This is a genomic window from Candidatus Omnitrophota bacterium, from assembly GCA_040755155.1.
Classification (GTDB): domain Bacteria; phylum Hinthialibacterota; class Hinthialibacteria; order Hinthialibacterales; family Hinthialibacteraceae; genus JBFMBP01.
In genome coordinates this window covers 57,672-103,564 of the sequence record JBFMBP010000130.1, presented here as the reverse complement: position 1 = coordinate 103,564, position 45,893 = coordinate 57,672, and the positions used below count along the sequence as shown (strand labels likewise).

The window sequence follows — 45,893 nt, the reverse complement described above, 5'->3', positions numbered from 1 at the left end:
CAGGCCCAGGAGGAAAAAATCACAAATCTACATTCCTATAACCGCGTTTCAAAGACGGATTGGTTGCTGAGTCAAACAGGGAAAAATAATTGTCGTCGAGGGGGAAGAATAATTGTCGCTTGACAGAAAGTAATCCTTCTTGGTGGCAAATTGTTTTTTTGAAGGATGTCAGCATCTATAAAATAGAAATTTTCCCCAGCGTCCAAAATCCCTCCGATATGTTTCCCTCTTTTGTCGTAGCCTCGTCCTTGACAGGTGAATTCAAGGGAGAGGAAAAAATTTTAGTTAAAGAGGAAAATTGGAAGAATATACCCGTAGCGACCTACGAGTTTTCTCCCATCACCACACGCTATTTGAGGTTAATTCCACTGAAACCTCAACCCTTTGCAAACCTTCAAGAATTCCGAGTCTATCCGGCAGTGGAACCTACTCCCACTCCAACTTTTACCCCTACCCCTACTAGCCCCTTTAACGGACATGAATTTGACGATCTCCATTGGTTTACAAATATTGGTATATTGGGTTATGCAACTGCAAAAAATTACTATCCAGGAAGAGAACCAAAACAGGCTATTGATGGTGATACCAGTACGATTGGAAACGGCTGGTCTCCACTCAACTTTTCGGAATACAATCCTTCTTGGTGGCAAATTGTTTTTTTGAAGGATGTCAGCATCTATAAAATAGAAATTTTCCCCAGCGTCCAAAATCCCTCCGATATGTTTCCCTCTTTTGTCGTAGCCTCGTCCTTGACGGGTGAATTCAAGGGAGAGGAAAAAATTTTAGTTAAAGAGGAAAATTGGAAGAATATACTCGTAGCGACCTACGAGTTTTCTCCCATCACTACACGCTATCTGAGATTAATTCCAATAGAATCAAGGCCATATGCCGTGATTCAAGAATTTCGCGTCTATCCGGCAGTGGAACCTACTCCAACACCAACTACTTATTTTTCAAATATTCATGGAGAACCAACAAATGAAGAACAATTAGTTCTTGAATACATTAATAGAGCAAGACTTAATCCTGTCATTGAAGCAAAAAGATTACTTAATTCATATAAGTATTATTCAATACTTGGAGACGGATATCATCCACAAGAATTTATAGATGAATTTGAAAAGTATTTTGCACAACCCCCGATGTCTATGAATGACAAATTGCTACACGGAGCAAGACTTCATGCAAAAGATATGGCCATTAATAGAGGTAAAGTATTTGGACATTTTGGTTCAGATGGTAGTTCACCCTATGATCGAGTGATAACAATAGCAGGTTATGAAGGTACAGGATGTGGTGAAAATGTTGCTGATAGTGTTTCTTCATCTGAAAATGCTCATTCAGGATTTATTGTAGACATTCGTAATCCAGAAAGAGGACATCGTCATGCAATTATCAATTCCAACCCTGCGGTTTCTCCCATTATTGAGGCCGGAATTGCGATGTATCCAATTCCTTCCATGTCAAATCTTAATGAAACACTATACTCGTGTGTGGAAGAGTTTGGTTCGCCGAATGATAGGACGCCAAGATTATGTGGTGTAGTTTATGATGATATAAATGGTAATTCGTTTTATGATTTAGGAGAAGGAATCGGTAATGTAATAGTAAAAAATAAAGAAGGGTGGTATCAAACGAAGACCAGTACATCGGGTGGTTATACCCTTCCGATCATTATTCCAGGCAAATATGAAATATGTTTTGAAGGACTAAACGGTCTCGTATCAGCCTCACATGAGGTTATAATCGATTGCACAAATGTTAAAAATGATTTAATGCTTCATCTGACTCCTATCCCGACAAGCACTCCTATACCAACGATCCCACCACTTGGGCCTAATGTGAATATTGCTCGTGGCCAGATAGTAAATGCGACAGTATATACCTTCGATGGTTATGGGTGCTGGAAAGCGGACGGTAATATCAACCTTGTAGTTGATGGGAATATTTCTGAATCAGATCTATGTTGGTTTTCGGGTAAAACTGACTTGGCATATCTTTTTTTAGATATTAAACTACCCAACCCCTATGAAATTGAAAAAATCAATATATATCCACCTGCAAGAAATCCAAATGATTTATTTACGTCATTTAAAATATTGGCATCACTTACGGGTGATTTTAATGGAGAAGAAATAGAAATTATTAGAGAAGAAGAATGGAGAAATAAATGGTTGCCGATTATAAACTCTGGAAGAGAGATAGGAAAATATCTTCCAATCTCATATATTTTTAATCCATTTGTGGCGCAATATATTCGGTTGATAAAACTCACGGGAACGTATTTTCAAGGATTACAAGAAATAGAAATCTATCCGCCCGCTACTCCTTTAAACATCACGCCCACGCCTATAACTGCAACCAATACCCCTTCGCCTACTTTTACTTTTACTCCTACCAAAACATCTACCCCCTCATTCACTTCAACTCCAACAAAATCCCTTCCGGGACATGAGTGCGAAAACTTGCATTGGGACACAAATATTGCGCCGTTAGGCTATGCTTCTGCGGAAGAAACAGAAGATGTGAGAGATCCTACAGAATCGATAGATTATGATATATCTTCCAGATATAATGGTTGGTTTACTCGGCAAGGTATGAGTTGGTGGCAATTAAAATTACCTTGTGAATTGCCAATATATAAAATAGATATATTCCCAACCTTTGTTAATTATAACGATATGTATACTGTATTTGATATTGCCTCATCTTTAACAGGAGAATTTAATGGCGAAGAAACTATAATTGTATCAGAGAAATCATGGCCAGCAAAATTCCCTGTATCTTACGATTTTACTCCAATACGAACACGATATCTTAGAGTGATTCCAAAAGAATCAAGGCCATATGCCGTGATTCAAGAATTCCGAGTCTATCCGGCAGTGGAACCTACTCCAACACCAACTTTTACTCCTACTCCAACATCACCATTTACGGGACATGAATTTGACAATATTACCAATGACACAAACATTGCATCATTGGGTTATGCAACTGCCGAAAGTTTTCGTAAAACCCGTGATCCAAAATTTGCTATTGATGGCGACAAAACAACACCAGAAAATGGATGGTCACCAGAGGGTGATATGGGTTGGTGGCAGGTCTGGTTGCCTGGAGAAATTTCAATTAATCGTATTGAAATATTTCCAAGTGTCGCGAATCCTTCTGATTTATTTTCAGCATTTAAAATAGAAACCTCGTTGACGGGTGAGTTTAATGGAGAGGGAAAAATATTGGTGATAGAGGATAATTGGCCCAGTTCAACTTCAAAAATCTATAAATTCTCATCGACTCCAACTCGTTATCTCAGATTTATACCACTAAAGTCACATCCGTGGGCAATTCTACAGGAATTTCGAGCATATCCTGATACAGATGCAAACCCAACACCAAATCAAACAATGATAAAAAATTGGTCAGCAATAGAATAAATAAAAGAAAGCGTGAAGAATAGGACAGCCATTGGCGACTATGGGATTCAAAGCATAGAGAAACGTCGCTTGTTTCGGCTTGACGGTAATAGCAATCCTGCGTACATCCGCAGAGGAAGGAAACGCCTGATCGGGAAGCACTGCGAATTGCTTAACTCCCGGCTCATACGATTCGAAACCGCCGGGAATCTCCTCCCAGCCATTGCCCGCCAACGTATCTTGGTTGAATTCATAGGCGTCAAGCCATTGAGGTTCTTGCGTCCAGGCGAATACGGAAGATGCGGGAACGAGCAAAATAGACATAAGAAAAAAAACGGAATTATGGCGATTCATCGTTTTCCCTCCAGTAATTCCTACTTGAACAGCATCCCAAACCATCGTACCATGTAACGGTCATGCTTTTAAGGCGATATGAAAATTCTCTATGAGCAAAAAAAATCCAAAATCATACAAAAAATATTTTCCACCAACACTGCCACAAACAGGCCGGGGGCATTGCCACAGAATCCCTTCCCATGCACAGGTACTATCTGATGGAACCGTCCGGGGGTCCCAAGCCGGGGGCTTTGGGGGGACCGGGGGGCATCTCCCACGTTCCGGCCTTATTGCTCCGCCGCCCCGGCGTTCGTCTTGGACGCGGCGGCTTTGGCTTCGCGTCCTTCGTGACGATCAACAGGTAGTGGAACACTCTGTCCCACTACCGGCTCTTTTTCCGCCATTGTTCCATCGTCATTTCGCGGCTGCGCCTTGGTGGCTTCGCTGCGCTTGCGGTTTGCCTCATCCTGGATGCGTTCACGCTCCACTTGCGGATCGTTGCGCGATTCCCTGGAACGAACACTATGGGAACTGTCCAGGAAGGGTGCAAAGCCGCGTCCATAATTTCAACAGGGCAAACGGCGAACGTTGAGCCTAGGCCAAGGAAGGCGGCTTCTAAGCGGTTTCTTTCTTCGCTTTGCGAATAGCCGCAATGTTTAAGATTTTCCCGCCATAATCTTCAAACGCCCCTTTAACTGGATTTTCACCAAGACGAGCATAAACCGCCGTTGTTGACTGGTTGGAATGATTCAAGGCTTTGCCTATGATGGGCAGAGATACTCCGCTGGACGCCATCCAAGAACCGCATGTTCTGCGTAAATCGTGGATTCTTACATCGTGAAGACCCGCACGAGCTTTTATGCGTCGCCATGCCTTATCAATGTTGACTAGATGAGCGCCTTCTTTAACTCCAACGAAAACGAATGGATTTCTCGAACATTTAGGGATGGATTTAAGAATATCCAATGCCGCTGCGCTTAAGGGAACATGATGAATTCGCCCGGCCTTTGTTTGTGGAATTCTCCATTCTTCTCGTGAGAGATCAATGTCTGCCCATCGCGCCGACAACAATTCATTCAGTCTCAAACCAGTCAAAAGAAGCAACCAAAACGCCGTCTTCGCGTATATGTTTTTTTCTTCGTTAATCGCTTCCGCCAAACGTGGGAGCTCGTCAGGCGTTATCCACCTATCGCGCTTCTCTTCTCTGAATTTTTTTATGCCGCGCGCCGGATTTTCGAAACCGCTTTTCGTGTAGCCCATCAACCTCGCCCATTCGAAGATTTTAGATAAGAGAGAGAGAACGCGGTTCGCTTGGTACGGCGCACGTTCTCCGTATTGCTTATGAAGGGTGCTAACGTGATGTCGCGTTACTGCGTCGATGCGCTTTTTCCCAAGCGTTGGAAGGATTATTTTTTCGATTTGCCGTTTGTCATCTTTCCAACTGCGTTTATGAATTTTCGAATGCTGTTCGAAGAATTCCGCGCATAAATCCGCCATCGTATCGCCCCGGCGCGCCGCCGCTTTCTCTTCCGCCGCGTCAATGCCCTTCGCCGCATTGAAAAGGATTTCTTGCGCCGCCTTGCGCGCCGTTTCAACAGTAAACACGCCATAGCGCCCGATGGATGTAAGCCGATAACGCCCACGCAGCCGGTAGCCCACAACAAAGGTTTTGACGCCAGACGGGAAAACGCGAAGCCCGAATCCTTTCAACTCGTCATCCCAAAAAATGCACTGTTTTTTTTCTTCGCTCATGGAGTGAGCAAACGAAGCCTTGTCAACTACGCTTTTCGTTAATTTCATTGGGATTTTTTCCTTTTCTGGAGTGAGCATAAAGTGAGCAAATTTTATAGTATTTCGTACTTGTCAATAGTTGTTTATAGATAAATTATCTCCAATTTCCTAATGTTTTCAAGGGTAGTAGTAAGTGATGGTAGGAGATTTATAGCGGAAAAACGGATTCCTAATCCGTCGGTCGCGCGTTCGAATCGCGCCAGGCGCAAGGAAATTCTTAGATTATGCCGTTTATGAGAATATTTAAAATCTTGTTATCTCCCGGCTTCATAGATATAAAAAAATTGATTAGAAATTATTATACTTACATCTAATGTAAAGATGGAACGTCGTTTTATAAAATAAAAAAGATTCAAGGAAATGATGAATGCCGCCATTCTTTCTTTTTGATTATTTAAGCTGGTCAGCGAGATGTTCCAAACTTTTGGCGGCTTGCGTTGGCGTCCCGCACTCGACGGAAAAGACGATGTCGCGCGGCGTTTTTTGACGAACGATGTCAATGATCTTCTTCCAATCCAAAACGCCCTCGCCGCACGCGCATCCAACCGGCGTTCCAGTAACAAGCCCCCGCTCCGCTTCCGAATGCTCCACCGAAATATCCTTGGCGTGCAGATGCACAAGGCGCTCCGCCACTCTTTCCAGCCAGGCATAGACGTCATGTCCGCACAAGTAGGCGTTGCCGGTGTCGAAATTGATGCCGATGGCGGGAGAATCGACCAGGTTGTAGATTCGATCCAGCCCGTCGGGATTGCGCGAATATTGAGCGTGCGGTTCGATGCCAATCTTGACGCCGCGACGCTCGGCGATGAAGGAAGCCTCTCGCAACGTATACTTAATCAAAACGAAATCTTCCTCTTCCGTCGTCCATTTAGCCTTGACGCCTTCGTCCGTGTTAACCACGGGAACGCCGATTTCGGCGGCGGCGCGAATCGCCAGTTTGATATATTCGCCGTGCACATCGGGGCGTCCTAAGGGGCCATGCGCTTGCAAGGCGGAAATGGTCAATCCCGCTTTATCGCAGGCATCCTTGATGCGGTAAGGGTCGTCGAACATGGAAACGGTGTGATAATATCCGGCTTCGCTCATCAGTTCGCGGCCAAAGTGCACCATCGGTTCGAAATATTTAAATCCCATCTCCGCCGCTTTTTCCACTGCCCATTCAAAAGGCTTGTCCGAACTGCGAGAAAATTCCGCGTTTAAACCAATCAATATGTTTCCCATTTCAATAGGCTCCTTTCCAAATATTTTTCCATTTTGAATAGTTTACTTGTCCCATAACCGATTTAGCAATCGAACGGTTTCGTTCACTAACATCTGCCCACCCTCCGGACCAACGATAAATTTATCCGCACTGTAGCCGCCGCCTTGAATGGCTTTCTCGGTGGGAAGATAGCCGCTGTGCTGGCAGGATAGTTGCACGAGAAAAGTCAATAACGCGGGACTTCTGGCTTTCATTCGAATGCCGTAATCCAAATAGAGTTCGAAGGGATTGCTGGCGATGGCGATATCGCCCAGACGAATCGCGTGCATTTCAACGGGATCGACGGAATCGGTTTCGTAAAAAGGAACTCGCTCGGCATCCTGGATGGGAAGCGAGATTTTTGACAATTCATGACGGAAGATAGGATTGCGCGCAATATCCTTCTTCGAGAGTGGCAAGACATCCTCCACAGCGTCGGCGATCCGGCGAGCGATTTCCTGACGGCTTGTCAATCCTCTTCTTTCCCGCATGATTTTTTCCGCCTGCGAGTTGTACAAATAGTGGGGCGAAAGGTCGCCCGCCGCGGAACATTGGGGAAGAATGAAAATATCCCCGCCGATGCGTTTGCGGATTTCGAGCCTTGCGTCATGCCAAAAATCGGCAGAAATATCGCTCAGGCCTTCCGTTTCCTGCGATGTGCAGGCGAGATTGACGATGATCCCTGACAATTCGTTGTCCGGCGTCCAGAAGAACAACAGGTTAACGTCGTGATCTTCATAACCCTCGATGTTGGAAAAATCTTCGCGATCCGTCTTGCCGTACATTGCCGTCGAGCCGTTGAAATAATGTGCGCGGCGGTTTCTGCCCACGACGGCATGGCCCAATCCCCAACTTACGCCGCCCGGCTTTCGATTTCGCCAGGCCTTTACGGCAGCTGCGCCGACGCGGTCGATGAAAAAATCGGCGTATTCGGATGCCTTCATGACGCCTTCGTCCTGGCTCACGTCGTACAACCCTTTAAACGCGCCGTCGATGAAACCGGGAGCCGTATGAGTATGCGTAGCGTTCATAAAGAACTTTTCCGTCTCGAAATCGGGAATCGCCGTTTTCAACCGATTCTGCAACCGTTCCTGAATTTCCTTGCAAGTATAAAGAACGTCGCACGAAACCAGAATCGCTTGTTCCCGTTCGCCGTTCTTTCCTTGCGTCTCCAGCGCTAAAACCGTCGCGGTTAGAGGATCGAGAACTGACTGGGAAATCCGCTTGCTTAACTGGCCGATCAACGCCACCGGTTTTTCAGGCGTGATATCTGTGAAAGCCCAACCCACAAATAATTCGGCGGAAGCATCCGAAATCGGATTTCCAAAGACGGAGGAACAACCTAACAGAGCGATGGCGAAAAAGTAAGTCTTATACCCATTCATGATGAATTTCCTTATTTCGTTTTTATTTGTTCCCCAAATCGTCAAGCATTCAATGTCCATGGCTCCCGCATCGGTCTTTTCAACATGCCGTTAGCTTCATCGTCATCGATAAATTGTTCGAGTTCGGGATTCCATCGCAACTTACGGCCAAGGCGCACGGCAATATTAGAAAGCTGACAGATCGTATCCGAATGAACCGCCGTTTCCACCGGGCATATCGTCGCGCCGCGGATTTTTACCGCATCCAGGAAGTTGCGATGATGATCGCCGCTTTCGGGAAGATGAATTTCATCTTTGCCGATTTTAGCGGATAGCAGCGGCTTTGGTTCGGCGTCGATGCCCTGGCGGTTGACATGCACCCATCCTTTGCTTCCTTCAAATCGAATCCCCTGCTTGGCTCGCCCCTGATTGTCGGTATAGATCATGGTTACTCCATTGGCGTAGTGAAATTCCAGTTCCCACTTGATGCAGCAATTGGCGATGCCTTCCTGGGGGAATTCTCCTTTCCCCTCAACGTCGATGGGAGTCGTATCGTCGGTTCCGTTTCCCCACTGCGCGATATCCAGATGGTGAACGCCCCAGTTGGCGATGAATCCCAGGCAATAATCGTAGATATGATACCAGGAACTATAACTTTCCTTGTCGTTATAAGGACGGCAGCGCTGATAGGAATAGGGAACCTTGGGAGCGGGTCCGAGCCACATGTCATAATCCAGATCGTCGGGAACGGGAATCTCCGCGTCTTGGGGAATCGGCCAGCTGGCGGGAGCGCCCACGAAGATGGTCTTCAATTCGCCGATGCGTTGGTTGCGGGCCAATTCGCAAGCGAAGCGAAAATCGTTGGAAGATCGCTGCTGGGTTCCAAACTGAAAGACGTTTTTGTTGTCCTTGATCGCCTTCCGCAAAGCTTGTCCTTGTTCCATGCTAAGACCTACCGGTTTTTCGAAGTACATATCTTTTCCGGCGCGAGACGCCGCCAGGCCGATGAGAACGTGCCAATGATCCGGCGTCGCCAAACTTACGGCGTCGATGTCTTTGCGAGCGATCAATTCGCGAAAATCTCCGTACGCGTAACAGTCTTTGTTGTCGTAAAAATCATCCACGATTTCCTTGGCTTTTTGCCGTTGGATTTTGGATACGTCGCAGACGGCGATTACGCGCACGTCATCGTAGCGCATAAACTGGCGCATATTGCTGGATCCCCGGTTTCCCAAACCAATGCTACCGATCGCGATTTTCTCGCTGGGAGCCGCTGCGCCGTCTTTGCCCAGCGCGAAAGACGGAACGATCGCAGGCGCGCAGACGGCTCCGGCGGCAATGGCGGAATTTTTAAGAAAAAGGCGGCGCGTTAGACGATTCATGACGGTTGCCTCCAAAAGGTTGTTGCGGACATTTATTATTGTTATTCAATAGAAAAACTTTTTCCGCTTCGAACGAGTTCCTAATCCTCGATGGCAATTGTTTTGCTATCGGCTAGAGCCATTCGGGCTAGAATATATGACAAACCGCTGTGGATTGGAATCCTGACTCCTGACTATCTTCAAGAAGACGAGTGAATATTTTATATGGGAGAATCTCTAGGTACTATAAAATCGTTTCGATTCTGTTTGGCCTCCCGATTTATGTCTTGCGCCGCTTCGAACCAGTTGATGCTTCAAGCCGAAATGAGCGCGATAATGAATTTTCTATGAAAGCGGCAAAAACACGATCAACACGATGGTGGATCAGTTGAACTCGTTTGCTTCTGAAGTGACGCGGGTTGCCCGCGAAGTGGGTACGGACGGTAAATTGGGCGGCCAAGCGATCGTGAAGGGGGTAGCGGGTACATGGAAAGATTTAACCGACAGCGTGAATTTGATGGCCGCCAACTTGACCGGTCAAGTACGCAACATCGCCGAAGTAACTACCTCTGTCGCCAAGGGGAGTTTATCCAAGAAAATCACTGTTGACGCCAAGGGTGAAATTCTGGAACTCAAAAACACTATTAACACCATGGTGGATCAACTTAACTCGTTTGCGGCGGAAGTGACGCGGGTAGCCCGCGAAGTGGGTACGGATGGCAAACTGGGGGGGCAAGCAGAAGTCAGGGACATTTCCGGTACTTGGCGAGACCTAACTGATAGCGTCAACTCGATGGCGGCCAACTTGACCGGTCAGGTACGCAATATCGCCGATGTAACTACCTCTGTCGCCAAGGGGAGTTTATCCAAGAAAATCACTGTCGACGCCAAGGGCGAAATTCTGGAACTCAAAAACACTATTAACACCATGGTGGATCAACTTAACTCGTTTGCGGCGGAAGTGACGCGGGTAGCGCGCGAGGTGGGTACGGATGGCAAACTGGGGGGGCAAGCAGAAGTCAGGGACATTTCCGGTACTTGGCGAGACCTAACTGATAGCGTCAACTCGATGGCGGCCAACTTGACCGGTCAGGTACGCAATATCGCCGATGTCACAACGGCTGTCGCTAATGGCAACCTATCCAAAAAGATCACTGTGGATGTTCGCGGCGAGTTTCTCCAATTAAAAGAGACCATCAATACGATGGTGGATCAACTCAATTCCTTTGCGGCGGAAGTCACCCGAGTGGCGCGCGAGGTCGGTACGGAAGGTAAATTAGGCGGCCAAGCGGAGGTGCCGGGGGTAGCGGGAACCTGGAAAGACTTGACCGATAATGTCAACTTGATGGCTAACAACCTCACCAACCAGGTGCGCAACATTGCCGATGTCACCATCGCCGTTGCCAATGGCGACCTCTCGAAGAAGATCACCGTTGACGTGCGCGGCGAATTTCTCCAATTGAAAGAGACCATCAACACGATGGTAGATCAATTGCGCGCTTTTGCATCGGAAGTCACCCGCGTGGCGCGCGAAGTGGGAACCGAAGGCCGGTTGGGCGGCCAGGCGTACGTAACCGGCATCGCCGGCACCTGGAAAGATTTGACCGACAGCGTCAATTTCATGGCCGCTAATCTGACCGATCAGGTGCGCAACATCGCCACCGTGACCACAGCGGTAGCGCGCGGCGACTTGGAAAAGAAAATCACGGTGGACGCTAAGGGCGAAATTCTCGAACTCAAGAATACCATCAACACCATGGTCGATCAACTGAATGCTTTCGCTTCGGAAGTAACCCGCGTAGCGCGCGAGGTCGGCACCGATGGAAAACTGGGAGGCCAAGCTCAAGTACGGGGCGTGTCTGGCACATGGAAAGACTTGACCGACAACGTCAATTTGATGGCGGCCAATCTGACCGACCAGGTGCGGGGCATCGCCAAAGTCGTTACCGCTGTCGCCAATGGCGAACTCAAGTAGAAATTGATACTGGAGGCAAAAGGCGAGATTGCAGAACTGGCGGAAACCATCAATGAAATGATCGATACCCTCGCCACCTTTGCCGACCAGGTCACTACCGTAGCCCGCGAAGTGGGCGTTGAAGGCCGCTTGGGAGGACAAGCGAACGTGCCGGGAGCCGCTGGAATCTGGAGGAACCTGACCGATAACGTCAATCGCTTGGCCGCCAACTTGACTGCCCAAGTGCGCGCCATCACCGAGGTGGCTACCGCGGTCACCAAGGGCGATTTATCGCGCTCCGTAACGGTCGAAGCGGCGGGCGAAGTCGCCGCACTTAAGGACAACATTAACGAGATGATCCGCAACCTGCGCGAGACCACCCGCATCAATACCGAACAGGACTGGTTGAAGACCAATTTGACTAAATTCACCCGACTGATGCAGGGTCAGCGCGATCTCAACACGGTCGCCAAACTCCTCATGTCCGAACTCGCTCCCGTGGTCAGCATACAACACGGCGTCTTCTTCATTAGCGACATGCTGGACAGCCAGCCGGTTCTCAAACTCCTCTCCAGCTATGGTTATAAGGAACGCAAGCATATTTCCAACCTGTTCCGCTACGGCGAAGGATTGATTGGACAGTGCGCCTACGAGAAACAACGCATCACGCTGACGCAGGTGCCGAATGATTACATCAAGATATCGTCCGGATTAGGAGAAAGTTCACCCCTCAATATCGTGATGCTGCCGGTGGTTTTCGAGAACGACGTGCTTGCGGTGTTCGAACTGGCGTCCTTTAATGCGTTCAACGAAGTGCAAATCTCATTCTTGGAACAATTGTCGGAGAGTCTCGGCATTGTTCTCAATACCATTTTGGCCACGCAGCGGACGGAGGAATTACTCAAGCAATCGCAATCCCTCTCCTCGGAATTGCAGGCGCAGCAGGAAGAACTCCGAGAAACCAACAAACGATTGGAAGATCAGGCCAAGACGCTCCAAGTTTCGGAAGAGCGCTTGAAAAAACAGCAGGAAGAACTACAGCAGGCCAACGAAGAACTGGAGGAACGCGCGGGATTGCTCGGCGATCAAAAAACGGAACTGGAACGCAAAAATCGCGAAGTGGAGCAGGTCGGGGCGCTCCTGAAGGAGAAAGCCGAACAACTCGAACTGACCTCCAAATACAAGTCGGAGTTCCTTGCCAACATGTCGCATGAATTGCGCACGCCATTGAATAGTTTACTTATCCTCTCCAAAATGTTAACCGATAATACGGAAGGCAACCTGAATGAAAAGCAGGTGGATTACGCCCACACCATTCATACTGCCGGTTCCGACCTCTTTCTCTCATTAACGACATACTCGATCTGGCCAAAATCGAATCCGGAACGGTGGAACTGGAACTTGCCGAAGTGCGATTCAACGATTTGTGCGAACAGGTGGAACGCACCTTCCATCCCATAGCAGATGGCAAAAATCTGGCGTTCTCCACCGCTTGCGAACCGGGATTGCCGAAATCCTTCTCCACCGACGCGAAACGCCTGCAACAGGTGCTTAAGAATCTACTTTCCAACGCCTTCAAATTTACTAACAAAGGCGAAGTGACCCTGAAGATAAGCAAAGCGGCGTCCGGTTGGAGTCTCGATCATGAGATTCTCAACCACGCCAAAATGGTAGTCGCCTTCACCGTCAGCGATACCGGCATCGGCATCCCCGAAGACAAACGGCGGATCATTTTCGAGTCGTTCCAACAGGCGGACGCCTCCACCAACCGCAAGTTCGGCGGCACGGGTTTGGGACTGTCCATCAGCCGGGGAATCGCCCACTTGTTGGGTGGCGAACTGCGGTTGGTCCAAAGCAAGGAAGGCCAAGGCTCTGTCTTTACTCTCTTCTTGCCGTTAAATTACAAACTGCGTCCGGATCGTAAACCGAGTAATCCTCCGGACGGTGAAATTCTCCCCGAGAGACCTCGAAATACAGGAAATCAAGACGAGCTCGCATCGGATTTCTCCCTTACCGGCGATCAGTTTGTTATTTCCCAAGAAGAATCTCTGGTCGCGATGGAAACCGCGATACCCGACGACCGCGCTTCTATCCTGCCAAGCGATCGAACCTTGTTGGTTATTGAGGACGACGTTGCGTTTGCCAAGATTCTGTTGGAAAAGGCGTGGGAACGGGGATTTAAAGGTCTTGCAGCGTTAACCGGCGAGGAAGGCGTGGCTCTGGCGCGGAAATACAAACCCGTCGCCATTACGCTGGATATCCATCTTCCCGACATGGACGGCTGGGCCGTACTCGACATTCTGAAACACGATCAACGAACTCGCCATATCCCCGTACATGTAATCACGATCGAGGAGAATCAACGATTGCGCGCCCTGAAAATGGGGGCGTTTGTCTATCTGGAAAAACCGATTGCCGTGGAGGCGTTGGAAGAGGTGTTTGCCCGAATCCAACAAGTCAACAAAGATACTATCAAACAGGTTCTCGTGGTGGAAGACAACGCCGTCGAACGCGAATCTATAGTGAATCTTCTGGCCGAGGATAAAGTGCGCATTATTGCCGTCCAGAATGGAATAGAAGCGATCGACGCTCTTCGAAGCCAATCCTTCGATTGCCTGGTGCTGGATTTAAAACTGCCGGATATGGATGGTTCGGAAGTGATCGAGAAAACCAAGGATTCCGTAGATTTCTCGCGGCTCCCCGTTATCATCTATACGGCCAAGGAACTAAGCGAACGCCAAGCCGGAGAATTAAGCAGAATCTCCGAAACCATTATCGTCAAAGATGCAAAGTCCAAGGAACGCCTCTACGACGAAGTGACTCTGTTCCTCCATCAGGTCGAAGAAAACCTGCCCGAATCGAAGCGAACTCTATTGCATCAAGCGAGGCAAAAAGATCCGCTGCTGGCCGGTAAAAAGATTCTCATTGTGGACGACGATATCCGGAACATCTTCGCTATGACCAGCCTGCTTGAACACAATCAAATGGAAGTTCTCTACGCCTCCGATGGAAAAGAGGGGATTGAATTGTTGAAGAAGACTCCGGGCCTCGATGCCATTTTAATGGACATCATGATGCCGGAAATGGATGGCTTCGAGGCCATCCGCCGTATTCGCAAAATAACAAAATTCAAATCATTGCCGATTATTGCGCTCACGGCCAAGGCGACGAAAGGCGACCGCGAGAAATGCATCGAAGCGGGCTCTTCCGATTACGTTCCCAAACCGGTGGATTCCGAACGCCTCTTCGCTTTGCTGCGCGTGTGGTTGTATCGCTGAAGGAATCAGTCAAGGTTATGAATAAACTCGACGATCGAGAAATCTCCTCCTTGTTGGAAACCGTCTACGAACGCGCCGGTTACGATTTCCGGGATTATGCGCCGTCTTCGTTGCGGCGCCGTATCGGAAACATAATCCGCGACGAGAAATTGAGTTCAATTCCCGAATTGCATGAAAAAATACTTTGCGATATGGAAGCGATGCAACGGTTCATTTATGCTGTAACTGTCAACGTAACCTCCCTGTTTCGCGATCCCGATTTCTATCGTTCGTTCCGTTCGGAGGTCGTACCGATTTTGCGGACTTATCCGTTCGTTCGCTTGTGGACGGCTGGATGTTCCACCGGCGAGGAGGCTTATTCATTAGCCATTCTGCTGGAGGAAGAAGAAATTTACAGCCGTTGCCGGATCTACGCGACCGATATCAATGAAGAAGCGCTTCGAAAAGCTCGGGGTGGCGTTTATCCACTGTCCCTCATGAAAGAGTATTCCGAGAATTACATCGCTACTGGAGGCCGGGCCTCGTTATCGGATATTAACCGGGCGTACGATCTGGGAGTCAACTCCTATCTGGTCAAACCTGCCAACTTTCATGCTTTTGTATCCATGATGAAAACAGTCGGACAATACTGGACGAACCTGAACGAAAAACCCGATCTTTTTTGAATCGAGCTGCTTGTAAAATTCCATTATTCCTCCCCAAAGCCTGGGGGAGGTTAGGAGGGGGTTGCTTTAAGTATAACATAATCAACCCCCCTCTAATACCAAACTGCTTTGAATTTGTCGATTTTAAAATTCCTCTCCCAAGATTGGGAGAGGTTAGGTGAGGGTTGATATTATTAGACTTACTATACCCTCACCCTAACCCTCTCCCAGAGGGCGAGGGAACTTATAAACAACAATCCTAACGCAGACTGGTATAACTCCCCCCAAGTTTGGGGGGAGAATTTAAAAGCGGATTTTATGAATTTTGCAGAAGCCTCAATCGATAAAAAGGAAACAAATCATGAATGCAAATGAATCGGTACGCATTCTCTTGGTGGATGACAATCCCAACGATCGCGTCCTTGCGCTCCAGGAACTAAAAAAACAATTTCCGACTCTTGTTGCATTCCAGATCGGCGATGAAAGATCGTTGCGAGACGCTTTGAACAATCCAGATTTTGACCTTGTGATTACCGACTTTTCTCTTCTCTGGACGGATGGATTGACCGTTCTGCAGCAAGTGAAATCCCGCTATCCCAATTGCCCCGTCATCATGTTTACGGGTACGGGTAACGAAGAGATAGCGGTCAACGCCATGAAATTGGGTTTGGATGATTATATCGTCAAAAAACCCCAACATTACAAGCGTCTTCGTTTCGCGGCGCAGAACGCGTTGGAGAGCGCCCGCCTTCGCAAGGCAAAGGCGGAAGCGGAAAGCCGGTATCAGAGCCTATTCAAAGACAATTTTGCCGTGATGTTGATTGCGGATCCGGATACCGCCGAGATCGTCGATGCCAATCCGGCGGCGTGCGCCTATTACGGATATGACATCGATACCTTTAAAACCAAAAAAGTCAAGGATTTCTGCACGCTTCCGCCAGAAGCCATATTGGCTATTTTGCAAACGGCGAAGTCGGGCAGCCAGAAACACGAAATACTCCGCCACCGCCTGGCCAATGGAGAAATTCGAGACGTGGAAGTGTATATCGGCCCGATACTCCTAAGCGGCAAGAATTTTCTCTACGCCATCGTCCACGACATTACCGAAAAAAAACAGTATGAGGATGCGCTGCATGCCAGTGAAGCCAAGTACCGGGAACTGGTTCAGAATGCGAACAGCATCATTTTGAGGTGGAATCGAGAGGGAGCGATTACGTTCCTGAATGAGTTTGGACAATCGTTCTTCGGTTTTAGCGAGCGGGAAATTCTGGGAAAACCAATCATGGGAACCATCGTCGAGGAGCGGGATGAGTCGGGTCGAAATCTGGTTGATATGTTCAACGGTATGATTGAACACCCGGAGTTGTACACGAATAATATTAACCAAAACGTCTGCAGGGACGGAAGAAAAGTCTGGATTGCCTGGACCAATAAAGCCATTAAGGATGAGAATGGAAACACGGTCGAGATGTTCAGCGTCGGTTCGGACATCACCGAGCGCAAGATGGCCGAAACCGCATTGCAGGAGAGCGAAGAGCTTTTTCGAAATCTATTTGAAAAACACGCGGCCATTAAACTGATTGTCGATCCGGAAACCGGGAATATCGTCGACGCCAATGAAGCCGCCGCAATATTCTACAAATGGTCTCGCGAGCGGCTTAAACAAATGAAGATCCAAGAGATCAATACTCTTCCACCCGACCGGATGCAACTTGAGATGGATAAAGTTCTTTCAGGGAAATGCACTCCCTTCGAATTTCGCCATAAAATAGCGGATGGTTCTATCCGTGATGTCGAAGTATATAGCAGTAAAATTCAATCGAAAGGGAAAATTTTTCTTCACTCCATCGTACTTGACATTACGCAACGCAAGCGGGCGGAGGAGAAATTATGGCAGAGCGAGATGTTGTTGGCCGAAGCCCAACGGATAGCCAAGATCGGGAGTTGGGATTTAAACCTGGTTGAAAATCAACTTCTTTGGTCTAATGAGGTTTATCGAATTTTTGAAATAGATCCAGGCGAGTTCGATGGAACTAATGAAGCATTTTTAGAGAGGATTTATCCGGAAGACCGACCTCGGGTAGAGAAAGCCTACGCCGATTCCTTGAAGAACCATGCGCCCTATAGCGTTGATCTCCGCTTGCTGATGAAGGGCGGCCGTATTAAATTCGTGCACGAACAGTGTGAAACCTTTTACAACTCGGAGGGAACGCCGATCCACTCCATCGGTACTATTCAAGATATCACCGAACGGAAGCAGGCGGAAGAGACGCTGCGTCAAAGTGAAGAACGCTATCGCCAATTCTTCGAGCAAGATTTGACAGGAGTATTAATTTCGTCGGTTGATGGACGTATCGTAGACTGCAATCCAGCGTATTTAAAAATATTCAGAATCCCATCCAAAGAAGAAGCCCTTGCAACCAATATCGCTCTGTTCTACCAAGATCCAAAAGCCCGCGAGAATTTCTTGCAATTGCTTCAGGAAAAAAAAGAACTGTTCGGCATCGAAAAAGAACTTCGTCGAATGGATGGCAATCCCGTTTATATGATCGAAAATAATATAGGAATCTTTAACGATCGGGGAGAACTGGTTGAAATTCGCTCCTATATATTCGACAACACGGAACGAAAGGTATTGGAAGAACAATTCCGCCAAGCCCAGAAAATGGAGGCGGTGGGCCGGCTGGCGGGCGGCGTGGCGCACGATTTCAATAATATCATTATGGCCATTCGCGGATACGGCGACCTGGTCTTGCGCGCACTTCCAAAAGACCATATAACCCGAATGGATATTCAAGAAATTAAAAAAACTGCCGACCGGGCTGCCTCATTGACCCGCCAATTGTTGGCTTTCGCCCGCAAAGAGACAGTCAGCCCCACGGCGCTGGACTTGAATAACGCCGTTTCGAACATAATGAAGATGATCCAGCGATTGGTCGGCGAGGACATCAGCTTGGTCTGGATGCCGGGCCAAAACCTCTATTGGATAAAAATCGATCCATCCCAGCTCGACCAGATTCTGGTCAATCTGGCAGTCAACGCCCGCGATGCGATTGCTGGCGTAGGAAAGATCATCTTCGAGACGTCGAACACAGAATTCAATGAAGCCTACTGCGCCAGCCATGTGGGATCCATCCCTGGCGAATACGTTCTTCTGGCGGTGAGCGACGACGGTTGCGGAATGGACAAAGATACTCTATCGAAAATCTTCGAGCTTTTCTTCACCACCAAAAAGTTAGGCAAAGGAACTGGACTGGGTCTGCCGGCCGTATTCGGAGCGGTTAAGCAAAACGGCGGTTTTATCAATGTATACAGTGAGCCGGGGCATGGAACGACATTCCGCATATACCTGCCCCGGTATGCAGGCGATGTTCTTCCCCACTCGGCGGCTCATGTAGAGGTAGCGCCGCAACAAGGCAAGGAAACGATTCTCCTTATCGAAGACGATGTCATGATTCTTGATATCGGTAGACGAATGCTCGAAGAATTGGGTTATACGGTGCTTGCCGCAAATACGCCGAAGGAGGCCATTCGCTTGGCTGAAACAACTACAAACGATATTGACCTTTTAATCACCGATGTAGTGATGCCGAAGATGAGCGGCCGCGAACTAGCCGAACGGTTGCTTTCGATCAAGCCGGATCTGAAATGCCTGTTCATGTCCGGTTATACAGCGAACGTAATCGCTCATAGCGGTATTTTGGAGAGCGGCATTCATTTCATCCAGAAACCCTTCTCGGAGGAGATGTTGGCCGCCTCTGTTCGCCAAGTATTGGATATTTCCTGATCGATGAACTCCAAAGGAGTTGAAAAGAATCCTGTAGATCATTGCCGGATAGAGATATCGCGTGGATCGGACGGTTATAAGAAAAGGAAGCCGCTGGCTTCTACGATATTGTTCTCGCTAGATCAGAATGGCGCGTTGATGCAGGGAAAAATGTTGGGCGGCTCATCGAAAGGAAGACATCATTCATCGATAAAATACGTCCCTCCTTGCGCATCGATATTGTATTGAGCAATATAATTGAAGGCAGCCGGATCATTATCGATACGAAGTTCACCTCTATCTTTTCACGCGGATAGTACAGAGAAGAGACCTTGCGCAGCGGATATGTATATCAGATTTATTTTATCGGATTGCCCAGCATGGAAACTCAACTGGAATTTATGAATCAACGGGCGATGACGTTGTTTACCTGGATTAAGAAAAATCCGGCTTCCGCCAATAAGCCTTTGCAGGGACTGCTCGCGATTGACGAAGCCAAGGATTTCGCTCCTTCGGGGAAATCGACTCCTTGCAAAGAAAGTCTGATCCGCCTGGCGGCGCAAGCGAGAAAGTACGGTTTGGGACTAATCTTTTCCACCCAAACCCCCAAGTCCATCGATCATAATATTGTAGCCAACTGCTCGAACCAAATTTACGGCCAAGCCAATTCCCCCGCCGCTATTCAAACGATCGAAGAACTTATCCAGCAAAAGGGCGGCTACGGACAAGATGTTTCAAAACTTGGAACGAGAAATTTCTATGTCTATTCTGAAAAATCAAGGGATGTTATAACCGTAAATACTATATTTTAAGCGCCAGAATTTTGCTACTGGCAAGAGAGAGTAAATGATATAATACATTGATTTTGACTGGATTAGTATCGCTCTTCCTTATGGAATTCTATGGTTGGCAGAGCTCTGTGGAAATCGGTGTTAAAGCAATTAGAATTTCATCATTTCCGCTCCAGCCTCTTACTTTGCAAATTTCACCTCAAAACGATAACTTCCCGCCTTAACAGATAATACAACGCAACCATCTTTCATCTCTAAGAAATGAATATCCTTCCGATCCTTGATTGATTTCCCGCTTACCTTTACTTCGGAAACATCGGAGGCGGGGATGTAGACGATCGCCTCGCTATTGGGCGGAACTACGGCGTCGTAAGCGAAGACGCCGTTTTCGATTTTCCAGGAACTGGATATTTCGCCGTAGGGAGAATCGAATTTAGCCTTGGCCCAAGTAAGTCCGCCGCCGAAGCGCGGGTGGAGGATGAAGCGCTTGAAGGCGGGGATTTCGGGATCGGGATTGATTCCAGCGATGCAGCGGTACATCCATTCGCCGACGGCGCCGATGGCGTAATGGTTGAAGGAATTCATTCCCTTGTTTTGGAAGCCCCGGCCATCCACCCAGCCGTCCCAGCGCTCCCAAATCGTGGTTGCGCCATGATCGATCATATAGCCCCACGAGGGGATTTCGCGGCTCGTGAGAAGTCGATAGGCGATGTCGGAGCGTCCCTCGTCCGCCAATTCCAACATCATACGGTTGGTGGTTTGGATGCCGGTGGAAAGGCGTCCGCTGTAGGTTTCAATTCCTTCCAGCAGATGGCGCAGAGCGGCTTCGCGCAGGGAATCGGGGATGAGGCGGAAATGAAGCGCTAGGGCATAGGCGCTCTGAGTATTGCTTTCAATGCGGCCATCCGGCTGGAGATATTTTTGGCAAAAGGCCGATTTGATCTCTTGGGCTAATTTTCCGTACTCCTGCGCTTCTTTCTCTTTGCCGATGACTTTTGCCATTTTAGAGAGAATATCCGTGGAGTGGGCGAAAAACGCCGTGGCGAGGATTTCGCGGGGGATGTCGGCGCCTTTCTTGGGCCAGCCGTCCAGAATCAGCGTGTCGCCGTTGAGCCAGTCGCCGTAATCGTTGCCGCGCCCGTCGCTCCAGATGAGTCCGGGGCTGTGGAGGCGGACGTATTCCACCCAACGGCGGGCGGCGTCGAAATGGCGCTCCAGAATGCGGACGTCGCCGTAGTTTTCGTACATGCGCCAAGGAACGATGACTCCGGCGTCGGCCCAGGCGGGAGAGGCTAAGAAGGCGCCATTCGACTTGGAGGGGTTTGGGGAGAAATCGGAGAAGCGGCCATCGTCCGATTGGGCTTCGCGAACGTCTCGCAGCCATTTCGTAAAGAAAGCGGCCATATTCATGTTGAAGCAGGCGGCTTGAGAGAAAACCTGGGCGTCGCCCATCCATCCAAGACGTTCGTCGCGCTGAGGGCAGTCGGTGGGCGTGCTGTGCATGTTGCCCCGCTGCGTCCAGACGATGTTGCTCATGAGTTGATTCAATAGAGGATCGGAGCATTCGAATTGGCCGTTGAGGGGGGCGGCGGAATAAAAGATGCAGCCAGTCAGGTCGTTCGGATCGGGTTTATAAGGAAGGCCGGTAACTTCGACGTAGCGGAAGCCGTGATAGGTGAAGTGAGGTTCTAAAACCGATTCGCCGCCGTTGAAGATATAAACGTCGCGTTGAAAATCTCCCCGCAAGTTGTCCGTGTAAACGTTGCCGTCGGGTTGCAGCACTTCAGCGTGGCGCAATTGGATTTTCGTTCCAACATCGCCATGCGCTTTGAGGCGGCTCCAGCCTACCATGTTTTGCCCCAGATCGAAGACGTAGACGCCGGGCGCGGGTTCGGAAAGTTGGCGGGGCTGAATAAGTTGAGTAATACGGATGGGTTCGTTGGGCTGGGCGGAGAGTTCGGCTTGAACGCCGGTTATGGTTTGAACCGGAATCCATTGGGCGTCGTCGAAGTCCGCTTTGTCCCATCTCGGTATTTCCAGGCGGGCGTCATAGGTCTCGCCGCGAATGATATCCGAACCGCGAATAGGGCCGTTATCGCTAGCTTTCCAAGAGGGATCGGAGACGATGATTTGCTTGGAGCCATCCTCGCATTCCACTTCGAGTTGCAATAGTAAACCTAATTGCCGCCCGTACTGACGGGGCGACATGAGGCCAACCAGACCCGCATACCATCCTTCGCCGAGAAGAGCGCCGACGGCGTTATCGCCTTTTGTCAATAAGGAAGAAACGTCATAAGCTTGGTATTGAATGCGTTGGGCGTAATCAGTCCATTCGGGAGCAAGAATATTTTCGCCCACCCGCTTTCCGTTAATATGAATTTCATATAAACCCAAAGCGGAAGCGTAAAGAGTAGCGGTTTTCGGAGCGGCGGGAATTTTGAAGGTTTTACGCAGTATAGGGCTGGGACCTGGCTGCGCGTGTTGAACGCGGCGAGCTTCGACGACGCCGTCGTTGAGATGGCTTAACGCCCATTCGCCGGATTCGATGGAATCGAGTGCGGAGGCTTTGCTGCCTTTTGAAATCACAACCCCGTCCGCAAGAACTTCCATCTCTGCAAGAGCGAAGGCGCAATTATCAGCGTCGCGGCGCGCCAATTTGATTACATAGAGGCGAACATAGCGGCCTGGGCAGGATTCGAATCCATAATGACGCACTTTTTCACCGGGATTGGGAACGTCGGCGGCGGTTTCGTCAGCGACGGTTTTGAAATCGGCGAAATTGCAATCATTGGAAACGTCGATCCGGTAACGGACGGGAAATAGAAAGCCCGGCTGCGAGGAATAGTAGAAGGGACGAACGCCGAGGAGATTGACGGCGTCGACGGCTTTGGATTCGCCCAGATCGATCATGACCCATTTGGGCGTACCCGCGTTTTTTTCGAGTTGGCTATGATAGCCAAGATGGGCGGGGATATTGTCTTTGAGCAAGCCGGGAAGGCCGATCCATTGCGCTTTCCAATCGGAAGGATTAAGCAGACCCATACGCCAAAAGGCGGTTTCGCTGAAAGGAGACGGTTCGCCGTTCTTGTCCCAAACGCGCACTTTCCAATAATACGCGGCGCCGGAGCTCAGAGGGTTGCCGCCGTAAACGATTTGGATGGATTGATCCGAATCGACTTTGCCGCTGTCCCAAGCGTCCGCCTGGCCTGGCTGAAGGCGCTGAGGATCAGAAGCGACAAGGATTTGATAGGCGGTTTGACAAGCGCCGCGCCGGAGATCGTCGAGCTTCCAACTGAGCCGCGGGGAGGTTTCGCCCAGTCCGATGGGATTGGTTAAGTACTCGCAAGCAAGATGGCCAGGCGCATTCATAGAAGCGGCCTGGAGATTCATTGTCAAGAAAAAAGAGGTGAAAAAAGCGAAGAAGCATCGCAGCATGATTATTCTCCTAAAGCTCGGGTGGCAAAGGCAAGGCGAAGTTGGGTAGGGTGGGCTCAAAGCGAAGCGTAGCCCACCACTTTTTCCTTTCCGCCACTTTCCTAAACCATCGTACCAGATTTTCAACAGACTTTATAATAGACGCCTCAACTCTAAAATATCTATGAAAGATAAATACAATCCGCCAAAGCCGCAACGGTTTGCGGCGGTGAAAGATTGCGAGGATGAAAATGACAGACGCCGAACGCTCGGAAAAAAGAGAATCCCATTCTTTTCAAGCGGAAGTGAAGCAGGTTCTCGATATCGTAATTCATTCGCTGTATACGAATCGGGAAATATTCGTGCGGGAGTTGATTTCCAACGCCGCCGATGCTCTCGAAAAAATCAGGTACGAAAAATTGCTGAATCCTGACGCCGCCGATCCCGATCTGCCGTTGGAAATCCGGATCGATGTCGATGCGAAGGCGAAAACGATATCGATCGCCGATTCGGGCATCGGCATGACGGAAGAAGAATTGATCCGCAATCTCGGAACCATCGCCCATTCCGGTACGCGGGATTTTCTCCAACGCCATGCAGATGCGACGGCCAAGGACGCGCAATTGATCGGACAATTTGGAGTGGGCTTCTACTCTTCGTTCATGGCGGCTAAAAACGTGCGCGTTTACACGCGATCTTATAAGCCGGATGCGGAGGGCTGGCTGTGGGAATCGGACGGCATGGGCGAATACGTCATTTCTCCCGCCGAGAATTTGAAGCGAGGAACCAAGATCGTTTTGGAATTGCGGGAGGAGGCGGAGGAATTCGCTTCCGTCCCTGCGATCGAACGCATCGTCAAGCAATATTCCAATTTTGTTCCCTTCCCTATCGTTCTCGACGGCAAGACGGTCAATACCATCCAGGCGATATGGACGCGCAATAAGAACGAGGTGAAAGACGAGGAATATGCGGAATTTTTCAAGTTCGTCGCCAACGACCATGACGAACCGCTCTACCGTTTTCATTTTTCCGCCGACGTTCCGTTGCAAATCCATTCGCTTCTCTTCGTTCCCAAAAGCAATTTTGAGAGTTTCGGATTCGGGCGGCTGGATCCGGGCGTAAATCTTTACTGCCGGAAAGTTTTGATTCAACAGCATAGCGAGGCGATCCTTCCAGAATGGCTGCGGTTCGTGAAGGGCGTCGTCGACAGCGAGGATTTGCCGCTCAACATCTCCCGCGAGACGCTGCAAGACAACGCGCTAGTGCGCAAATTGCGCAAAGTAATCGCAACCCGCTTTCTCAAATTCTTGGCTGAGGAAGCCTCGTCCAATCCGGAGAATTATCAAACCTTCTGGAAAACTTTCGGCGTCTTTCTCAAAGAAGGCGCGGCGCGGGATTACGAATACCGGGAAGAGTTGAATCCGCTGCTGCGCTTCGAATCGTCGAAAGAGGCGCCGGGACGACTGATTTCCCTGGCCGATTACGCCGCTCGTATGAAAGCGGGGCAGAACAATATCTATTACGTTAACGGCCCCAGCCGGGACGCCATCCAGAACAGCCCCTATATGGAAGCGTTTCGGCAGCGGGATTTGGAAGCGCTCTACGTTTTCGATCCCATCGACGATTTCGTGCTCAACGCCATCCACGAATTCGACGGCAAGAAGATCATCCCCGCCGATCAAGCCGATTTGGACTTGCCCGATGCGCCGCCAAAGCCGGAAGAGGAACAAAAGGACGAGTTGACGAGGGACGAAGTCGATTCGCTGACTGGCTGGTTTAAAATTGTTTTGGGGGATCGCGTGGATTCCGTACGCGAATCGAAGCGGCTGGTAGACAGCCCCGCCATTGTGGTCAACGTCGATGCGGGAATGACGTCGGGAATGCAGCGGATCATGCAATCGGTCAACAAAGATTTCGCCGCCATCGGACGCAAAAACCTCGAAATCAATTCCCATCATCCCATCATGGTTCAGCTGGCGAAGCGCCGGGAAAAGGGAGACGATGAGTTTCTCAAACTGGCGGCGGAGCAGATTTTCGACAATGCCCTCACCGCCGCCGGACTGTTGACCGACCCTCGGCCGATGGTGAATCGAACCTATCAAATTCTGGAGAAGGCACTGAGGGGAGATGAGTGATATCGATCGAGCCGGGGGCGCAATGCTCCCGGCGTATTTCATGCATCGGATTTCAAGCCGATTCGTTTTTCGATTTCTTCCGCCAAATGTTCGAAATCCTCATAGCATTGTCTGACGGCGTTAACATGGGCGCCAATAGCGCCGTCGGCGGGTTTTAGTTTAAACATCGGCTTTCTCGCTTCCATCGCCATCGGCATCAAACTGCGGTAATGTTTGATGAGGGAAAGGCAATGCGGATCATCAGCGGCTTGTGGAGGATTTTCTTCGGCTTCATTCAAAACAGAGGAGCGGTATTCTCCCGGAATGCGGTCGATCCATTTTTCATAGGCTTTAACGGGCCGGTCTTGTCTCGCGGCGTGTTGTAGAATTACATAACCAAGGGGACGCATCCCTCCTGCGGGCAAGGAGAGAGAAGACTCAGGATTTTTCTGAAGACGTTCTTTCCAATGTTCTCTCCAATTTCTTAACGTTGGTCCTAAATTTCTTATTCCTTGAAGTGAATATAAATCAGGTGAGAGAGGAATGACAACATAATCTGCGGCGATTATCGCCGAGCGATTGATCGCGCCCAGGTTGGGTCCGACATCAATTAAAACATAATCGGAGTTTCTTGCCAAAGCGGCTCTTTCAATGATACGGTAAAAGGCGGAGATGACGCGAAAAGAGTTTTCTCTTCTATCTAAACATTTTGGCCATTGTTCGCTTAGTTCGTTTTCATAGTTTGATAAGCTAAAATCGCCCACAATCAAATCGAGATTCCCAGGCAAAATCACTTTATCCATAAATATATTTTCGATATGCGACTCTTCTATATCTCCAATTCCTTTTAGTAAAGGAGATATTGCGCCATAAATCGTTTGTTCATGCTCCCCCTTTGGCCATAACTCTTTCAAGCGTTCTTCAACGAGAAACATGGAAGAGAGATTGGATTGAGGATCCAAATCCGCCGCTAGAATATTGTGGCCTTTCTCGGCGAACATCCATGCCAAATGGTAAACGAGAGAGGTCTTGCCGACACCGCTTGTACAATTAAAAAAAACAACCGTTTTCATAGACGTTTCCTCAGAATAACGAGGACGGAATTGGATTCAAAAGTGAATTCTGCCGGAGGATTGCCGTTTTCCTTTAACTCTTTTTGCGAAATGCCGATACCCGCGCCGAAACGGTTGATATAACCAAGGTTTTTCATCGCTTCGGCGAGTACGGGATTGCGATAGGCAGTCTGGCGCATATAATTTTCCGCTGTTACTTCGCCGAAGAGACCGCCAGGATTTTGAATTTCAATCCGATCGTCAAACCAGTAAAAACGAATGGGACTCGTCGATCCTTCATAATTGCGGTGCATGATGGCGTTCATCAATAATTCCCGAATGGCGATGACGGGATAATCGAAAACAGCGCGTTCTCTAAAGGGGCTTTTGTATTCGGGATATTGCTGGATTTGCCGAGGGATGAATGAATCCAAACTATGTAAAACCGTGATTAAATCGCCGGAGAATTGTTGCTCGTCAATGGCCTTGTCGGATAACTCGGTTCCTGAAAAACGGACAAATTGGATATAGGCGCCGGGCAGCCATCGCAAGGGGTCTTGGCCTAAAAGCAGAATGCCCGCATTGGTGGGGCATTTCTGGCTTGCGTCAAATAACCGAAGCGAAGCCATTTGTTCGCTTGCATTGCGGTTGTTGCGTTCAAGAATATCGCGGGCTATGGCGTTGGGGAGATACGTCGCCATGAACAGTTCAAGACTTAATTCTTGGATATTGCTTCCAAGACAAGGGCGCGCATCGAAAGTAAGCGTTTTGGCAATTCGGCGCTCCGTAAGAATCCGTTCTTCCTGTTCAGTGGCGATTTGTTTGGATGAACCAATCCTTATCCAAACCTTACCCTCAAAACGAACTGGCGGCATTAAGGAGGGCATTACTTCGACTACGGCGACATCGCCTTTTTGATTGGGGAAAGAATATTTGGCGACTGTCATTGATGGCAAAGGTTGAATTCTGCCATTGGAACGGATAGAAGATAAATCTTTGATTAATTCATCGGTAACCTGCAATCCGTGTAAACCGCCCTTATCCTTTGCACCAATAATTAGATAACCCGGCTTCTTGTGGTCAGGCATATCATTGGCGAAGGCGCAAATCGCTTTGGAAAATTTGTCGATATCTTTTGTCGCGATTGTCCATTCTACGCGATCCGATTCAATATCCAATAATAATTGTTGCAGTTCTTCTGACGATAACATCGATCTATCCTTATTTGACGAATATCGTTCTTATTATGGTTGATTTTAAAAAGAAATCGATAGGCGATAACAATAAATATAAAGGAGTTGCATCCATGTCGAGACGGTTGGCGGTTTTGTTCATTCTATGCCTTACTCTAACGGCGGCGGGATTGGCGCAGGAGCCTTCGCGGATTGTGGTTTTAAGCTACAACATCCACCACGGCGAAGGCATGGACGGGAAGATCGACCTGGAGCGCATCGCGGGCGTCATCCTTTCCGTTACGCCCGACTTGGTTTCGCTGCAAGAGGTGGATCGCAAGACGCAGCGCAGCGGCGGCGTAGACCAGGCGGCGGAATTGGCGCGGCTGACGGGAATGAAAATGGCGTATGGCCGCGCTATGGATTATCAAGGAGGGCAATACGGCGACGCAATATTGTCGCGTTTCCCTTTCGAATGCGAAGGGCCGGTTTCGCTGCCGCATTCGCCGGAGAGGGAGCCGCGCGTTTTTTTGCCGGTGGAGATATCGACTCCGCATTTCTTTTTTCTCGCCACTCATCTCGACCATCTTCGGGACGATCATGATCGGATGGCGGCGGTTCCCATCATCGAGCGTTGGGCGGTTTCCAAAGGGAATATTCCTATGCTGTTGGCGGGCGATTTGAACGACGTTCCCGATAGTCTAGTTATGAAAGCGTTTCGAAAAATGTGGAAAATGGCAGGAGATGGGGAACAACTGTTCACGATTCCTGTGGATAATCCACAAAGACAAATCGATTTTATATTGTACCATCCAGAGAAAGAGTGGCGTGTGGCGGAAGTAAGGATTCTTGACGAAAAAATCGCGTCGGATCACCGGCCTATCATGGCATGGATGGAAAAGATGTCTTCCAAGCCATAAATTTCCTCGGATCCACGGACGATATGTCCTAAAAATATTCGTCGTTTTTATAAGAAAAATTGGTTGAAACCAATTTATTCGATACAATATAAGAGATTTCCTGCGCTTGATGATGGCTGGAAAATTTTTGATCTTGATTTATTGCGGTAAGAAGATTCCTAAAAACAACGAGGTTCATTCTTATGAAATGGGAATTCAAATCCATTAGTACGAAGTTTTTGTTGGGCGTTACGGCGGCGATGGTTGTGGTGGTTATGGGACTTTATTTGTTCAATACCCATTCTGTAAGGGTGTTCGGTTATGAAAAAGAAATTGAACGCGCTCGCGCGTTAACCAGTTTTTGCGAGCAGGTGCGCGCGTTTATTGGAATTTTAAATGAGAATAAAGCGTTCAATACTGGCCCGCTTGTGGAAGATTTTCTGAAAGCGAAAGAAAGCGGGCAGAAATACGACGAGACGGTTTTGTATAAAACCATACCCGTGGTTGCGGCGTGGCTGACCGCCGAAACCAAAGCCAAGGAACTAGGATATATCTTTCGCGTACCGAAGAATCAACCGCGCAATCCCAAAAACGCTCCCCGCGCCGGTTTGGAGCAAAGCGTTGTGGATTACTTGGAAGGAAGAGGAGGTCTGGAAGCGATCGAAACCGCCGGGGGAAAAATCATTTATCCCGATGACAAGCAAAAGGCGCAAAGCCTGGGCGAAATCGGCGTTTTGCATATTGGAGTAGATAGGGGGAACGCCGCCGAAAATAACGCCGCGATTCCGATCAACGCCGTTCGCTTTTTCCGTTCTATTAAATTGACTCAAGATTGTCTTTTGTGCCATGGTTCGCCGAAGGGAGAACTAGATATAACCGGAGGCGCCAAGGAAGATTGGGCTGTGGGCGAGACGCATGGCGCATTTGAAATCATTGCTCCCTTGGAAAATCTCGACCATCAAATCACTTTTATGGGAAGGATTCAATATCTCATATCCGGCGGCGTCTTGATTTTGAGTTTATTGGGTATTTTCGCCATGTTGAGCGTGACGATCATTAAGCCATTGAACCGGTTGAAAGCAAGGCTGCAAGATATTGCGGAAGGAGAAGGCGACCTCACCAAACAACTGGAAGCGCATACGAAAGACGAAATCGGCCAGGTGGCGGAATGGTTTAACCGATTCGTGAGCCAATTGCGCGACTTAATGCGTGAAATATCGCATGCGGCCGAGCAGGTGTCGGCCAGTTCGGGAGAATTATCCTCCGCGTCGCAAAGTTTAGCCAGTTCGTCCACGCAACAAGCGGCGAATTTGGAGACGACGACAGCCTCGGTAGAAGAATTGGTTCATTCCATCGAACAAAACTCAGAAAATGCGGAAAAGACCAACAAGATATCGACGGAAGCCGCAAAAGAAGCGGAAAAAGGCGGCGCGGCCGTGATCGAAAACGTGGAAGCGATGAAAACGATTACGCAAAAAATTTCGATCATCAACGAAATCGCCGATCAGACCAACCTTTTAGCGCTTAACGCCGCCATCGAGGCGGCCCGGGCGGGCGAAATGGGCAAAGGATTCGCCGTTGTCGCCGTAGAAGTACGCAAACTGGCGGAGAAGAGCCAACAGGCAGCCAAGGAAATCGGAGCCTTGGCCAAAGATAGCGTAGAAAAAGCGGAAAAAGCGGGGATATCGATTCGGGAAATCGTGCCCATTATTCAAAACGCGGCGCAACGGATGCAAGAAATCGCCGCCGCTTGCGCCGAGCAATCGACCGGCGCAGACCAGATACGAAGAGCCGTCAGCGAGATCGATATCGCCACTCAACAAAATTCGGCTACCAGCGAAGAGACCGCTTCTTCCAGCGAGCAATTGTCGGCGCAGGCTCAAATGCTGCAATCGCTAGTAGCCCGTTTTAAAGTGGAGGATTCCAACCAGTCCAATCGGCGGCCAAACACTCCTCCCTCGCACGATTTCCAGAAAGACGTAAAACTATTGCCGCCTAAAAAGGAATCCGGCGAATGGGAAGAGGAGTTTCGGGAATTCTGATTGGAACGATGAGATAAACGTAGGATGGGTCGATTTTTTTGACCTATCGAGGGGCGATAAAGTCAAAGTTTTTTGCCCTTGAAAAATCCTCAAAAGAAAAAGGGGTAGGCTCGCCGCTTAACCCTTTGTTTTATTTTGGGGGGTGGCAAGGGCAAAGTTTTTTTGCCCTGGATTAATCCCTTAAAAAGAAAGAAGGGTTAAGCTTTTCGCTTAACCCTTCGCTTTATTTTGGCGTCCCCAAGGGGAGTCGAACCCCTGTTACCGGCGTGAAAGGCCGATGTCCTAGGCCACTAGACGATGGGGACGAATAATTGCCTGCCGCCGATCAAACAGAATAAAATCATATCCATTCCCTCGTTTTTGTCAACTTTTACGAAGGACGATTTGACGATAAATCGAAATTTTTTTGAGAAGCGATTTTCGGGGATTTCGAGCCTATACGGAACTCATGCCGGGTCGAAAGGACATTCTATTTATATTTTTGATAGGCCGCTACCGCCAATTGATCGCAGCGTTCGTTTTCGGGATGGCCGGAATGTCCTGGAATATATTCGAACGTAACATGATGCTTTTGCATGAGCTCGTCGATCGCTTTCCATAAATCATCATTCTTGACCGGTTGCCATCCCTGTTTGGTTTTGCGTTTCCAGCCGTGGCGCTTCCAGTTTTTCATCCATTCCGTGGCGCCTTTGATGACGTATTGGCTGTCGGAAAGGACGTGAACGCGGGTCGGGATTTTTTTCAGTTTTTTCAATCCTTCGATGACGGCGAGCATCTCCATTTTGTTATTCGTCGTCAGCTTTTCGCTACCGGAAAATTCCTTGGTTAGGCCGGTGCTCTTCTGATGAAGGATGCAGGCCCAGCCGCCGGGACCGGGATTGCCGCAACAGGCGCCGTCGGTGAAGAGGAAGATATCGACTTCGATGGATGGCTTCGAAAGGGAAGGCATAAAATAATCTCCATGTTGTATAAGGCAGGCTCATAACGAAGCGCAATTCTCCACTCTCTACCTGCTTATAGGATAATAGCATCAAAAAAAGCAACGTCCCAAGAAGGGTGGATGGCCGCATCTTGGGACGTTGTTCCTAATTCAACGATTCACTGATTCCCCTCTCACCAAAAATCGACTTGGACGCTCAAGCGAGCTTGCAGAGCGCGTTCGACTTTTTCTAAGGATTCCTCGATATGGGCGCCGGTATAATCGTCCAAGACGCTCGCTTTTTCTTTCATTTTCGATAATCCGTCTTTGAGCAGGCGAAGCGACCGCCAGGCCTGGGTGCGGGCGTCTTCCGGCATATCCATCGGCGGCTCGAGCATGATTTCGATCATACGCTTCAAGTGAATGCGTTGCAGCATTCGGCGGGACGCGGAAATCAACGGCTTTTTGTTGGAGTATTGGCCTTGATTGATCTTTTCAAAATCCGCTTTAAGGATTTCCTTCCAGACGCCGTCGTTTATCGTTTGGAAGAGTTCAGGCACGGTGAAAGCGATCGCCTGTTCCGGACGCTGGCTCTCTGCATCGATGATGCGGCGGATAATGACGGGATAAAAAATGTAATACATTATGGAGTCGTAGTAGTTTCCCGCCAAGTTGCTGATGGAATATTCGCTGGCGGAACCGAAAGAACTAACGCCCCAATGCAGCCACTTGCGCGTTGCGAGTTTATTGAGCATGTCGGGATCAAAGTTGAAGATTTGATCGTTGAATATCGTATTGATGAGAAAATCGAGGGCTTCGCGCTGTTTGGCGGGTGAAACCGGCTGCAACGGATCGGGATCGTTGGGGCCGCCTTTTTTGACGCGGTTGACGTATTGCCCGCCGAGATATTTTAAGGCGAAACGGGCCGAGTCGAAATAGCGGGAGAGATGATAGTTGAAGCCGACGCGGATAGGATAATAATCCTCGCCCTCCTCAACCAGTTTCGGCAGTTTGGGAATCGTGTCGAGAGAAATCTGTGTTACTTGCTTGGCGTAAGCCAAGGGATCGTCGCCGATATCCCCTTGGTTGCAGAGAGGATCGATGCCGGGACCCCCGCTATATAGGTCTTCATCCGTACCATAAGTATAATCGTGCGTCTCTTCTTTTTCGGCAATGAGATTGAGAGCGTCGGCTTCCGTCTGACCAGTGGCTGATTTTATTTGCTTGTAAGCGTATTCGATGACGAGCCGGTCGTAGGGGCCGACGGTAGGATCGAAGTAATATCCCTGCTCCATGCCTTCGGGAGCGATGTTGATAGGCGAGTAATCCATGACGCTGTTGGTCAAGCCCTTTTCTTCCGTAAGGGCTTTATTGTGCAAATCCTCCAGCCGATGCAGTGTGCTGCCTTTAAAATTGTGGCGCAAGCCGAGGACGTGGCCGAATTCATGGCAGGCGATCATGCGGAGAAATTGATAAACGAAATCGTCGGTAAATTCTTTGGAGACGTTTTCGATTCCCACTCGCGCCGCAACGGTCAACAGGCCATTGACCGCCTGATCGGTCAGGAACTCGGAAAAACGATCGCAATTGTCGAACGCCTTCGCGGACGAAGGAGGCGACATTTGTTCTTTGAACATCTGTACTCGGTCCGGCTCCAAGTAATTGCGCAAGTTCAAAAGACCTCGAACCTGATCGCCTTCGATAATGAAGCCGCCATGCAGAATTTCGCCGGTGCGGGGATCGGATATCCACTGCGCTACGCCGCCGTAGGCCATGTTGTGGGAGACGTTCCAATGGATGACGTTGTAGCGGGCGTCGGAAGCGTCCCACTCGGCGTCGTCCGGCTGTTCCTTCACGACGATAGCGTCCTTGATTCCCGCCTGTTCGAAAGCTTGGTTCCAAAGCAGCACGCCGTCGCGCACCGCTTTGCGGTATTCTTTCGGCGTGGTGTTTTCGATCCACATAAGAATGGGGTTGACCGGGGGAGAAACTTCCAGTTCGGGACTCGCCTTGCGGATGTCCCATTTCGTGATATGGCGGATGATGCGGTCGTCTCTAAAGTCGTCGCCGAAATCCATATAGGCTTCGACGAAATTGCCGATGCGTATATCCGCCGCGCGGGAAATAAAATCGGGATTGTCCTTCAACGGACGGATATCGATGCTCACTTTAATCATCAAGCTTTTAGGATCGGGGAGAGCGGTCGATTCTCTGGAACTGCCGCGCAGAGCGAGGAGGTCGCGGATAACGACGTTCGCCGGCAAGTTCTTCAGGTCTTCCACATAACTGTTGGCGGCGTCTACGCCATAACCGCCGCCCAGCGCTTCGCCCACTGTCCTGCCGATTTCGAAATGATCGGTCAGGAGGACGGGGGTCATATCGACAAGGTTAGCGGCGTTTTCCGGATTGGTGGCGGCGATGGGGATGGAGGCGACGATGGAATCGCTGTAATTTTTTTCGACGGCTTTCAACCTTGTCCCTTCAGGCGCCGTAAAGCGGATGTTCCGCCGGATGATTTGCATTTTATCCTTCGCTTGCCGGAAGAGGATGATGAAATCGCTAAAGATGTAATCGCCAAGGTAAGATCCCGGCTTGGCCCAACTCACGCCTACGCCGGAGGCGAGGATGCCGGAAACGAGAAAGTTTTGTTCCATCTGGGAAGGAGCGATTTCCCACAGCAGTTTCCGTTCTTTTTCCGAATCTTTATCGTAAATCGTAAATAAGCCTTTGGTTTTCGTCGCGTCTTTGACGAGTTCGGCGAATTTTCCCGGTTTTTCCGGCTTTTCGCCCTCCGCCGAAGGAGGAGCGCCCGCCGCCGGTTTGCCTTGCGGCTTGGCTTCTGGGGCTTTTTCTTCCTTGCCGGGAGCGGTCTGCGTCATTTCGGCTGAGATTTCGCCGCCGTTGACGGTAACATTGGAATTGATGAACGTGGCTTGGATGCCATAGTTATAAATCTTGATGTCGCCGACTTCGTTCTTGGTAACCGTCTTCGTGGTGGAAGTGGTGGAATTAGTGGAAACAGATTTATCGGTTGCTTTCTCTTTATCGCATTCTTCCTTCTCGCACGCTTCTTTTTCCGCTTCCTCTTTTTCGATCTTCACTTCGCCGGTGGCGCATTCGATCTTGGCTTCGCTTTTTTTGCCATCGGCCTCTTCTTCTTTCCCTTCATCCGCTCTGAGGATGGATGCGTTGAATCCAATAACCAGAGCTGCCGTCAAAAAAGCATACAATAATCTCTTAGGCATGAACGATCCTCCTTCGCGCCCTTCTTTCATAATGAGATGTTATAAATGAATCGATTCGCTCAACCGGATAGAATTTGCATGAAAGGAATTTCATTATATGTCATTCCCCATGATTTTTACTAGTGGAATTCAATTCCCTTGACCCCGATTTCCCGAATCGAAAATAAATAACTCATGTTGCGCGCAAGAAAAAGTCGGAGAAGTCTATTATGATCGTCGCGTCGAATCGCGAAATAAAACAGAAAAACAATAGGCGCAAGGAATCGCGCCGTGCAAAGGTTTTTTCCGTGGAATCCTAAAGAATCCGCGATATCCGTGATTCGAAAATTTCGTGCAATTCGAGCCTTTTCGTAGTTTCGTGATTCAATAACGCAAAAAAATGAACCCCTTCCTGCTCTTGCGAACGGTTCTTCCAATGGGCGATGGAATACCGGCGCCGAAAACGAAGGAACATAGTCTGCGTAACATGGGTTAATAAAAAAAAGGACACAACGATGTCGTGTCCCCAGTGGTTGTAAAAAATTTTCTAAACCTAACGGAGCAGATCCAAGAAGAAGGCGCTCGTCAGGTTGTTTGTCTGCGATTGAACCAAAAGATTCGATTGCAGCAGCAATTGGTTCGAAGCGTATCGCGTCGCTTCGGCGGCGTAGTCGGCGTCGGCGAGACGGGAGCGGGAAGCGAGATAGTTTTCCGAAGCCACGGCGAGCTGGTTGGAGGTTGCTTCCAAACCGTTGGAGAAAGCGCCGATCCGGCTTCGCGCATCGCTAGCCTGATTGAGAGCGTTGTCGGCGATTTGCAGCGCTTGTTCGACGCCGCCTTCGCGGGTAACGTCGATATTTTCGAGCGCAAGCCCTTCGCCAAGGCCGAGCGTCCGAGGCCGCATATCGCCAAACTGAATTCCCTTCGTTTCGCCCGCGTTGGCGCCGATTTGGAAATTGGCTTCGCGCCCCGTGGCGGAAATGACAACCGTCCCGACTCCATTATCCTGAAGTCCGGGAACGCCGACGGCGGCGTCGAAATTCAGAACGGCGTTTTCGTTTTGCCGCAATCCGCTGTTAAATTGGACGTTTTGTTGTCCCGCCGCGAAGAGAACTTCCGCGCCGCCGTTGAGGCTGCCTGCGTATTCGGCGCGGGCGGCGTTAATCTCGTCGGTTCCCGCCGTGAGGTTGGCGCCGAATTGCAGCGTGATTTGCGGCGCCGCTTCTCCATCGGCGGCGGGTTGTCCATAAAGCGTCGCCATGCTTCCCGCTTCCACTCGTTGGTTGGGACCGCCGTTGATGCTCACGGAAGCGGTTTGCGCAGCGCCTTGTTGGACCATGTTGGCCTTATCGGCGACGGCGTTGCCGCTGGAACGGTCGTTCACGGTCAGCGTAAAGTTAGTCTGAGAAGAAGCGGCGATGTCGTCGACGACTTGGATTCGTCCGTCCGGCGCAAGCTGGGCGGTTGCGGCTTCGAAACCGCTCGGATTGCCTCTGCCGCCGGCGAGCTGGCTGCGGTCGCGCTGGTTCAATTCGTCGATCAGGTCCTGCATTGTCGAGGCATCGCCTTGGCCTGCGCCCAGGTCGACGTTGGAGACGGTGATCGTATTCGAAAAAGTCGTCCCGTCGGCGTTGGTTCCATTGATGGCGATCGTATCGCCCGCCGACAGAGTAACTCCCTCGAATACGGCGCCGATCAAGTTCGAATCCGCCTGAGCTGGTCCACCGGTCCCCGTTTGAAAAGCGGCGTTGGTTTCGACGATTCGGCGGTTGGCCGCCGTTACATCGCCGATTTCCAAGGTTAATGCGCCCGTATCGAACGTATTGCCGGTAATGGCCGTGACGGAATTGCCAATCTGAGCGCCGGTAGCCGCGCCCCCGATTTCCGCCGCGCGGGTGATTCCTGTCGTTGTCTGCAACTGGCCGTTGGCGTTGGCGGCGTTGAATTGAATCTGGAATCGGGAGACGCCTTGATCCGCGCCGTTTTGAAATTCAAGGCGTCCTGTGTTCGTATTATAGACGGCGTTAGTTTCGCCAGGATTGGTTCCGTCAGCCGTGTTGACGCCTGCCGCGGTTTCGGCGGCGTCGAGCGTTTGTTGGATTTGGGCGACAAGACTGTTTACATCACCGCCCGCGCTAATGCTCAACGAACCAGTGAAAGCGGTTTTTCCGTCAGCTAACATTCCTTGAAATTGAATGACGCCGCCGTTTTGCAAAGAGACGCCATTGAAGGTTGTATTCGCAAGGGCGTCATCGGCGGCGGCGGGCGCATTGCCATGGGCGAAGGTTCCTTGGGTGACGGCGATGTCTCTGACGTTCTGGACGCCCGCGTTTACGGTTTGCGTTTCTCCCGCCGCTTCGCCGCTGGCGATTTGAGCCGAGCCGGATTGAATTTGCCGGACGGTAAAATAATTTTCTCTCGTCGTCAGTTGGCTTACAGCGATGGATATGCCGCCGGAAGGCGCTCCCGGGCGGATGCCCGCCGTGGAAACGGCGTCTCCATTCAGAAGATGAAGGCCGTTGAATTGCGTCGTATCGGCGATGCGTCCGATTTCCTGGACGTTTTGATCGATCTCATCCTGGATCGCTCGCCGGGATTGCCCGTCCTGGGCGCCGGAACCTGCTTGCAAAACGAGATCGCGGATGCGTTGGAGACGGTCGGTAACGCCGCCGAGGCCTTGGTCGGCGATATTGGCGATATTAATGCCGGTTTGAGCGGCGTCGAAGGCTTTGTTCAAACCGGAAATCTGCGTTTGCAGACGGTTGGCGTTAACCAAGCCGGAAGCGTCGTCGGCTGCGCGGTTGATTCGCAAGCCGGAAGCGAGGCTTTGGGCGCTGCGCTCCAAATTCGGAGCCGTCAAATTTTGCAGATTGTGCAGAGCCACCATGTTCAGGCTGTTATTCATCCGTGAAATGTCCATATCGTGCATCCTCCCTGGATTTATTCTCTGCGGAAAGAGCGCATCTAGCGGAAAGCGCCGTTTTTTTCCGAATAGAATTCCTTTTCTTATTTTAACCGGAATCATGCCGTATGCCATGAGAATCTCCGGTTTGCCTCTTTGCCGTTTCTTCTACCCTCCGCTATTTTCTCCCCGTAAACAAAACAATAACTTCTATCTAGTAGTTGTGTTCAATCCATACAAAATGGAAAAGACGTTCTTTTGCAGCGTATTGGCTTGGATAAGCAGCGAGGCTCGCGCTTCCATGAAGATCGAATTCAACGTGTAGTCGGTCGTTTCCTGGGCCACGTCGACGCCGGTGATTTGATCGTACGAATTTTGAAGAATATACGACGTGAAATCGAGGTGACTGACAACGTCTTGCAGCCGGGACGTAAAGGAGCCGATCCGTCCGAGGACGTCGCTGGTTTGGTTTAGGGCGCTATCGACGATATCGAGCGCTTCCAAAGCGCCGGTGGTGGTAGATACGTCGATGGCCTCGAGATTTTGTTCCTCGTCGAGGCCGAGATTGGCTGAGCGCAAATCGGGAATGACTAAAATCTTCTCGTCTGTCACTCCCAATTGAAAATTCAAATCGCGGCCGGTGGAAGAGAGAACGAAGCGTTCCGCCCCTTCTTGGATAGAATTGGTGATGTTGAGAACGTCGTCGAAATTGATCTTGATTTGTTGAAACGCGCTGCGGCCATCGCTGGGATTGGCGGTGAAAACGACGTTTTGCTGACCGTTGCGGAATTGCACTTTAGGACCGTCGTTCAGAGTGCCTTCATAAATGTTTTCCGTAATGGTTAATTTGTCCGTTCCCTCTTGGAGGTTATTGCCGGCGCGGAAAGTGACGTAAGGCGTCGGTTCGTTCTCTCCAATCGAGTTTCCGCCTTCGAGCGTAACGACGTCTCCAGCTTTGACGGTTTGGGAGGGGCCTCCGGCGATGGACATCGTAGCCGTCTCGCGGTTGCCCTCCGTAATAGTGTTCGCGTCGAACGTATCGGAATTTTCCAATTCGATAGTGAAGCCGCCCATGCCGTCGTCGACGGTGCGGATATTGGTGATATAGAAGTTAAAATTGCTGGACGAAGTATTGGCGACGTCGTCCTCGAGCCGCAGAGCGCCGCCGGCGGTCAAAGTGGCCGTGGCTTGGTTGAATCCATAACCCGTATCGGTCCGATCGCGATTGTTGAGTCCATTGAGCAAATCGCCGAAGGTGGCGGCGCGTCCGTCGCGGTAATCTTCGCTGCCCGCCGCATCGCTTACGGTGAAGGCGACGCTAAAAGTGGTTCCGTCCGGATCGGAACCGCCAAACGTAATCACATCGCCGTTGGCTAGGGAAACGCCGTTAATAAAAGCGCTGGAGAGGTTCGTAGCACTGGCGACCGGCGTAGATAAACTGACGTTGGTGAAGAATCCCATGCTGGATTCGACGATGCGATTGGACGCCGCCTGAACGTTGGATACTTCAATGTCGTAATTGCCGCTGGCGAACGTGGAGCCGGTGATGGCGCTGACGCTGTTGCCGATTTTGGCGCCGGAACCCGTCGTCGTGAGGAATTCATTGGCGAAGGCGCCTATCCGTTCGGAGCCGAAACTGGTTTGAACGGAGCTGGCGGCGTTTTTCACGGTAAAATTGATGGCGAATTGGGAGATGGCGCCGGTTTGGCTGTTGGCGAATTCCAAGCGTCCCGTAGAGGTATTGTAACCGACGGTGGTCTCTCCGCTATTCGTTCCCTCGACGCCGTTGACCGTTTCCGCAATGTCGATCTTGCTCTGGATGGCGGAAATCAGGGAGTCGAGGTCGGAAGAGGCTTCGATGTCGAAGGTTCCCGCAAAATTGGTGGTTCCATCGGCCAAAAGGCCGTTGAATTTAATTTGGCCATTATTTTGCAGAGATACGCGGTTGAAGGTTAACTTGTTGAGGTTATCGGCTGTAACGGCGGCGCTTCCCCCTTTCGCCAATTGCCCGAAAGAGACGGAGATGTCGGTGGCGTAGCGGATGCCCGTATTAAAAAGCAAATCGGAACCCGATTTTATCGTTTCCGTTCCCACTTGGATCTGATAAATGTTAAGAGAGGCCTTTCCTTTGGTGAGGACGGACGCATCGGCGCCGAACGCGACGCTGCCGCCGAAACCGCGGGAACCAGCGCTGAAATCGGTTTGAGCGGAAAAAGTGCCGTCCAGAAGATTTTTGTTTTGATACTTGGTTTCTGAAGCGATGGTGTTGATTTCATCGACTTTTTCCTGAATGTCTCTTTGATAAGCCAGCCGGGCGCTGGAACCGGAACTGAGAGCGTTGGCGGCGAGAATGGAAGATCGGATTTGTTGCAGCAAGTCGGAAATCTTGCCGACGCCTTCCGTTGCCACTTCGGCGATGCCGATGCCGGTTTGCGCATTGGCGGCGGCTTGATCGAGACCCCTGAACTGGGTGGCGAGTTTCGTACTTGTAACCAATCCGCCGGGATCGTCCTTGGCGCTGTTGATGCGCAGCCCGGTCCCCAGCCGTTCGATGCTGGTTCTCACGCTGTTCTGCCCCGTGCGCATCGCCGCGATGATCGTATTGCTGGCCAGATTGGCCAGAGAACTCTGAACGACCATAATCGCCCTCTCTCGTTATAGATCGCAAGTCGAAAAAATTCGGCTGTTTTGAACTTTTTGCTAAAGTTTTTTCGGTTTTTGCCTATAACTGAGAGCAAGGTCATTTGCTTGTAGACTGCAAGTCTTGACCGCTTGGTTCAAAAGGTTAGAACAAGTAAGACGTAGCGCCTGCCGTGCTCGGAATTGGCGGCGCGCTGCGGCGGTCGATTAAGCCATAACTCACTTCTCTTGGCCGGGATGCGAAGTTGTGGCTTAATTTTTTTAACTTGCTTTTTGACCCTCTCTCAACATAGACGTAAAACCATCGAGAAATTGTATTCCAAAGACGCGAGTGCGCCGGTTTCTCTTTGCGTTCCCTCGCCGCGCCGCCCTGGGGCCTCGGAAACCAGAGGACGGAAACGGCCGTTTAGGCCATCGAGCGCATCTTCCCGCAGAACCACGATCGGCGGTTCTGCGGCGGTCAGGAACGATCGCTTTTGGCCGCGTCCGGACCGGATGGGTCGGGAACGCTCTTGGGGGTGAAACGGAGTGGAAGCCTTTTTAGGGGAGGGATGCGGGAGGATATAAAAAAAACGTAGACGCCCACAAGCCTTTCCTCGGTTCTAACAGCGGCTGCCACGGTCGATTAAGCCGTAATTCACTTCAACATTCTTGGCCGGGATGCGAAAGATACGGCTTATTTTAATTCGTATTTCTTGTTTGAATTCCTCTTTTTCATTACCTATTTTTTAACCTTGTCGGCCATAGTATCGGCTTCCCTTTATAAAAACTTTAGCTTTTTTTTTATTTTTTTTTATGATCGGGTCAGAACCGAATAAATTCGAAGAAAAAAGGTTGTATTCAGGAGAATCCATGCGGCCTTGTCCTTTGAGCGAACGAAAATTTTACGCATTTCGCCGGTAGACATTGAGCAAAGGTTACATTGCAGATATAAGCGTCTAGTTTCGAATCTTTAAATAAATTGTAGGCAAAGCGGCGTAAGTAATTCCATACGCGACTCTTATTGCAAACGAAAAACACAAATTTTTGATTGATTTTTCATCATATAGGCGTTGACGCGGTTCAATAAATCATCAATATTAAATTATTATTAATTACATACTTTTTTCTTTTCTAAACCTTGCTTCGATTTAGTCGATTATATTAATATCTGGTTATTCGGCAATTTATAAAAATTATATTAATTATTAAATTTTTATGTTTATATATTCTAAAGGCTTATAGGTGGGAAAATGACTCCAATTGCTTTGATCGTTGAAGACGATCCATGCGTTCGGTCATTTGTCAAGGACGTACTCGAGAATCAACATTTCGATATTATCGAAGCCGAAACGGAGATGGACGGTTGGAGATTTTTTCTCGAACGCGAGAAGGATATCCGTTTCATTTTTACGGACGTAAATCTAAAAGAGGGAAATGGCTGGCATTTATTCAAGAAAATCCGCGACAGATCGAATTCCCCCTATATCGTTATTTCCAGCGCCTTCCCTTGCGAAAACAAAAAAGAATTTCCTTTGGGCCATTCTTCGCAATTCCTTCTCAAACCTTTTCCGCTTGACGCTTTGATCGACGCCGCTCAGATGGCGGTTTATCCTTCCCCCCATTTATCCCCCCTCGGCGAATGATCGCATTCCTCCTTCATGCCGAATCAATTCGCCGGCTTTTCTTTTACTCTTTCTTTGTCCTCATTGAACCAGCGGCATGAAGACGCCATCATAAACCGTTGGCATTTTTCGATCTTGGAGTGTGCAAGAATGAAACGCTCGACAGCGATTCTGGCTTTGTTGTTTTTTTTGGGAGTAGGATTGGTTATATGGGCGGCTTGGCTGGAAACGTCTCGCCAGAGCGGTTTTAGCGATTTACCCGCCGGATTCGATCCTCAGCGCATCGTCTGCGCCGCGCCTTCCATCACGGAAATCGTTTTCGCTTTGGGAAGAGGCGGACGCGTGGTAGGCGTCAGCGAGTTCTCCAATTATCCGCCGGAGGCGGCGCAAGTGGAAAAAATCGGGGGAATTATCGATCCCAACTTGGAGCGCATTGTAGCGTTGAAGCCGGATTTGGTTATCGTGTTGGGACGGATGGAACCTGTATCCGAATTGTGCCGCCGCGAAAACATCGCGCGGCTGCGGGTGGATATGAGCGATTTCGAATGCGTTTTGCGGGATATCCAAACGATAGGAGACGCGCTGGGGCGTTCCGAAACGGCGAAAAACTTGATAAGCAATATGAAATACGATTTGGATGACGTCCGGCTGCGCGCCAAGCAAATAGGGCGCCGTATCAAGGTTTTTCTTTGCGTGGGAAGAAAGGGGGGATCGCTGGCGGGATTGTATACCGTTAATAGCAATTCCTTTTTAAACGAACTGTTGGAAATCGCTGGAGGAGATAACATTTTTAAAGATATCGGCGGAGCTTATCCGCAAGTATCCGTAGAATCGCTGCTGAAGCGGGCGCCGGATGTCATTATCGAGCTGAATCCCAACGAAACGTCGTTGTCGGGAAGGGGACGCGCCGAACTGGAAGATTGGTATGCTTCTCCCATAACTCCCGCCGCCGCGTCGGGACGAGTTTATTCTATTACGGACGATTACGTCACAATTCCCGGCCCCCGCATGGTTCTTACCGCCCGGCGATTTTACGAACTAATTCATAAGGGAATGGTGAGTGACGAATGATGAATGATGAAAAACTCGATAATTGACTCGGCGGAAAGGCCGCATCCCTAACAATGGAACGTTTGCGTTTATCCAATATACGTTTTACCTACCCTGATTCGGATTGGAGGCTCGATGTACCCTCCTTTCGTCTTTGCGCGGGAGAGATTGCGGCGATCGTCGGCCTCAATGGATCGGGGAAGAGCACCTTTTTGCGCATCGCCGCCGGTGCGCTGCGTCCGGACGCGGGCGAAGCGGTGATGGACGGCAAGGACATTTTCTCGCTCGACCGCCGCAGCGCCGCCCGGCTTGTGGGGTATCTGCCCCAAAATACGGCCTGCGAATACGATCTGCATGTAATAGATATTGTGGCGATGGGGAGGTATTCCCACTTGAAAGCGGGCGGTTTTTTGAGCGAAGCCGATCTGGAAGTCATCGAGGAATCGATGAAGATGACGGAGACGTTGGCTTTTCGCAAGCGCCGCATCTCCCAATTATCGGGAGGAGAACAGAAGCGGGTATTTCTGGCGTCGGTTTTGGCGCAAGAGCCTTCGCTATTACTGCTGGACGAACCGACGGCTTCCTTGGATTTGCATCATCAAGCGTTGTTCTTTGAGTTATTAAGCGATTTAGCGGAGAAGGGGATGGGCGTATTGGCGGCGATTCACGACGTCAATGCGGCATCGCTGTATTGCAGCCGCCTGGCGCTGTTTGAACAGGGACGCATCGGAATAGAAGGAACGCCGGAAGAAGTATTGACGCCGAAAACCGTATCCCGTACTTATGGCGAAGGCGTTCTCCTGACCCGGCATCCGCAAGGGCGGCCTATGTTGTTCCCGCAACGGCGAGGAGGAGAGCGTTGAAAGAGGCGTTGACGCGGCATTCTTATTATTGGCTCTTGCTGCTCTATTTTTTGCCATTGGCGGCGGCGTTGGCGGCGGCGCCGTTGGTGGGCGCCGAACGCATCGACGCTCTTGGAGCGATAAAATCGTTGTTTGGCGGCGGCGCTGCAAATATCGATTTCTCCATTTTATTTTCCCAGCGCATTCCTCGCGTTTTGCTAGCGGCGTTAGCGGGGGGAACGCTGGCGGCGGTGGGAGCGTGTTTCCAGGCGATCCTGCATAATCCGTTGGCGGAACCGTATACGCTAGGCGTTACGGGAGGCTCCACAATGGGGGCAACATTGGCGATCGTCGTTCCGGGACTGCATTTTTCTTGGGGACCCTTTTCCACCGTGCAACTGTTTTCCCTGCTTGGCGCGGCGGCGGCGTTGATTTTTCTCTACGCGCTCTCCCGCCGTCCGGAAGGCATCGCCGCGCCGACGCTGCTGCTGGCGGGGATAACGGTATCCATCGTTTCCGCCGGATTTATTCTATTTATGCGCTACGCCGCTAGCCCTGAATTTCTCATTCAGATGGATCGCTGGTTGATGGGCGGATTGGAGATCGGCGGCTTTGAAGAGTTAACGGCGTTGTTCCCCTTTTTGCTGCCGGGATTGTATATGCTTTTTTCCTGCCGCTTGGAGATGAATCATCTTTCCGTAGGAGAAGAATTGGCGGCGGGGCATGGCGTGGATGTCGGTTCGGTGCAGAAAAAAATCTTTTTCGGTGGAGGCTTAACGACGGCGGCGGTGGTTTCGCTATCGGGACCGATCGGATTTGTTGGATTGATTGTTCCCCACGCCGTGAGAAGACTGAGCGGCTACGATCATCGCATCGCGCTTCCCGGCTGCTTTTTCCTAGGCGGCGCGTTTTTGGTTGCATGCGACGCAGCGGCCCGCACCTTATTTTCGCCTAGAGAGATGCCGGTAGGGATCATAACAGCGCTCATCGGCGGGCCGGTTTTCATTTGGATATTATTGAAGAAGAGATAAGAATTGCGTAGGGTGGGCTAAAAGCGAAGCGTAGCCCGCCATCAGCGCTTTTTGTCAGAATCCGGATGGCCAGGATTTGCAGGATAAAAGATAAAAAAATCCTGGTCATCCTTTCATCCTGGGTATCCTGATTCAGACAAATATTAATCAAAAAACACTGCCTATCCTGCGGGGCTATTTATGGCGGAAGATATGCAAAAGATAGTAGACTTCGCCTTTGATTAGAAAGGTGAAGCGGTAGTTATAGTTGATTCTCGCCTGCCAAACGTTATTCTCCTCTTTTAATTTTTTGGAATTGAGAGATGGATGAAATGGATTTTCCAGAAATAATTTGAATTGTTTGGCGGCGGTTTTTTGAATTACTTTTGGAAGATTTTGAAATTCATGCCGGAAAATATCGGAAAATTCGTAACGCATACGTTTAAGAGGCGAGTTGTTTCATTAAATCTTCATGATTCTTGACTGGATGCGTTTTTCCTTCTTCCACCTCTTTGAGAGCCTGTCGATAGGCTTTTTGAGATTCAGGCGCGTAAAATCCGGGTTCTTCGCCGTTTAAATAATCAGCGACTTTCTGTTTTTCTTCCGGCGGAAGTTCATGAATTTCTAAAATGATTTCTTCGGCGGTTTTCATGCGCATTCTCCATTTTCCGGTTAGGCAATTTTATTATATTATACATCGCAAAACCAGTTGCGTAGGGTAGGCTAAAAGCGAAGCGCAGCCTGCCATTCTCAGAGAGCAGCAAAAGCCTTGATCGCGCATTCCCGCCAGCGCTTTTACCGAATGCGCACCGCCCGCGCCTGCGCTTCCAAACTGAGGCGGGCGGCGAGAAAGACATGCTCTTGCGGCATGGCGTTTTCCGTTCTGTTGAGACAATCGAGGATCAACTGGCCGAAGAAGGGATATCCCACCTGGCCTTGGACGGCGAAATGCTTTTCTTCTTTTCCATCCACTAAAAAAACATGATCGCCTTCGTCGGCGCGAGCTACGTCGATGTATTTGCGCAACTCGATATAGCCCTCGGTTCCCATAATAAATGTTCGACCATCGCCCCA

The 45,893-nt window shown here is 49.8% G+C and carries 26 protein-coding genes, 1 tRNA gene and 1 pseudogene (1 of these 28 only partly in view); 12 read left to right on the top strand and 16 right to left on the bottom strand.

Features of this window, described 5'->3' with window-relative positions; all coding sequences use genetic code 11:
* Positions 1-119: 119 nt before the first annotated feature.
* Entirely contained in the window at positions 120-3,431 is a 3,312-nt protein-coding gene (locus AB1656_19380; protein MEW6237550.1) for a discoidin domain-containing protein, read from the top strand.
* Here AB1656_19380 and AB1656_19375 read toward each other — a convergent pair.
* The 6 genes from AB1656_19375 to AB1656_19350 form a co-directional block, all read right to left on the bottom strand.
* On the bottom strand, positions 3,417-3,764 hold the full coding sequence (locus AB1656_19375) for a hypothetical protein (protein MEW6237549.1): 348 nt from the start codon (positions 3,762-3,764) through the stop codon (positions 3,417-3,419). The genes AB1656_19380 and AB1656_19375 overlap by 15 nt on opposite strands.
* A 269-nt stretch (positions 3,765-4,033) precedes the next feature.
* Positions 4,034-4,234 (bottom strand): hypothetical protein, encoded by a 201-nt coding sequence (locus AB1656_19370; GenBank protein MEW6237548.1) that lies wholly within the window; start codon positions 4,232-4,234, stop codon positions 4,034-4,036.
* 127 nt (positions 4,235-4,361) lie between these two features.
* Positions 4,362-5,546, bottom strand: coding sequence for a site-specific integrase (locus tag AB1656_19365; GenBank protein MEW6237547.1), 1,185 nt, complete (start codon positions 5,544-5,546; stop codon positions 4,362-4,364).
* 381 nt (positions 5,547-5,927) lie between these two features.
* Positions 5,928-6,758, bottom strand: coding sequence for a sugar phosphate isomerase/epimerase family protein (locus AB1656_19360; GenBank protein MEW6237546.1), 831 nt, complete (start codon positions 6,756-6,758; stop codon positions 5,928-5,930).
* Between the two features lie 42 nt (positions 6,759-6,800).
* Complete coding sequence (locus AB1656_19355; GenBank protein MEW6237545.1) at positions 6,801-8,162, bottom strand: hypothetical protein; 1,362 nt, start codon at positions 8,160-8,162, stop codon at positions 6,801-6,803.
* A gap of 41 nt (positions 8,163-8,203) precedes the next feature.
* Positions 8,204-9,523 carry a Gfo/Idh/MocA family oxidoreductase gene (locus AB1656_19350; protein ID MEW6237544.1) on the bottom strand — a complete coding sequence of 440 codons (1,320 nt, stop codon included), beginning with the start codon at positions 9,521-9,523 and terminating at the stop codon, positions 8,204-8,206.
* Positions 9,524-9,860: 337 nt separating this feature from the next.
* Here AB1656_19350 and AB1656_19345 point away from each other — a divergent pair.
* The 4 genes and pseudogenes from AB1656_19345 to AB1656_19330 all read left to right on the top strand — a co-directional run bounded on the left by AB1656_19345 (position 9,861) and on the right by AB1656_19330 (position 19,956).
* Positions 9,861-14,734, top strand: a pseudogene (locus tag AB1656_19345) (HAMP domain-containing protein).
* A gap of 17 nt (positions 14,735-14,751) precedes the next feature.
* Positions 14,752-15,399 carry a CheR family methyltransferase gene (locus tag AB1656_19340; protein MEW6237543.1) on the top strand — a complete coding sequence of 216 codons (648 nt, stop codon included), beginning with the start codon at positions 14,752-14,754 and terminating at the stop codon, positions 15,397-15,399.
* Between the two features lie 340 nt (positions 15,400-15,739).
* Positions 15,740-19,165 (top strand): PAS domain S-box protein, encoded by a 3,426-nt coding sequence (locus AB1656_19335; GenBank protein MEW6237542.1) that lies wholly within the window; start codon positions 15,740-15,742, stop codon positions 19,163-19,165.
* A 359-nt stretch (positions 19,166-19,524) separates the two neighbouring features.
* Complete coding sequence (locus AB1656_19330; protein ID MEW6237541.1) at positions 19,525-19,956, top strand: zonular occludens toxin domain-containing protein; 432 nt, start codon at positions 19,525-19,527, stop codon at positions 19,954-19,956.
* 159 nt (positions 19,957-20,115) lie between these two features.
* On the opposite strand, the gene AB1656_19325 is transcribed toward AB1656_19330, so the two are convergent.
* On the bottom strand, positions 20,116-23,370 hold the full coding sequence (locus AB1656_19325; protein ID MEW6237540.1) for a family 78 glycoside hydrolase catalytic domain: 3,255 nt from the start codon (positions 23,368-23,370) through the stop codon (positions 20,116-20,118).
* A 230-nt stretch (positions 23,371-23,600) separates the two neighbouring features.
* Between AB1656_19325 and htpG the strand changes: the two genes are divergently transcribed.
* Entirely contained in the window at positions 23,601-25,484 is a 1,884-nt protein-coding gene (gene htpG, locus AB1656_19320; GenBank protein ID MEW6237539.1) for a molecular chaperone HtpG, read from the top strand.
* 38 nt (positions 25,485-25,522) lie between these two features.
* Here the strand turns inward: htpG and AB1656_19315 are convergent, their stop codons facing one another.
* Together AB1656_19315 and AB1656_19310 are read right to left on the bottom strand one after the other, a co-directional pair.
* On the bottom strand, positions 25,523-26,536 hold the full coding sequence (locus tag AB1656_19315) for an AAA family ATPase (GenBank protein MEW6237538.1): 1,014 nt from the start codon (positions 26,534-26,536) through the stop codon (positions 25,523-25,525).
* A complete protein-coding gene (locus tag AB1656_19310) occupies positions 26,533-27,726 on the bottom strand; it encodes an ATP-binding protein (protein ID MEW6237537.1) in 1,194 nt (397 codons plus the stop codon). Before AB1656_19310 ends, AB1656_19315 begins: the two co-directional genes overlap by 4 nt.
* Positions 27,727-27,821: 95 nt before the next feature.
* Between AB1656_19310 and AB1656_19305 the strand changes: the two genes are divergently transcribed.
* Positions 27,822-28,607: an endonuclease/exonuclease/phosphatase family protein gene (locus AB1656_19305; GenBank protein MEW6237536.1), complete on the top strand. Its 786-nt coding sequence runs from the start codon at positions 27,822-27,824 to the stop codon at positions 28,605-28,607.
* Positions 28,608-28,789: 182 nt separating this feature from the next.
* Positions 28,790-30,628 (top strand): methyl-accepting chemotaxis protein, encoded by a 1,839-nt coding sequence (locus AB1656_19300; protein MEW6237535.1) that lies wholly within the window; start codon positions 28,790-28,792, stop codon positions 30,626-30,628.
* A gap of 229 nt (positions 30,629-30,857) precedes the next feature.
* Here the strand turns inward: AB1656_19300 and AB1656_19295 are convergent.
* The 5 genes from AB1656_19295 to AB1656_19275 form a co-directional block, all read right to left on the bottom strand.
* Positions 30,858-30,933 (bottom strand) — tRNA-Glu (locus AB1656_19295).
* Between the two features lie 164 nt (positions 30,934-31,097).
* Positions 31,098-31,577: a ribonuclease HI gene (gene rnhA / locus AB1656_19290; GenBank protein ID MEW6237534.1), complete on the bottom strand. Its 480-nt coding sequence runs from the start codon at positions 31,575-31,577 to the stop codon at positions 31,098-31,100.
* A 164-nt stretch (positions 31,578-31,741) separates the two neighbouring features.
* Entirely contained in the window at positions 31,742-34,792 is a 3,051-nt protein-coding gene (locus AB1656_19285) for a zinc-dependent metalloprotease (GenBank protein ID MEW6237533.1), read from the bottom strand.
* A 532-nt stretch (positions 34,793-35,324) separates the two neighbouring features.
* On the bottom strand, positions 35,325-37,691 hold the full coding sequence (locus AB1656_19280) for a flagellin (GenBank protein MEW6237532.1): 2,367 nt from the start codon (positions 37,689-37,691) through the stop codon (positions 35,325-35,327).
* A gap of 192 nt (positions 37,692-37,883) precedes the next feature.
* Positions 37,884-40,313 (bottom strand): flagellin, encoded by a 2,430-nt coding sequence (locus AB1656_19275; protein MEW6237531.1) that lies wholly within the window; start codon positions 40,311-40,313, stop codon positions 37,884-37,886.
* 1,232 nt (positions 40,314-41,545) lie between these two features.
* On the opposite strand from AB1656_19275, the gene AB1656_19270 reads away from it, so the two are divergent.
* The 4 genes from AB1656_19270 to AB1656_19255 all read left to right on the top strand — a co-directional run bounded on the left by AB1656_19270 (position 41,546) and on the right by AB1656_19255 (position 44,840).
* Positions 41,546-41,938 carry a response regulator gene (locus tag AB1656_19270; GenBank protein MEW6237530.1) on the top strand — a complete coding sequence of 131 codons (393 nt, stop codon included), beginning with the start codon at positions 41,546-41,548 and terminating at the stop codon, positions 41,936-41,938.
* Positions 41,939-42,067: 129 nt separating this feature from the next.
* The gene (locus AB1656_19265) at positions 42,068-42,988 is read left to right on the top strand and encodes an ABC transporter substrate-binding protein (GenBank protein ID MEW6237529.1); all 921 of its coding nucleotides are present in this window, start codon (positions 42,068-42,070) and stop codon (positions 42,986-42,988) included.
* Between the two features lie 53 nt (positions 42,989-43,041).
* Complete coding sequence (locus tag AB1656_19260) at positions 43,042-43,830, top strand: ABC transporter ATP-binding protein (protein MEW6237528.1); 789 nt, start codon at positions 43,042-43,044, stop codon at positions 43,828-43,830.
* A complete protein-coding gene (locus AB1656_19255; protein MEW6237527.1) occupies positions 43,827-44,840 on the top strand; it encodes an iron ABC transporter permease in 1,014 nt (337 codons plus the stop codon). Before AB1656_19260 ends, AB1656_19255 begins: the two co-directional genes overlap by 4 nt.
* A gap of 421 nt (positions 44,841-45,261) precedes the next feature.
* Here the strand turns inward: AB1656_19255 and AB1656_19250 are convergent, their stop codons facing one another.
* Complete coding sequence (locus tag AB1656_19250) at positions 45,262-45,471, bottom strand: hypothetical protein (GenBank protein ID MEW6237526.1); 210 nt, start codon at positions 45,469-45,471, stop codon at positions 45,262-45,264.
* Between the two features lie 143 nt (positions 45,472-45,614).
* Positions 45,615-45,893 carry the end of a Gfo/Idh/MocA family oxidoreductase gene (locus AB1656_19245; GenBank protein MEW6237525.1) on the bottom strand. 795 nt of this gene lie beyond the right edge of the window, so the window shows 279 of its 1,074 coding nt (coding positions 796-1,074); its start codon lies off the right edge, out of view; the stop codon is at positions 45,615-45,617.

Bases quoted from the DNA above. Each gene is read 5' to 3' on its own strand.
- AB1656_19375 (MEW6237549.1), bottom strand. From the start codon at position 3,764: ATGAATCGCCATAATTCCGTTTTTTTTCTTATGTCTATTTTGCTCGTT.
- AB1656_19365 (MEW6237547.1), bottom strand. From the start codon at position 5,546: ATGAAATTAACGAAAAGCGTAGTTGACAAGGCTTCGTTTGCTCACTCC.
- AB1656_19360 (MEW6237546.1), bottom strand. From the start codon at position 6,758: ATGGGAAACATATTGATTGGTTTAAACGCGGAATTTTCTCGCAGTTCG.
- AB1656_19355 (MEW6237545.1), bottom strand. From the start codon at position 8,162: ATGAATGGGTATAAGACTTACTTTTTCGCCATCGCTCTGTTAGGTTGT.
- AB1656_19350 (MEW6237544.1), bottom strand. From the start codon at position 9,523: ATGAATCGTCTAACGCGCCGCCTTTTTCTTAAAAATTCCGCCATTGCC.
- AB1656_19340 (MEW6237543.1), top strand. From the start codon at position 14,752: ATGAATAAACTCGACGATCGAGAAATCTCCTCCTTGTTGGAAACCGTC.
- AB1656_19335 (MEW6237542.1), top strand. From the start codon at position 15,740: ATGAATGCAAATGAATCGGTACGCATTCTCTTGGTGGATGACAATCCC.
- AB1656_19330 (MEW6237541.1), top strand. From the start codon at position 19,525: ATGGAAACTCAACTGGAATTTATGAATCAACGGGCGATGACGTTGTTT.
- AB1656_19325 (MEW6237540.1), bottom strand. From the start codon at position 23,370: ATGCTGCGATGCTTCTTCGCTTTTTTCACCTCTTTTTTCTTGACAATG.
- htpG (MEW6237539.1), top strand. From the start codon at position 23,601: ATGACAGACGCCGAACGCTCGGAAAAAAGAGAATCCCATTCTTTTCAA.
- AB1656_19315 (MEW6237538.1), bottom strand. From the start codon at position 26,536: ATGAAAACGGTTGTTTTTTTTAATTGTACAAGCGGTGTCGGCAAGACC.
- AB1656_19310 (MEW6237537.1), bottom strand. From the start codon at position 27,726: ATGTTATCGTCAGAAGAACTGCAACAATTATTATTGGATATTGAATCG.
- AB1656_19305 (MEW6237536.1), top strand. From the start codon at position 27,822: ATGTCGAGACGGTTGGCGGTTTTGTTCATTCTATGCCTTACTCTAACG.
- AB1656_19300 (MEW6237535.1), top strand. From the start codon at position 28,790: ATGAAATGGGAATTCAAATCCATTAGTACGAAGTTTTTGTTGGGCGTT.
- rnhA (MEW6237534.1), bottom strand. From the start codon at position 31,577: ATGCCTTCCCTTTCGAAGCCATCCATCGAAGTCGATATCTTCCTCTTC.
- AB1656_19285 (MEW6237533.1), bottom strand. From the start codon at position 34,792: ATGCCTAAGAGATTATTGTATGCTTTTTTGACGGCAGCTCTGGTTATT.
- AB1656_19280 (MEW6237532.1), bottom strand. From the start codon at position 37,691: ATGGACATTTCACGGATGAATAACAGCCTGAACATGGTGGCTCTGCAC.
- AB1656_19275 (MEW6237531.1), bottom strand. From the start codon at position 40,313: ATGGTCGTTCAGAGTTCTCTGGCCAATCTGGCCAGCAATACGATCATC.
- AB1656_19270 (MEW6237530.1), top strand. From the start codon at position 41,546: ATGACTCCAATTGCTTTGATCGTTGAAGACGATCCATGCGTTCGGTCA.
- AB1656_19265 (MEW6237529.1), top strand. From the start codon at position 42,068: ATGAAACGCTCGACAGCGATTCTGGCTTTGTTGTTTTTTTTGGGAGTA.
- AB1656_19260 (MEW6237528.1), top strand. From the start codon at position 43,042: ATGGAACGTTTGCGTTTATCCAATATACGTTTTACCTACCCTGATTCG.
- AB1656_19250 (MEW6237526.1), bottom strand. From the start codon at position 45,471: ATGAAAACCGCCGAAGAAATCATTTTAGAAATTCATGAACTTCCGCCG.